Origin of the sequence: Citrobacter sp. TBCS-15, from assembly GCF_005280815.1 — a bacterium.
Taxonomy (GTDB): domain Bacteria; phylum Pseudomonadota; class Gammaproteobacteria; order Enterobacterales; family Enterobacteriaceae; genus Citrobacter; species Citrobacter werkmanii.
Map to the genome: position 1 here is coordinate 57,672 of NZ_SZWK01000120.1, position 57,671 is coordinate 115,342.

The 57,671-nt window shown below is 55.0% G+C and carries 55 protein-coding genes (2 of these 55 cut by a window edge); 24 read left to right on the plus strand and 31 right to left on the minus strand.

The features are described 5' to 3' along the window. From dnaB to FDW96_RS11335, 5 genes are all read left to right on the plus strand, one after another. Positions 1-307 carry the 3' portion of a replicative DNA helicase gene (dnaB, locus tag FDW96_RS11315; protein WP_003826610.1) on the plus strand. The gene continues 1,109 nt to the left of window position 1, outside the view, so only the last 307 of its 1,416 coding nucleotides appear in the window; its start codon lies off the left edge, out of view; it ends in the stop codon at positions 305-307. Positions 308-323: 16 nt separating this feature from the next. Beyond that, a complete protein-coding gene (gene alr, locus FDW96_RS11320) occupies positions 324-1,403 on the plus strand; it encodes an alanine racemase (RefSeq protein WP_137365711.1) in 1,080 nt (359 codons plus the stop codon). A gap of 135 nt (positions 1,404-1,538) precedes the next feature. After that, the gene (gene tyrB, locus FDW96_RS11325) at positions 1,539-2,732 is read left to right on the plus strand and encodes an aromatic amino acid transaminase (RefSeq protein ID WP_042312990.1); all 1,194 of its coding nucleotides are present in this window, start codon (positions 1,539-1,541) and stop codon (positions 2,730-2,732) included. A 260-nt stretch (positions 2,733-2,992) separates the two neighbouring features. After that, a complete protein-coding gene (aphA, locus tag FDW96_RS11330; protein WP_042312987.1) occupies positions 2,993-3,706 on the plus strand; it encodes an acid phosphatase AphA in 714 nt (237 codons plus the stop codon). Positions 3,707-3,832: 126 nt separating this feature from the next. Then, positions 3,833-4,189, plus strand: coding sequence for an MmcQ/YjbR family DNA-binding protein (locus tag FDW96_RS11335; RefSeq protein ID WP_038636271.1), 357 nt, complete (start codon positions 3,833-3,835; stop codon positions 4,187-4,189). An 85-nt stretch (positions 4,190-4,274) separates the two neighbouring features. Here the strand turns inward: FDW96_RS11335 and uvrA are convergent, their stop codons facing one another. Continuing rightward, a complete protein-coding gene (gene uvrA / locus FDW96_RS11340) occupies positions 4,275-7,097 on the minus strand; it encodes an excinuclease ABC subunit UvrA (RefSeq protein WP_038636273.1) in 2,823 nt (940 codons plus the stop codon). Positions 7,098-7,348: 251 nt separating this feature from the next. Here uvrA and ssb1 point away from each other — a divergent pair, with 251 nt between their 5' ends. After that, complete coding sequence (ssb1, locus tag FDW96_RS11350; protein WP_003826621.1) at positions 7,349-7,873, plus strand: single-stranded DNA-binding protein SSB1; 525 nt, start codon at positions 7,349-7,351, stop codon at positions 7,871-7,873. A gap of 65 nt (positions 7,874-7,938) precedes the next feature. Here ssb1 and FDW96_RS11355 read toward each other — a convergent pair whose 3' ends face one another. Then, positions 7,939-8,220 (minus strand): YjcB family protein, encoded by a 282-nt coding sequence (locus FDW96_RS11355; RefSeq protein ID WP_038636276.1) that lies wholly within the window; start codon positions 8,218-8,220, stop codon positions 7,939-7,941. 551 nt (positions 8,221-8,771) lie between these two features. Here FDW96_RS11355 and FDW96_RS11360 point away from each other — a divergent pair. Further along, a complete protein-coding gene (locus FDW96_RS11360) occupies positions 8,772-10,358 on the plus strand; it encodes an EAL domain-containing protein (protein ID WP_137365712.1) in 1,587 nt (528 codons plus the stop codon). Positions 10,359-10,360: 2 nt separating this feature from the next. Here the strand turns inward: FDW96_RS11360 and soxS are convergent, their stop codons facing one another. Continuing rightward, on the minus strand, positions 10,361-10,684 hold the full coding sequence (gene soxS, locus FDW96_RS11365) for a superoxide response transcriptional regulator SoxS (protein WP_005132611.1): 324 nt from the start codon (positions 10,682-10,684) through the stop codon (positions 10,361-10,363). A gap of 86 nt (positions 10,685-10,770) precedes the next feature. On the opposite strand from soxS, the gene soxR reads away from it, so the two are divergent. The 4 genes from soxR to FDW96_RS11385 all read left to right on the plus strand — a co-directional run bounded on the left by soxR (position 10,771) and on the right by FDW96_RS11385 (position 15,644). Beyond that, positions 10,771-11,229 (plus strand): redox-sensitive transcriptional activator SoxR, encoded by a 459-nt coding sequence (gene soxR / locus FDW96_RS11370; protein WP_137365713.1) that lies wholly within the window; start codon positions 10,771-10,773, stop codon positions 11,227-11,229. Positions 11,230-11,811: 582 nt separating this feature from the next. After that, entirely contained in the window at positions 11,812-13,161 is a 1,350-nt protein-coding gene (gene ghxP / locus FDW96_RS11375) for a guanine/hypoxanthine transporter GhxP (protein WP_137365714.1), read from the plus strand. 156 nt (positions 13,162-13,317) lie between these two features. Beyond that, a complete protein-coding gene (locus tag FDW96_RS11380) occupies positions 13,318-14,964 on the plus strand; it encodes a Na+/H+ antiporter (RefSeq protein WP_061382687.1) in 1,647 nt (548 codons plus the stop codon). Positions 14,965-15,152: 188 nt separating this feature from the next. Beyond that, a complete protein-coding gene (locus FDW96_RS11385; protein WP_042312972.1) occupies positions 15,153-15,644 on the plus strand; it encodes a transposase in 492 nt (163 codons plus the stop codon). 74 nt (positions 15,645-15,718) lie between these two features. On the opposite strand, the gene FDW96_RS11390 is transcribed toward FDW96_RS11385, so the two are convergent. Continuing rightward, a complete protein-coding gene (locus tag FDW96_RS11390; protein WP_038636290.1) occupies positions 15,719-16,609 on the minus strand; it encodes a LysR family transcriptional regulator in 891 nt (296 codons plus the stop codon). Positions 16,610-16,710: 101 nt separating this feature from the next. Between FDW96_RS11390 and FDW96_RS11395 the strand changes: the two genes are divergently transcribed. Together FDW96_RS11395 and FDW96_RS11400 are read left to right on the plus strand one after the other, a co-directional pair. Further along, the gene (locus FDW96_RS11395) at positions 16,711-17,121 is read left to right on the plus strand and encodes a CidA/LrgA family protein (protein ID WP_042312969.1); all 411 of its coding nucleotides are present in this window, start codon (positions 16,711-16,713) and stop codon (positions 17,119-17,121) included. Continuing rightward, positions 17,114-17,803 carry an LrgB family protein gene (locus FDW96_RS11400; protein ID WP_003031745.1) on the plus strand — a complete coding sequence of 230 codons (690 nt, stop codon included), beginning with the start codon at positions 17,114-17,116 and terminating at the stop codon, positions 17,801-17,803. Before FDW96_RS11395 ends, FDW96_RS11400 begins: the two co-directional genes overlap by 8 nt. Positions 17,804-17,848: 45 nt before the next feature. On the opposite strand, the gene actP is transcribed toward FDW96_RS11400, so the two are convergent. The 3 genes from actP to acs form a co-directional block, all read right to left on the minus strand. Then, positions 17,849-19,498 carry a cation/acetate symporter ActP gene (gene actP, locus FDW96_RS11405; RefSeq protein WP_042312968.1) on the minus strand — a complete coding sequence of 550 codons (1,650 nt, stop codon included), beginning with the start codon at positions 19,496-19,498 and terminating at the stop codon, positions 17,849-17,851. After that, positions 19,495-19,809, minus strand: a complete 315-nt coding sequence (locus FDW96_RS11410) for a DUF485 domain-containing protein (protein WP_006688274.1) — start codon at positions 19,807-19,809, stop codon at positions 19,495-19,497. The genes actP and FDW96_RS11410 overlap by 4 nt, the downstream gene beginning before the upstream one ends. A 235-nt stretch (positions 19,810-20,044) precedes the next feature. Further along, positions 20,045-22,003, minus strand: coding sequence for an acetate--CoA ligase (gene acs / locus FDW96_RS11415; RefSeq protein ID WP_137365715.1), 1,959 nt, complete (start codon positions 22,001-22,003; stop codon positions 20,045-20,047). A gap of 433 nt (positions 22,004-22,436) precedes the next feature. On the opposite strand from acs, the gene nrfA reads away from it, so the two are divergent. The 7 genes from nrfA (at position 22,437) to gltP (ending at position 30,602) form a co-directional block, all read left to right on the plus strand. Further along, a complete protein-coding gene (gene nrfA, locus FDW96_RS11420; protein ID WP_038636304.1) occupies positions 22,437-23,873 on the plus strand; it encodes an ammonia-forming nitrite reductase cytochrome c552 subunit in 1,437 nt (478 codons plus the stop codon). Between the two features lie 44 nt (positions 23,874-23,917). Further along, positions 23,918-24,484: a cytochrome c nitrite reductase pentaheme subunit gene (gene nrfB, locus FDW96_RS11425; RefSeq protein ID WP_038636307.1), complete on the plus strand. Its 567-nt coding sequence runs from the start codon at positions 23,918-23,920 to the stop codon at positions 24,482-24,484. Further along, the gene (gene nrfC / locus FDW96_RS11430; RefSeq protein ID WP_038636309.1) at positions 24,481-25,152 is read left to right on the plus strand and encodes a cytochrome c nitrite reductase Fe-S protein; all 672 of its coding nucleotides are present in this window, start codon (positions 24,481-24,483) and stop codon (positions 25,150-25,152) included. Before nrfB ends, nrfC begins: the two co-directional genes overlap by 4 nt. Then, positions 25,149-26,105, plus strand: a complete 957-nt coding sequence (nrfD, locus tag FDW96_RS11435) for a cytochrome c nitrite reductase subunit NrfD (protein WP_006688269.1) — start codon at positions 25,149-25,151, stop codon at positions 26,103-26,105. The genes nrfC and nrfD overlap by 4 nt, the downstream gene beginning before the upstream one ends. Positions 26,106-26,113: 8 nt before the next feature. Further along, positions 26,114-28,327, plus strand: a complete 2,214-nt coding sequence (nrfF, locus tag FDW96_RS11440) for a heme lyase NrfEFG subunit NrfF (RefSeq protein ID WP_137365716.1) — start codon at positions 26,114-26,116, stop codon at positions 28,325-28,327. Beyond that, complete coding sequence (nrfG, locus tag FDW96_RS11445; RefSeq protein ID WP_042312961.1) at positions 28,324-28,944, plus strand: heme lyase NrfEFG subunit NrfG; 621 nt, start codon at positions 28,324-28,326, stop codon at positions 28,942-28,944. Before nrfF ends, nrfG begins: the two co-directional genes overlap by 4 nt. Positions 28,945-29,288: 344 nt before the next feature. Next, on the plus strand, positions 29,289-30,602 hold the full coding sequence (gltP, locus tag FDW96_RS11450) for a glutamate/aspartate:proton symporter GltP (RefSeq protein WP_038636320.1): 1,314 nt from the start codon (positions 29,289-29,291) through the stop codon (positions 30,600-30,602). Between the two features lie 53 nt (positions 30,603-30,655). Here the strand turns inward: gltP and yjcO are convergent, their stop codons facing one another. Beyond that, positions 30,656-31,345 carry a Sel1 family TPR-like repeat protein YjcO gene (gene yjcO, locus FDW96_RS11455; RefSeq protein ID WP_079225656.1) on the minus strand — a complete coding sequence of 230 codons (690 nt, stop codon included), beginning with the start codon at positions 31,343-31,345 and terminating at the stop codon, positions 30,656-30,658. A 103-nt stretch (positions 31,346-31,448) separates the two neighbouring features. After that, complete coding sequence (fdhF, locus tag FDW96_RS11460; RefSeq protein WP_079225655.1) at positions 31,449-33,596, minus strand: formate dehydrogenase subunit alpha; 2,148 nt, start codon at positions 33,594-33,596, stop codon at positions 31,449-31,451. A 288-nt stretch (positions 33,597-33,884) separates the two neighbouring features. Here fdhF and FDW96_RS11465 point away from each other — a divergent pair, with 288 nt between their 5' ends. Continuing rightward, the gene (locus tag FDW96_RS11465; protein WP_042312951.1) at positions 33,885-34,616 is read left to right on the plus strand and encodes a response regulator; all 732 of its coding nucleotides are present in this window, start codon (positions 33,885-33,887) and stop codon (positions 34,614-34,616) included. 3 nt (positions 34,617-34,619) lie between these two features. On the opposite strand, the gene FDW96_RS11470 is transcribed toward FDW96_RS11465, so the two are convergent. The 6 genes from FDW96_RS11470 to FDW96_RS11495 form a co-directional block, all read right to left on the minus strand. Beyond that, a complete protein-coding gene (locus tag FDW96_RS11470; protein ID WP_137365717.1) occupies positions 34,620-35,624 on the minus strand; it encodes a carbohydrate kinase family protein in 1,005 nt (334 codons plus the stop codon). After that, complete coding sequence (locus FDW96_RS11475) at positions 35,621-36,481, minus strand: ketose 1,6-bisphosphate aldolase (RefSeq protein WP_137365718.1); 861 nt, start codon at positions 36,479-36,481, stop codon at positions 35,621-35,623. The genes FDW96_RS11470 and FDW96_RS11475 overlap by 4 nt, the downstream gene beginning before the upstream one ends. Before the next feature lie 14 nt (positions 36,482-36,495). Next, the gene (locus FDW96_RS11480) at positions 36,496-37,179 is read right to left on the minus strand and encodes a D-lyxose/D-mannose family sugar isomerase (RefSeq protein WP_042312945.1); all 684 of its coding nucleotides are present in this window, start codon (positions 37,177-37,179) and stop codon (positions 36,496-36,498) included. Positions 37,180-37,298: 119 nt separating this feature from the next. Next, a complete protein-coding gene (locus FDW96_RS11485) occupies positions 37,299-38,240 on the minus strand; it encodes an ABC transporter substrate-binding protein (protein WP_042312943.1) in 942 nt (313 codons plus the stop codon). Between the two features lie 73 nt (positions 38,241-38,313). After that, positions 38,314-39,309 carry a ribose ABC transporter permease gene (locus FDW96_RS11490; RefSeq protein WP_038636347.1) on the minus strand — a complete coding sequence of 332 codons (996 nt, stop codon included), beginning with the start codon at positions 39,307-39,309 and terminating at the stop codon, positions 38,314-38,316. Further along, entirely contained in the window at positions 39,302-40,825 is a 1,524-nt protein-coding gene (locus FDW96_RS11495; protein WP_042312939.1) for a sugar ABC transporter ATP-binding protein, read from the minus strand. The genes FDW96_RS11490 and FDW96_RS11495 overlap by 8 nt, the downstream gene beginning before the upstream one ends. Before the next feature lie 114 nt (positions 40,826-40,939). On the opposite strand from FDW96_RS11495, the gene FDW96_RS11505 reads away from it, so the two are divergent. Continuing rightward, on the plus strand, positions 40,940-43,204 hold the full coding sequence (locus FDW96_RS11505) for a hybrid sensor histidine kinase/response regulator (protein WP_137365719.1): 2,265 nt from the start codon (positions 40,940-40,942) through the stop codon (positions 43,202-43,204). Positions 43,205-43,273: 69 nt separating this feature from the next. Further along, the gene (gene yjdP / locus FDW96_RS11510) at positions 43,274-43,603 is read left to right on the plus strand and encodes a DDRRRQL repeat protein YjdP (RefSeq protein ID WP_042312933.1); all 330 of its coding nucleotides are present in this window, start codon (positions 43,274-43,276) and stop codon (positions 43,601-43,603) included. A gap of 3 nt (positions 43,604-43,606) precedes the next feature. Here the strand turns inward: yjdP and phnP are convergent, their stop codons facing one another. The 16 genes from phnP to FDW96_RS11590 all read right to left on the minus strand — a co-directional run bounded on the left by phnP (position 43,607) and on the right by FDW96_RS11590 (position 55,455). Further along, on the minus strand, positions 43,607-44,365 hold the full coding sequence (gene phnP / locus FDW96_RS11515; protein ID WP_137365720.1) for a phosphonate metabolism protein PhnP: 759 nt from the start codon (positions 44,363-44,365) through the stop codon (positions 43,607-43,609). An 8-nt stretch (positions 44,366-44,373) separates the two neighbouring features. Then, complete coding sequence (phnO, locus tag FDW96_RS11520) at positions 44,374-44,808, minus strand: aminoalkylphosphonate N-acetyltransferase (RefSeq protein ID WP_137348835.1); 435 nt, start codon at positions 44,806-44,808, stop codon at positions 44,374-44,376. Continuing rightward, positions 44,795-45,349, minus strand: coding sequence for a ribose 1,5-bisphosphokinase (gene phnN, locus FDW96_RS11525; protein ID WP_038636371.1), 555 nt, complete (start codon positions 45,347-45,349; stop codon positions 44,795-44,797). The genes phnO and phnN overlap by 14 nt, the downstream gene beginning before the upstream one ends. Positions 45,350-45,351: 2 nt before the next feature. Continuing rightward, positions 45,352-46,488, minus strand: coding sequence for an alpha-D-ribose 1-methylphosphonate 5-triphosphate diphosphatase (phnM, locus tag FDW96_RS11530; protein ID WP_137365721.1), 1,137 nt, complete (start codon positions 46,486-46,488; stop codon positions 45,352-45,354). After that, a complete protein-coding gene (gene phnL / locus FDW96_RS11535; RefSeq protein WP_042312926.1) occupies positions 46,485-47,165 on the minus strand; it encodes a phosphonate C-P lyase system protein PhnL in 681 nt (226 codons plus the stop codon). Before phnL ends, phnM begins: the two co-directional genes overlap by 4 nt. Positions 47,166-47,272: 107 nt before the next feature. After that, positions 47,273-48,031, minus strand: coding sequence for a phosphonate C-P lyase system protein PhnK (phnK, locus tag FDW96_RS11540; protein WP_003826710.1), 759 nt, complete (start codon positions 48,029-48,031; stop codon positions 47,273-47,275). Then, positions 48,028-48,819, minus strand: a complete 792-nt coding sequence (gene phnJ, locus FDW96_RS11545) for an alpha-D-ribose 1-methylphosphonate 5-phosphate C-P-lyase PhnJ (protein WP_252362867.1) — start codon at positions 48,817-48,819, stop codon at positions 48,028-48,030. Before phnJ ends, phnK begins: the two co-directional genes overlap by 4 nt. 46 nt (positions 48,820-48,865) lie before the next feature. Then, positions 48,866-49,933 (minus strand): carbon-phosphorus lyase complex subunit PhnI, encoded by a 1,068-nt coding sequence (locus FDW96_RS11550; RefSeq protein ID WP_137365723.1) that lies wholly within the window; start codon positions 49,931-49,933, stop codon positions 48,866-48,868. Further along, positions 49,933-50,517 (minus strand): phosphonate C-P lyase system protein PhnH, encoded by a 585-nt coding sequence (phnH, locus tag FDW96_RS11555; RefSeq protein WP_003031824.1) that lies wholly within the window; start codon positions 50,515-50,517, stop codon positions 49,933-49,935. The genes FDW96_RS11550 and phnH overlap by 1 nt, the downstream gene beginning before the upstream one ends. Continuing rightward, a complete protein-coding gene (gene phnG / locus FDW96_RS11560) occupies positions 50,514-50,966 on the minus strand; it encodes a phosphonate C-P lyase system protein PhnG (RefSeq protein ID WP_042312918.1) in 453 nt (150 codons plus the stop codon). The genes phnH and phnG overlap by 4 nt, the downstream gene beginning before the upstream one ends. Beyond that, positions 50,967-51,692: a phosphonate metabolism transcriptional regulator PhnF gene (gene phnF / locus FDW96_RS11565; RefSeq protein ID WP_137365724.1), complete on the minus strand. Its 726-nt coding sequence runs from the start codon at positions 51,690-51,692 to the stop codon at positions 50,967-50,969. It abuts the gene before it with no gap. Between the two features lie 20 nt (positions 51,693-51,712). Continuing rightward, positions 51,713-52,492 (minus strand): phosphonate ABC transporter, permease protein PhnE, encoded by a 780-nt coding sequence (gene phnE / locus FDW96_RS11570; protein ID WP_038636402.1) that lies wholly within the window; start codon positions 52,490-52,492, stop codon positions 51,713-51,715. A gap of 80 nt (positions 52,493-52,572) precedes the next feature. Next, positions 52,573-53,589, minus strand: a complete 1,017-nt coding sequence (phnD, locus tag FDW96_RS11575) for a phosphonate ABC transporter substrate-binding protein (RefSeq protein WP_137365725.1) — start codon at positions 53,587-53,589, stop codon at positions 52,573-52,575. Positions 53,590-53,612: 23 nt separating this feature from the next. Continuing rightward, positions 53,613-54,401, minus strand: coding sequence for a phosphonate ABC transporter ATP-binding protein (gene phnC / locus FDW96_RS11580; protein ID WP_137365726.1), 789 nt, complete (start codon positions 54,399-54,401; stop codon positions 53,613-53,615). A gap of 132 nt (positions 54,402-54,533) precedes the next feature. Then, entirely contained in the window at positions 54,534-54,980 is a 447-nt protein-coding gene (gene yjdN / locus FDW96_RS11585) for a VOC family metalloprotein YjdN (RefSeq protein ID WP_042312911.1), read from the minus strand. 139 nt (positions 54,981-55,119) lie between these two features. After that, a complete protein-coding gene (locus tag FDW96_RS11590) occupies positions 55,120-55,455 on the minus strand; it encodes a zinc ribbon domain-containing protein YjdM (protein ID WP_003031835.1) in 336 nt (111 codons plus the stop codon). 538 nt (positions 55,456-55,993) lie between these two features. Here FDW96_RS11590 and crfC point away from each other — a divergent pair. Continuing rightward, positions 55,994-57,671 carry the 5' portion of a clamp-binding protein CrfC gene (gene crfC / locus FDW96_RS11595; protein WP_137365727.1) on the plus strand. The gene runs 680 nt beyond the window's last position, so the window shows 1,678 of its 2,358 coding nt (coding positions 1-1,678); it begins with the start codon at positions 55,994-55,996; the stop codon falls past the right edge of the window.

The following is a 57,671-nucleotide window of genomic DNA, read 5'->3' on the forward strand; positions in this document are numbered from 1 at the left end:
GTTAGCGAAAGAACTGCATGTGCCGGTGGTGGCGCTGTCGCAGCTTAACCGCTCTTTGGAACAACGCGCCGACAAGCGTCCGGTCAACTCGGATCTGCGTGAATCCGGCTCCATCGAGCAGGATGCCGACTTAATCATGTTTATCTATCGTGATGAGGTTTATCACGAAAACAGCGACCTGAAAGGGATCGCAGAAATCATTATTGGTAAGCAACGTAACGGTCCGATCGGAACGGTTCGCCTGACGTTTAACGGACAGTGGTCGCGATTCGACAACTATGCCGGTCCTCAATATGACGATGAGTAATTTCTAAGGAATACAAATGCAAGCGGCAACTGTAGTTATTAACCGCCGCGCTCTGCGACACAACCTGCAACGTCTGCGTGAACTGGCTCCTGCCAGTAAACTGGTTGCGGTCGTGAAAGCGAACGCTTACGGCCATGGTCTGTTAGAGACCGCGCGAACGCTCCCCGATGCGGACGCTTTTGGTGTCGCTCGTCTTGAAGAAGCCCTGCGGCTGCGCGCGGGTGGGATCACGCAGCCTATCCTGTTGCTGGAAGGTTTTTTCGATGCCACCGATCTGCCGACTATCTCCGCGCAGCGTCTGCATACCGCCGTGCACAACCAGGAGCAGCTCGAAGCCCTGGAGGCTGCAAAACTGGCTGAGCCGGTCACCGTCTGGATGAAGCTCGACACGGGAATGCACCGCCTGGGCGTACGTCCTGAACAGGCCGAGGCGTTTTATCAGCGCTTAACGCAATGTGAAAATGTGCGCCAGCCGGTTAATATCGTCAGCCACTTTGCACGCGCGGACGAGCCTGAGTGTGGCGCGACCGAAAAGCAGCTCGATATCTTTAATCGCTTCTGTGAAGGCAAACCGGGGCAGCGTTCGATTGCCGCATCCGGCGGTATTCTGCTGTGGCCACAGTCTCACTTCGACTGGGCGCGTCCGGGGCTGATTCTGTACGGCGTATCACCGCTGGAAAACCACTCTATCGGCGCCGATTTTGGCTGCCAGCCGGTGATGTCGCTAACCTCCAGCCTGATTGCGGTGCGTGAGCACAAAGCGGGCGAACCGGTTGGTTATGGCGGCACCTGGCAAAGCGAGCGCGACACGCGTTTAGGCGTGGTGGCGATGGGTTATGGCGATGGTTACCCGCGTGCGGCGCCGTCTGGGACACCGGTGCTGGTCAATGGCCGTGAAGTGCCGATCGTGGGTCGCGTCGCGATGGATATGATCTGCGTCGATTTAGGTCCCGGCGCGCAGGATAAGGCTGGTGATTCTGTGATTCTTTGGGGTGAAGGTTTGCCCGTTGAACGGATTGCTGAAATGACGAAAGTTAGTGCTTACGAACTTATCACACGCCTGACCTCAAGGGTGGCGATGAAGTATATCGACTAAGTTCATGATATGCCGGACAGGCGGGAATGCCGCCATCCGGCAATATGCTCGCCAACTGCAACATCCTCTCGATCTTCTTCCGCTTCCGGTTTATTGTGTTCTTATCCTCTGCCTGTAAACCTGGAGAACCACCTCGTGTTTCAAAAAGTTGACGCCTACGCTGGCGACCCGATTTTATCGCTCATGGAGCGATTCAAAGAAGATTCACGTAGCGACAAAGTGAACCTCAGCATTGGCCTGTACTACAACGAAGACGGCATTATTCCTCAGCTTAAAGCGGTGGCGGAGGCGGAAGCCCGACTCAATGCCAAACCGCATGGCGCTTCGTTGTATCTACCGATGGAAGGTCTGAACACGTATCGCCATACCATTGCGCCGCTGTTGTTTGGCGCGGATCATCCGGTTCTCCAGCAACAGCGTGTCGCAACCATTCAGACGCTGGGTGGTTCCGGGGCGCTAAAAATTGGCGCAGACTTCCTGAAACGCTATTTCCCTGACTCTGGTGTGTGGGTTAGCGATCCGACATGGGAAAACCATATCGCGATTTTTGAAGGGGCTGGATTCGAAGTGAGTACTTACCCCTGGTATGACAACGAAACCAACGGGGTACGTTTCAATGACCTGCTGGCCACGCTGAATACCTTACCGGCGCGCAGCATCGTGCTGCTGCATCCGTGCTGCCATAACCCGACCGGTGCAGATTTAACCCCTGCGCAATGGGATGCGGTTATTGAGATTCTGAAATCGCGCGATCTGATCCCGTTCCTCGACATTGCTTATCAGGGCTTTGGTGGCGGAATGCAAGACGATGCTTACGCGATCCGCGCCATTGCCAGCGCCGGGTTACCGGCTCTGGTCAGCAACTCATTTTCTAAAATCTTCTCTTTATACGGCGAGCGCGTCGGTGGGTTGTCTGTGGTATGTGAAGACGCCGATGCGGCAAGCCGCGTTCTGGGGCAATTAAAAGCGACCGTACGTCGTAACTACTCCAGCCCGCCGAACTTTGGTGCGCAGGTGGTCGCTACGGTACTGGGTGACGACGCGCTGAAAGCCAGCTGGCTTGCAGAAGTCGAAGAGATGCGGACCCGCATCCTGGCAATGCGCCAGGAGCTGGTTAACGTGCTGAGTGCTGAAATCCCTGACCGTAACTTTGATTACCTGCTGCAACAGCGCGGAATGTTCAGCTATACCGGGCTTAGCGCCGCTCAGGTCGATCGCCTGCGTGATGAGTTTGGCGTGTACCTGATTGCCAGCGGTCGTATGTGCGTGGCCGGATTGAATCACGCTAACGTGCAGCGCGTGGCGAAGGCATTTGCTGCCGTTATTTAACCAGGTTTGTTATTTCTCGCACAGTGTTGCCGGATGGCGGCGTAACGCCTTATCCGGCCTACAAAGGCAGTGGATTTTTCGTTTGTAGGCCTGATGAGCGTTGCGCTATCAGGCACGCTTTTCTGTGTGATCGTGCTCTTTTTCTGTAACAAAACCAGAGAAAATCCTTCCTTTCCCTTCCCTCAGGGGGTAAGGTCAGATAGTTTTTTGACCAGTTGTTAATAAAAAAATGATAACTAACTGACTACTTAGGGAAAAATATGCGCAAGCTTACGTTGGCACTGAGTGCCGTTTGTTTATTGTTCACGTTAAATCAGCCTGCTCAGGCATTAGTTTCTTCTCCCTCGCAGCTCAATCCAGGCACCAACGTTGCAAAACTCGCCGAGCAGGCTCCCATTCACTGGGTTTCCGTGGCGCAAATTGAAAACAGTCTGACAGGCCGCCCGCCGATGGCCGTCGGGTTTGATATCGATGACACCGTCCTTTTTTCCAGCCCGGGCTTCTGGCGCGGTAAGAAAACGTACTCTCCGGACAGTGAAGATTACCTGAAGAATCCGGCTTTCTGGGAGAAAATGAACAACGGCTGGGACGAGTTCAGTATTCCAAAAGAAGTGGCGCGTCAGTTGATTGATATGCACGTGCGTCGTGGTGATAGTATTTTCTTCGTCACCGGACGTAGCCCGACGAAGACTGAAACGGTATCGAAAACGCTGGCTGATAACTTTCACATCCCAGCCGCCAATATGAATCCGGTCATTTTTGCAGGCGACAAGCCGGGCCAGAACACCAAAACGCAGTGGTTACAGGATAAAAACGTGCGCATGTTCTACGGCGATTCTGACAATGACATCACCGCCGCTCTCGACGTGGGTATTCGCGGTATTCGTATTTTACGTGCCTCCAACTCCACCTATAAACCGCTGCCTCAGGCCGGCGCGTTTGGTGAAGAGGTGATCGTTAATTCTGAGTATTAAAGGCGCAGGCTGCTATTTGGTGGTTTTTTAAACAAATTTGCGTTACTGGCTTTTACCTTTTGCGGACTTGCTGCACACTGAATAAAAGATGTTCTCATTAGGCGAGTGCTGGTAAGGGGAATAAAGATGACGAATTCGGAGTTGCTGCAATACTGCATGGCAAAAACGGGCGCGGAGCAGAGCGTGCACAGTGACTGGAAAGCCACACAAATCAAAGTCGAAGATGTACTCTTTGCCATGGTAAAAGAGGTAGAGGAACGCCCGGCGGTCTCTCTGAAAACCAGCCCTGAACTGGCGGAATTGCTGCGTCAGCAGCATAGCGATGTACGACCAAGTAGGCATCTGAATAAAGCGCACTGGAGCACGGTGTATCTGGACGGCTCGCTGCCGGATTCGCAGATTTATTATCTGGTTGATGCCTCTTATCAGCTGGCGGTGAACACGCTGCCGGAAGATAAACGCCGGATACTGGCGCAGCCCTGATCTGTTTCGCCGGATGCGGCGCAAGCGCCTTATCCGGCCTACAAGAAATTATGCATATTCTGTAGGCCAGATAAGTGTTGCGCAATTACAACAACGGTTTGAGGAAGCGGGCCGTGTGTGAAGCTTCACACTCAGCGACCGTTTCTGGTGTGCCGGAAACCAGAATTTCCCCGCCGCCGCTACCGCCTTCCGGACCGAGATCGACAATCCAGTCCGCCGTTTTAATCACGTCCAGATTGTGCTCAATCACCACGATGGTGTTGCCCTGATCACGCAACTGATGCAGCACGTCCAGCAACTGTTGAATATCCGCAAAATGCAGACCGGTGGTCGGTTCATCAAGGATATACAACGTCTGCCCGGTGCCGCGTTTTGACAGTTCGCGCGCCAGCTTCACGCGCTGCGCTTCGCCGCCGGAGAGCGTAGTGGCCGACTGGCCGAGACGGATATACGTCAGGCCCACATCCATCAGCGTTTGTAGCTTACGCGCCAGCGCCGGGACGGCATCGAAGAATTCGCGTGCTTCTTCAATGGTCATATCCAGCACTTCGTGGATGGTCTTGCCCTTGTACTTAATCTCCAGCGTTTCGCGGTTATAGCGCTTGCCTTTACACTGGTCGCACGGCACGTAGATATCCGGCAGGAAGTGCATTTCAACTTTGATCACGCCGTCGCCCTGACAGGCTTCACAGCGTCCACCGCGGACGTTAAAGCTGAAACGACCCGGCGTGTAGCCGCGCGCGCGGGACTCTGGTACACCAGCAAACAGTTCGCGCACCGGCGTAAACACACCGGTGTAGGTTGCCGGGTTAGAGCGCGGAGTACGACCAATCGGGCTTTGGTCAATGTCGATCACTTTGTCGAAATGTTCCAGGCCCTGAACATCGCGGTACGGCGCAGGTTCAGCCAGCGTGGCGCCGTTCAGCGCCGTCTGTGCAATCGGGAACAGCGTGTCATTGATCAGCGTCGATTTACCCGAACCGGAAACCCCGGTAATGCAGGTGAACAGGCCAACCGGTAGCGTCAGGGTGACATCTTTCAGGTTGTTGCCGCGTGCGCCGGTTAGCTTTAGCACTTTTTCCGGATCGGCTGCCACGCGCTGTTTCGGTACTTCAATTTTACGCTTACCGCTCATGTACTGGCCGGTCAGCGACTCAGGCACCGCCATGATGTCATCGAGCGTCCCTTCGGCAACCACCTGGCCGCCGTGAACGCCAGCGCCCGGGCCGATATCGATAACGTGGTCAGCGGCGCGAATCGCATCTTCATCGTGCTCGACCACAATCACGGTATTACCTAGATTACGCAGATGGATGAGCGTGCCCAACAGACGTTCGTTATCGCGCTGATGCAGACCAATAGACGGTTCATCCAGGACGTACATCACGCCGACCAGACCCGCGCCGATCTGGCTCGCCAGGCGAATACGTTGGGCTTCGCCGCCGGAGAGCGTTTCCGCTGAACGCGACAGCGTCAGGTAGTTGAGGCCGACGTTAACCAAAAACTTCAGACGATCGCCAATCTCTTTCAGGATTTTCTCTGCAATCTTCGCTCGCTGGCCGGCAAGCTTCAGGTTGTTGAAGAAATCCATCGCATGGCCGATGCTCATGTCGGAAATGGCGGGCAGCGGCGTATTCTCGACAAATACGTGACGGGCTTCCCGGCGCAAACGCGTCCCTTCACAGCTGGCGCACGGGCGGTTGCTGATGAATTTGGCTAATTCCTCACGTACTGCGCTGGATTCCGTCTCTTTATAACGGCGCTCCATATTGTGCAATACGCCTTCGAACGGATGGCGACGTACGGACGTATCGCCGCGATCGTTCATGTATTTAAATTCGATATTCTCTTTACCGGAACCGTACAGCACCACTTTATGCACGGCGGGGTTCAGGCTTGCCCATGGAGCTTCGACGTCGAATTTATAGTGTTCCGCCAGTGACTTAAGCATCTGGAAGTAGTAGAAGTTGCGGCGATCCCAGCCGCGGATAGCGCCACCGGCCAGCGACAGTTCCGGGTTTTGAATCACCCGGTCAGGATCGAAATACTGTTGTACGCCGAGGCCGTCACAGGTCGGGCATGCGCCCGCCGGGTTGTTGAATGAAAACAGACGCGGTTCCAGTTCGCGCATGCTGTAACCGCAGATCGGGCAGGCGAAGTTGGCGGAGAACAGCAGCTCTTCCGCTTTCGGGTCGTCCATATCGGCAACCACCGCCGTACCACCGGACAGTTCCAGCGCGGTTTCAAACGATTCCGCCAGGCGCTGGGTAAGATCGTCACGTACTTTAAAGCGGTCAATCACCACTTCGATGGTGTGTTTCTTTTGCAGCTCAAGCTTGGGCGGATCGGACAGGTCGCACACTTCCCCGTCGATACGGGCACGGATATAGCCCTGGCCTGCCAGGTTTTCCAGCGTTTTGGTGTGCTCACCTTTACGCTCTTTAATAATCGGCGCCAGCAGCATCAGACGTTTACCTTCCGGCTGCGACAGGACGTTGTCCACCATCTGACTCACGGTCTGCGCCGCCAGGGGAACGTCGTGATCCGGACAGCGCGGTTCGCCAACGCGGGCAAACAGCAGGCGCAGATAGTCGTGAATTTCGGTAATTGTACCTACCGTGGATCGCGGGTTATGGGACGTCGATTTTTGTTCAATTGAGATGGCGGGAGACAGCCCCTCAATGTGGTCGACATCCGGCTTTTCCATCAGCGACAGAAACTGACGCGCATACGCGGAAAGGGATTCAACGTAACGACGCTGCCCTTCGGCATATAAGGTGTCGAAAGCGAGCGAAGATTTGCCTGAGCCCGAAAGCCCGGTGACGACAATCAGCTTGTCGCGCGGGATGACGAGGTTGATGTTTTTGAGATTATGGGTGCGGGCGCCCCGAACTTCGATCTTATCCATTCATCTTTCCCGGATTAAACGCTTTTTTGCCTGGCTGCATGGTGCTACCGGCGATCACAAACGGTTAATTATGACACAACCTGACCTGAATGGATATACAGTATTGGAATGCAAAACGCAGATGCTTGTGCAACAATGCCTGTCCGGGGTTGTTTACTGGAATCGACCTCGCAACGTAGTAAAAGCGCTATTGGAAATGCTACAATCCCGCGCTTACACTTATTCAGTAACGTTTTTCAGGAGACACGATCATGGCCAGCAGAGGCGTAAACAAGGTGATTCTCGTCGGTAATCTGGGCCAGGACCCGGAAGTACGCTATATGCCGAATGGTGGCGCAGTTGCCAACATTACGCTGGCTACTTCCGAATCCTGGCGTGATAAAGCGACCGGCGAAATGAAAGAGCAGACTGAATGGCACCGTGTTGTGCTGTTCGGCAAACTGGCAGAAGTAGCCAGCGAATATCTGCGTAAAGGTTCTCAGGTCTATATTGAAGGCCAGCTGCGTACCCGCAAATGGACCGATCAGTCCGGCGTAGAAAAGTACACCACTGAAGTTGTGGTTAACGTTGGCGGCACCATGCAAATGTTGGGCGGCCGTCAGGGTGGTGGCGCTCCGGCAGGCGGCGGTCAGCAGCAGGGCGGTTGGGGCCAGCCTCAGCAGCCGCAGGGCGGCAATCAGTTCAGCGGCGGCGCGCAGTCTCGCCCGCAGCAGTCAGCTCCGGCAGCGCCGTCTAACGAGCCGCCGATGGATTTCGACGACGATATTCCGTTCTAATTTTTCTGCTTTATACGAAAAATTATGGCTACCTCAAAACTGGGGTAGCCATATGTAATTTTTTATCAGTTCAACACCATCGGCCAGTCTGGCGGTGTGTGGCTCATCACTTCAACCATCACGTTTTCAATGTTTTTCCAGATTGCGGACATATCCACCAGGGTTATGCCGAGCAGCCCGGTTGCAAACCAGCAGGCGAAAACCAGTCCCAAACCGCTACTAATGACGGCCAGGCCAATATAATCTGATTTACGAAAACGGATATTGAGCGTACTGGCTAAAAACATCAGCACCGCGCTGAGTAGCTGCCATCGTAGAAGAACCACGCCAGTTGTTATCGTTGCCATGAAAAAACGTCCTCAGAAAGTCTTGATGCCCATGACAGCGCGGGGGTGTTCACCGAGGGTGTAGTACTCTGGCTCTCGACGGGCAATAACACGAATGAAACATTGTTTCTGTTACATGAATTGTGTGAACTATATCACATTTGCTCGTTTGTTCACCAGTGTTAGAGGTTATTTTTGCAAGGTAATAGACATGTTTTCTATATGGTTATTTTTAATAAAAAAATCGATAACAAATAATCTAATAAAAAGATGTATATGAATTACCTGTTATGTTTATCCTAAATTATTCGTTAAAAAATTTAATGAATTTCTTAAACGCGACCAGGATAATGCTCATAAAAAATTACTACTTGTTGATAATAATGTTATGAAATAAGCATAACTTTAAGTTTGCCTTACGGAAAAATAATATCATCATCAACTATTATCAGATTTTTACATAGAGAAGTCTGTTGCTAATAATGATAGATTCATGCAACTTAATCAGTCAGTGTTTATAGCATCCCGCCTAATGGGTTCTGGCATATACGAAACAGGGAAATAGGGCTGACATGAATCACAGTGCGCGACGCAAGATGCTGAAGTTCTTCGGAACATTCATGGTGGTATTGCTCCCCGTGGTACTGGCGTTATGGTTTGCTCACATCCGGGCGATGTCCGAAACCCGTAATCAACTCAGCTCTTTTGCTCAACTGGTGTTAAATAAAACGGAATTGGTGATCTTCCAGGCCGATTTAGCGCGTGATATGGCCCAGTTGTACCAGGGTAAGATGTGTACTCCTGCCCATCAGAAAAGTATGCTGAATATTATTCGTGGTCGTTTATATATCAGTGAGCTAATTTATGCGCAGGGCGATCATTTTTTGTGCTCTACGTCAATGATGCCGCGAGTCCCATATATTATGGCGACAGCCGACTATAAACGCGCGCCGGACGTCTCCATCTATTACTACCGCGATACCCCCTTTTTCGCTGGCTACAAAATGACGTACATGCAACGGGGAAACTACGTTGTCGTCATCAATCCATTATCTTACAGCGAAGTCATGTCTGATGATCCAGATCTGTCCTGGGGGGTGTATGACACGGTAACGGATACCTTTTTCTCTTCCAGCGAAGGGGCGAATATTGCGCAATTCTCGCCGCTGATACGCGATGAGGCCTCAACATTCCAGCAGGGCGAGCGCTTCTATACCATCGTACATTCAGGAAAACGACCCATCGCGATTATTGTTTCGACCTCTGACGCTCGTGTGAATCAGATTTTCTATCATGAGGCGGCGTTAACGATCCCCTTTGGGATTATCTGCAGCATCCTGATACTGCTCATGTGGTGGCGCACGCGTCAGGAATACCTCTCTCCCCGCCGCTTATTAAAACGTGCGATCAAGAAACGTCAGCTTTGCCTGTACTACCAGCCGATCATTGACATCAAAAATGGACAATGTGTCGGGGCGGAGGCTTTGCTACGCTGGCCAGGCTGTAAAGGTGAGGTGATGAGCCCAACGGAGTTTATTCCGCTGGCGGAAAAAGAGGGAATGATTGAGCAGATCACGGATTACGTTGTTGAGGAAGTCTTCAACGATTTGGGGTATTTTCTTTCGGCGAATCCTCAGTTGTCTATCTCGATTAACCTCTCTGCTTCTGACTTTCATTCATCACGACTGATTGCCCTGATTGCTGAAAAAAATCATGAGTACTCCGTGGCGGCCCAGCAAATTAAAGTTGAGGTGACAGAGCGTGGCTTTATCGATGTACATAAAATGACGCCCATCATCCAGGCGTTCCGCCAGGCCGGTTTTGAAGTGGCGTTTGACGATTTTGGCACGGGATATTCCAACCTCCATAATTTGTCAGCATTGAATATCGATATCCTGAAGATCGACAAATCGTTTATTAGCACGCTGGCCACTAACAGCACCAGTCACTTGATTGCCGAACATATCATCGAGATGGCGCAAAGCTTAAACCTGAAGACGGTTGCGGAAGGGGTGGAAACGGCGGAGCAAATCGCGTGGTTGCTTGAACGCGGCGTACAGTATTGCCAGGGCTGGTATTTTGCGAAGGCGCTGCCGCCGCAGGAGTTCATGGATTGGATAAAACACTCGCCCGCCATACTGACGCAGAGCGGGCAATAATTTTACAGGCGGTGGCGGTAATCGCTGGGAGTACGATCAAACTCTCGGCGAAATACGCGCGAGAAGGTTTGCTGCGATACATAGCCAAGATCCATCGCAATATCGAAAATAGGCCGTTCGGTCGTCCGTAGTTCAACGGCGGCCAGCAGAAGCCGACGTTGGCGGATGTAGTCACCCAGCGTCTGGCGCATCACCGTGCGGAACATTCTCTGCAAATACCACTTTGAGTAACCTGATTTTTTCGCAACCGCCTCAATGTTCAGCGGTTGATCGATATGTTCATCAATCCATTCAATAAGGGTCTGAATAATCTGCTGATGGGACATAGAGTTGCCTCTTTCTCAGTGTTCGATTCGTCGTTTTGTCTGTGGGCGAGTATAATTCCTCAAGTTAACTTGAGGTAAAGCGATTTATGGAAAAGAAATTACCCCGGATAAAAGCGCTGCTCACACCAGGTGAAGTTGCAAAGCGTAGCGGTGTGGCGGTATCGACCCTGCATTTCTATGAAAGCAAAGGATTAATCAGCAGTATGCGCAACAGCGGCAATCAGCGTCGATACAAACGCGATGTGTTGCGTTATGTAGCGATTATCAAGATTGCCCAACGTATCGGCATTCCACTGACCACCATCGGCGACGCGTTAGGCGTATTACCTGAAGGGCATTCGCTCAGCGCCAAAGAGTGGAAGCAACTCTCTTCGCAATGGCGCGAGGAGTTAGACCGACGCATTCATACTCTGGTGGCGTTACGCGATGAACTGGATGGGTGTATTGGCTGCGGCTGTTTATCCCGCAGTGATTGCCCGTTGCGTAACCCCGGCGATCAGCTTGGCGAGCAGGGGACCGGGGCGCGCCTGCTGGAAGACGATTGATTGGTATAAAACTAAAGCGCCACAGAGGGCGCTTTAGTTTGGTTCCGGTCTTTGTCTTTCACTCTATCCCGCTGGTTCACGGGAGGGTTTCCCCCGACATCAACACCCCTCAGTCGAGCACGTTTGGGGAGGTTCCGGTCTGTGTTGATAAAGTAAGTGTAAGCCACCCCGTTCTATTTGCCAGTGAATTGATTGCTTTTTAGCCAAAAAATTTTCTGTATCTTCATGCATTTTTTTGCGCGAGCAGACGTGAAAAATAAATGCAAATCTTGTAATAACTCAGCGAAATTTGTTGCCAGATTGCGCATTGACGATAACGTTTGCGCATCGTCTGGCTATTTATTGCGCATTATAAGAAGAAATGAGTAAAAAGCGGCAAAGTTCAGTTGAAAACCAACGTATGATCGCTGGATAATCGTTTGCTTTTTTTTATCACCCGTTTTTTATGCGCGGAGCTAAACGTTTGCTTTTTTGCGACACCCCTATTGACGCAAAGCTGGCACATGGAGAAATCGTTTAGCAGGCAGTGGATTGTCCACCACGCATAATGACGAAAAAATAAACTCTCAGGGGATGTTTTCTATGTCTACGCCTTCAGCGCGTACCGGCGGTTCACTCGACGCCTGGTTTAAAATTTCGCATCGCGGCAGTACCGTTCGTCAAGAAGTCGTTGCCGGATTAACGACGTTCCTGGCCATGGTCTACTCCGTTATCGTCGTTCCGGGGATGCTGGGTAAAGCCGGATTCCCGCCTGCCGCTGTGTTTGTGGCAACCTGTCTGGTTGCGGGCGTCGGTTCTATTGTGATGGGCCTGTGGGCGAACCTGCCGTTGGCGATTGGCTGCGCCATTTCGCTGACCGCGTTTACCGCATTCAGCCTGGTGCTGGGACAACATATTAGCGTGCCTGTGGCGCTGGGCGCGGTGTTCCTGATGGGGGTTCTGTTTACCATCATTTCTGCGACCGGTATCCGTAGCTGGATCCTGCGCAATCTGCCGCAGGGCGTTGCGCACGGTACGGGGATTGGTATCGGCCTGTTCCTGCTATTGATTGCGGCCAATGGCGTTGGTCTGGTGATTAAGAACCCGCTGGACGGCCTGCCGGTTGCGCTGGGCGACTTCGATACTTTCCCGGTGATTATGTCGCTGGTTGGTCTGGCGGTGATTATTGGTCTCGAAAAACTGAAAGTACCGGGCGGCATCCTGCTGACCATTATCGGTATCTCCATCGTCGGCCTGATTTTCGATCCGACCGTGCATTTCTCCGGTATTTTTGCCATGCCGTCTCTGAGCGATGAAAACGGCAACTCGCTGATTGGCAGCCTGGATATTATGGGCGCACTGAACCCGATCGTACTGCCGAGCGTGCTGGCGCTGGTCATGACCGCTGTCTTCGATGCGACCGGAACCATCCGCGCGGTAGCCGGACAGGCGAATCTGCTGGATAAAGACGGACAAATTATCGATGGCGGCAAAGCGCTGACCACCGACTCCCTGAGCAGCGTGTTCTCTGGTCTGGTAGGGGCCGCACCAGCGGCGGTTTACATTGAATCCGCAGCGGGTACGGCGGCAGGTGGCAAAACTGGCCTGACGGCGATCACCGTTGGCGTATTGTTCCTGCTGATCCTGTTCCTTTCTCCGCTTTCTTATCTTGTTCCTGTTTACGCAACGGCGCCTGCGCTGATGTATGTGGGGCTGCTGATGCTGAGTAACGTGGCGAAAATCGACTTTGCTGACTTTGTCGACGCGATGGCGGGTCTGGTCACTGCTGTATTTATCGTGCTGACCTGTAACATTGTTACCGGCATTATGATTGGTTTTGCTACCCTGGTCATTGGTCGCATTGTCTCTGGCGAATGGCGCAAACTGAACATCGGTACGGTGGTGATTGCTATCGCGCTGGTGGCCTTCTACGCGGGCGGTTGGGCTATTTGATTTTGCTTCGATGACGCTCCTGAAAACGGGTGGCTCAGGCCGCCCGTTTTTATTTTCAGAACACACTCGTTGTCTTTTGCGTTACTCTCAAGTAGATAGAATTAAGGCACGACGCCTTTATCACCAATCATAAGAAACATCGCAAACAGGGAACGCATGGAAATCTTTTTCACCATACTCATCATGACCCTTGTGGTCTCGCTGTCGGGGGTATTTACTCGCGTATTGCCCTTCCAACTCCCATTACCCCTTATGCAGATCGCCATCGGCGCCTTGCTGGCGTGGCCGACGTTTGGTTTGCATGTGGAATTCGATCCTGAGCTGTTTCTGGTTCTGTTTATCCCGCCGCTGCTGTTTGCCGATGGCTGGAAGACGCCAACGCGTGAGTTTCTGGAGCACGGGCGAGAGATTTTCGGCCTTGCGCTGGCGCTGGTTCTGGTCACGGTGGTCGGGATTGGCTTTATGATTTACTGGCTGGTGCCGGGGATCCCTCTCATCCCGGCTTTTGCGCTGGCGGCTGTGCTGTCGCCAACCGATGCCGTCGCCCTTTCCGGTATTGTAGGTGAGGGGCGTATCCCGAAGAAAATCATGGGCATCCTGCAGGGCGAAGCGTTGATGAACGACGCGTCCGGCCTGGTCTCGCTGAAATTTGCCGTGGCCGTGGCGATGGGCACGATGGTATTTACCGTCGGCGGCGCGACGGTTGAGTTCTTCAAAGTGGCGATTGGCGGCATCCTGGCCGGTTTTGTCGTCAGTTGGTTATACGGACGCTCCCTGCGTTTTCTTAGCCGCTGGGGCGGTGATGAGCCAGCAACGCAAATCGTCCTGCTGTTCCTGCTGCCGTTTGCGTCTTATCTGATTGCGGAACACATCGGTGTTTCAGGCATTCTCGCGGCGGTTGCTGCCGGGATGACGATTACCCGCTCTGGCGTGATGCGCCGCGCGCCGTTGGCGATGCGTTTACGTGCTAACAGCACCTGGGCGATGCTGGAGTTTGTGTTTAACGGCATGGTCTTCTTGTTGTTAGGACTGCAGTTGCCGGGCATTCTGGAGTCATCTTTGGCGGCGGCGGAAGTCGATCCGAACGTTGAAATCTGGATGCTGTTTACCGATATCGTGCTGATTTATGCCGCGCTGATGCTGGTACGTTTTGGCTGGCTGTGGACCATGAAGAAGTTCAGCCTGCGCTTCCTGAAGAAAAAGCCGATGGAGTTTGGCTCCTGGACGACGCGTGAAATCCTCATTGCCTCCTTTGCGGGGGTTCGCGGGGCTATTACCCTCGCCGGTGTGCTCTCCATTCCGCTGTTGTTACCGGATGGTAGCGGCTTCCCGGCGCGTTATGAACTGATCTTCCTCGCCGCGGGCGTGATTCTGTTCTCGCTGTTTGTCGGCGTGGTGATGCTGCCGATTCTGCTGCAACATCTGGAAGTAGCGGACCATTCGCAACAGCAAAAAGAGGAACGCATTGCCCGCGCTGCCACGGCGGAAGTAGCGATTGTCGCGATCCAGAAAATGGAGGAGCGTCTGGCTGCGGATAGCGAAGAGAACATTGATAATCAGCTGCTGACCGAGGTGAGTTCCCGTGTTATTGGTAACCTGCGTCGTCGCGCCGATGGGCGAAACGATGTAGAAAGCTCAATGCAGGAAGAGAACCTGGAGCGACGGTTCCGTCTGGCGGCGCTGCGTTCAGAACGCGCCGAGCTTTATCATCTGCGCGCCACGCGTGAAATCAGCAATGAAACGCTGCAAAAGCTATTGCACGATCTGGATTTGCTGGAAGCGCTGTTGATCGAGAACCAATAAACGGTAGCACGATGTAGGCCGGATAAGGCGTTCGCGCCGCATCCGGCGAAAGATGTGCCTGATGGCGCTGCGCTTATCAGGCCTACAAAAAATTATCCATCATGTAATTTGCGAGCCGCTTTCCTGAACTGATCTGCTTGTCTTGTCGATTCCCTCTTTTCTCCATACGGTTGAGAAAAGGGGGAAACATGTCCAACTATCGACGAAATTACATCAACGGAGGAACCTGGTTTTTTACGGTGAATCTGCAGGACCGTCGAAGCCAGCTTCTGACAGCCAACATTCACGCGCTTCGGTGTGCAATCGCTGCGGTCAAAACGGCCAGACCATTTCGGATCAATGCCTGGGTCGTATTGCCTGAGCATATGCATTGCATCTGGACGTTGCCTGAAAATGACGCTGATTTTTCATCCCGCTGGCGGGAGATTAAGAAGCATTTCACCCGATCATTGTCTGCCCGACATATTTGGCAACCTCGCTTTTGGGAACACACTCTCCGCGATGAGCACGATTATCGCCAGCATGTTGATTATATTTACATTAACCCAGTGAAGCACGGGTGGGTAAAACAGGTGCAGACATGGCCTTTTTCAACATTTCATCGCGATGTGAGGCGTGGTTTGTTCCCGCAAAATTGGGCAGGTGAAATAATGGATTTTAATGCGGGTGAACGTGCCTGATGGCGCTACGCTTATCAGACCTACGGGGTCGCACGATGTAGGCCGGATAAGGCGTTTGCGCCGCATCCGGCATTTTACGACTCCTGCGTTAACCAAAACCCTTCGCAGCATTTCAGCCACGCCTGAGCGCTGTGCGACAGATACACACCTTCGCGCCAAATCATACCCAACTGCCAGCGTAAGTCGCTTTCCAGAGGGATCCAGCGCAGCGTTTGCTTATCCAACCGCTGGCAAATCGGCTCCGGTAAAATGGCGATCCCGACGCCGGCCTGGACCATTGCCGCCAGAAAATCCCACTGTCCGCTACGCACAGCGATACGCGGTTTTACGTTGTGCTGGTTAAACAACTCAAGCAGTTGACGGCTCAACGCGAAATCTTCGTTGTATATAAGCAGCGGATGCTCCGCCAGCGCTTCGGGGGAAATGGAGTCGCACGTTGTCCATTGACCGGAGCGGGGGACCAGCACGCAGAGCGGATGACTGAAAAGCGGTAAGGTCGCCAGACCGCTTTCTTCTTCAACCGGTAGCGCGGTCATTGCAACATCCAGATCGCCGTTCATCACCGCCTGTTGGACGGTTAAACCGCCAAATTCAGACACCTTCAGTTCCACGCCGGGATAACGCTGGCGAAAAAGGCTGATGGGGCCAGCCATCAACATACCAACCATGGGCGGGATACCGAGGCGCAGTATTCCCTTGTTGAGGTGATTAATGTCGCTGAGTTCTGCTTCGAGTTGGCGAAACTCGGCGAGGATCGCCAGGCCGCGTTCGAACACGACCTGTCCGGTATCGGTTAACAACAACCGCCGCCCGTCGCGGATGAGCAACGTGCAATTAAGCTCGTCTTCAAGGTTCTTCAACATTTTGCTGATGGTGGGCTGGGTGACAAAGAGCTTCTCCGCTGCGCGGGTAAAGCTCTGCTGACGCACCACCTCAACAAAATATCGCAGCGTTCTGATATCCATGATTATTCCTTAAGACTATGCCTGCAATGATTTTAATTCATTTCAGTCCTGGACGGGGGCTCTCTATACTGGCGCTCTCTATTTTTTAAGGACATACCCTCATGGCTGTGGCGATAAGCCGCGTGACGCCTGCCGTTATTCATCGACTCCAGATCCCTGTTCAGGTTCTGTTGTACGCAGGTCTCTTTGTTTTTGCTCAATACCTTGTCTCCTGGCTGCATCTGCCGCTTCCTGCCAACCTGGTTGGGATGGTGCTGATGCTGGCGTTGATTGTCTGCCGGGTTATCCCGCTGAACTGGATCCGCGCGGGTGCTCGCTGGTTACTGGCTGAAATGCTGTTGTTTTTTGTCCCGGCGGTGGTCGCCGTCGTTAACTATACGCAACTGCTACTGGTTGATGGCTGGCGTATTTTTGCCGTTATTGCGCTAAGTACGATGATGGTGCTTGGCGCAACGGCATGGGTCGTGGATAAAGTGTATCGCTATGAAATGAGCAGGTTAAATCGTGAGTAATTTCCAGTTAAGCGTGCTGTGTCTGGTGATTACGCTGGGCATCTATTTTGCCAACAAGCGCCTGTATCGCCGCTTTCGTAAATTACCGCTGATGCCGTTAGTGCTTACTCCGGCGCTGTTGGTGCTGATGTTGGTCTTTGGACATATCTCCTGGCAAAACTATATTGGTGAATCGCACTGGCTGCTATGGCTGCTAGGTCCTGCAACCATTGCCTTCGCCGTTCCGGTCTATGACAACCTCGCCGTGATTAAACGTCACTGGATGTCGCTGACGGCGGGTGTGGTTACGGCGACACTGGTGGCGGTCACCAGTTCCGTCTGGTTGGCGCGCCTGTTTATGCTGCCTGATGAAATTCAGCGCAGTCTGGCGGTGCGGTCCGTCACTACGCCATTTGCGCTGGCGGCGGCAGAGCCATTGGGTGGTCAACCGGATCTGGTGGCATTGTTCGTGGTCGTGACTGGCGTATTCGGGATGGCGGTCGGCGATGTGCTGTTTTTGCGGCTCTCTATTCGCGAAGGGATGGCGAAAGGCGCAGGTTTTGGCGCTGCATCGCACGGCGCAGGCACGGCTCGCTCATATGAGCTTGGCCAACAGGAGGGCGTAGTGGCTAGCCTGGTGATGATGCTTTCTGGCGTGGTGATGGTGCTGGTAGCGCCGCTGGTTGCAAGGCTGATGTTCTGAGAGAGGCAGTAATCCTCCGGCCCGGAAGCCGGAGGAGAGGGAAGATTAGTGCGCGCGACCTTGTTCTACGCCATACCCGGTTTGGGAACGGATGAACTGAGCACGGAACTGCTCGCGTTCGCGGTTACCTTCTTCTGAGTTATCGGTAGCAGAGAAGAACCAGATCCCGAGGAACGCTACGCTGATGGAGAACAGCGCCGGATATTCATACGGGAAAATGGCTTTTTCGTGACCCAGGATTTGTACCCAAATTGTTGGGCCAAGCACCATCAGCACGACGGCCGTCAGCAGACCTAACCAGCCGCCCATCATTGCGCCACGCGTGGTCAGTTTTGACCAGTACATGGAGAGCAGAATGATAGGGAAGTTACAGCTGGCTGCGATAGCAAATGCCAGTCCCACCATGAAGGCGATGTTCTGGTTTTCGAATAGCACGCCGAGCACGATGGCAATCACACCCAGCACCAGTACGGTAATTTTCGATACCTTCAGCTCTTCGCGCTCGGTTGCGCCTTTGCGGAATACGTTGGCGTACAGGTCGTGAGAAACTGCCGATGCCCCCGCCAGCGTCAAACCAGCAACCACTGCCAGAATGGTGGCAAACGCCACTGCCGAGATGAAGCCGAGGAACAGGTTCCCGCCCACCGCATTCGCCAGATGTACCGCCGCCATGTTGTTACCGCCGATAAGCGCGCCAGCAGCGTCTTTATACACAGGGTTGGCACCAACCAGCATGATCGCGCCAAAGCCGATGATAAAGGTCAGGATGTAGAAATAACCCATAAAACCGGTGGCATAGAACACGCTCTTACGCGCTTCTCGGGCATCGCTGACCGTGAAGAAACGCATCAGGATGTGCGGCAAGCCCGCCGTACCAAACATCAGGCCGAGACCTAACGACAGCGCGGAGATCGGATCTTTCACCAGCCCGCCCGGACTCATAATGGCTGAACCTTTCGGGTGTACCGCCATCGCTTCGGTGAACAGATTGTTGAAGCTAAAGCCGACGTGCTTCATCACCATAAAGGCCATAAAGCTGGCACCGAACAGCAACAGAACGGCTTTGATGATCTGTACCCAGGTGGTTGCCAGCATGCCGCCAAACAGGACGTACATCATCATCAATACGCCAACCAGTACGACGGCAATGTGGTAGTTCAGGCCAAACAGCAACTCAATCAGCTTACCCGCGCCGACCATCTGCGCGATCAGATACAGCGCGACTACCACCAGGGAACCACAGGCCGAGAGAATACGAATTGGACCTTGTTTCAGGCGATAAGAGGCCACGTCGGCAAAGGTGTAGCGACCCAGGTTACGCAGACGTTCAGCAATCAGGAACAGGATAATTGGCCAGCCGACCAGAAAGCCGAGCGAGTAAATCAGTCCGTCATAACCGGAGGTAAAGACCAGCGCGGAAATCCCGAGGAACGATGCAGCAGACATATAGTCGCCCGCAATCGCCAGCCCGTTCTGGAAACCGGTGATGTTACCGCCAGCGGTGTAATAGTCATTGCGCGAACGTACGCGCTTAGACGCCCAGTAGGTAATACCAAGCGTAAAGATGACGAAAATCAGGAACATGATAATCGCCTGCCAGTTGGTTGGCTGGCGTTGGACTGCTCCGCTTATAGCATCCGCCGCGTTTGCGGCGAAGGGCAGCGTGGCGGCAAGCGCCGTCAGGACTCTCTTCATGATGCTTTAACCTCGTGCAGAACCGCATTGTTCAGGCGATCGAATTCACCGTTTGCCCGCCAGATATAGATCCCGGTCAGGATGAAGGAGATAAGGATCACGCCGACCCCAATCGGAATACCCCGGGTGACGCTGGTTCCCGCGTGCAGCGGAGTACCCAGCCAACCAGGCGCAAAGGCAATCAGTAAAATAAAGCTGATGTAAACTGCCAGCATGATGATGGACAGAATGGTGGCAAACCGTTGCCTTTTTTCAACTAACTCCCTGAAACGCGCACTGTCTTCTATCCGCTGATAAATATTGTCATTCATCACAGAGCTCTCCAGAGGTCCCCTGCGTCTTTCGCGCTACAGGTTCGTTGGCCGCACTCGCCCACCCCAGTCACATAGTGAACTATGCTCCTGAGGATGTGCTCGCTTGCCGCCTTCCTGTAACACGAAATCCTTTGGGGGAGGGTTTTTATATTCCCTCCCGCTCAGGGGAGGGGTAGGGATAGGATTTGTAGGCCCGATAAGCAGCGCGCCATCGGGCATTTCACGGTTATGGTTATGATGGCATCGCGATGGCCTGCTTCTCTTCGAGCAGTTTCTCAACGACGCCTGGATCGGCGAGGGTTGAGGTATCGCCCAGATTGCTGGTATCGCCCGCCGCGATTTTGCGCAGAATGCGGCGCATAATTTTGCCGGAGCGGGTTTTCGGCAGTGAATCGGTCCAGTGCAGCACATCTGGCGTTGCCAGCGGGCCAATTTCTTTGCGTACCCAGTTGCGAACTTCTGCATACAACTCAGGCGACGGCTCTTCACCGTGATTCAGCGTGACGTAGGCGTAGATCGCCTGGCCTTTAATATTATGCGGAATACCGACCACCGCGGCTTCGGCAATCTTCGGATGCGACACCAACGCCGATTCGATTTCTGCCGTGCCCAGACGGTGACCAGAGACGTTTAGCACATCGTCCACGCGTCCGGTGATCCAGTAATAACCATCTTCATCACGGCGTGCGCCGTCGCCGCTGAAGTACATATTCTTGAAGGTGGAGAAATAGGTCTGTTCAAAACGTTCATGATCGCCAAACAGCGTTCTCGCCTGGCCTGGCCACGAATCAATAATCACCAGGTTGCCTTCGGTCGCGCCTTCCAGCGGATTACCTTCGTTATCGACAATCGCAGGCTGCACGCCAAAGAACGGACGGGTTGCGGAACCGGCTTTCAGCTCAGTGGCGCCCGGCAGTGGGGTGATCATGAATCCACCGGTTTCGGTCTGCCACCAGGTATCAACGACCGGACATTTTTCGTTGCCGATCTTCTTCCAGTACCACTCCCACGCTTCCGGGTTGATTGGCTCGCCAACGGAACCCAGGATGCGCAGCGACGAACGGTCAGTACCTTCAATCGCTTTATCGCCTTCTGCCATCAGAGCGCGGATGGCGGTCGGTGCGGTATACAGAATATTGACCTGGTGCTTGTCTACAACCTGCGACATTCGTGCCGGAGTAGGCCAGTTGGGCACGCCTTCGAACATCAGCGTGGTTGCGCCGCAGGCCAGCGGACCGTACAGCAGGTAGCTGTGCCCGGTTACCCAACCTACGTCAGCGGTACACCAATAGATATCGCCCTGATGGTAGTCAAACACGTACTTAAAAGTGGTTGCGGCGTAGACCAGATATCCGCCGGTGGTGTGCAGCACGCCCTTCGGCTTGCCGGTTGACCCGGAGGTATACAGGATAAACAGCGGATCTTCGGCGTTCATCTCTTCCGGCTGATGTTCCGGGCTGGCTTTCTCGATAAGATCGGACCACCACAGGTCACGACCTTCCTGCCATTCTGTTTTTCCACCGGTACGTTTGAGAACGATAACGTGTTCGACGCTTTTCACGCTCGGGTTTTTCAGCGCATCATCGACGTTCTTTTTCAACGGGATAGCGCGTCCGGCGCGTACGCCTTCATCGGCAGTGATCACCAGACGTGAATTGGAGTCGATGATACGTCCGGCGACGGCTTCCGGTGAGAAACCACCGAAGATGACCGAATGCACCGCGCCAATACGGGCACAGGCCAGCATGGCGACCGCAGCTTCCGGCACCATCGGCATATAAATTGCCACTACATCACCTTTTTTAATGCCTAAATCCAGTAACGTATTGGCAAAACGACAGACATCGCGATGCAGCTCGCGGTAGGTAATATGTTTGCTTTGGCTGGCGTCGTCGCCTTCCCAGATGATGGCGGTACGATCGCCATTTGCCTGCAGGTGACGGTCAAGGCAGTTCGCTGCCAGGTTTAACGTGCCATCCTCATACCATTTAATAGAGACGTTGCCTGGCGCAAACGAGGTGTTCTTCACCTGGCTGTACGGCTTGATCCAATCAAGAATTTTTCCCTGCTCGCCCCAAAATGTGTCGGGTTCGTTAACAGACTGCTGGTACTTCGCTTCGTACTGCTCCGGATTTATCAGGCAACGATCCGCAATGTTTGCGGGAATAGCGTGTTTATGTATTTGGCTCATGGCTTTTGTTCTCCTTGTAGGATGTTAATAATATGTCGCATAAACGTTAAATGTAGGGGCTTTGCGAGTTTTGTTTAGTATTTGGGCGGCAGATCACGCAATAAACGAATTGTGCAAATTAGCGACAAACTGAATTTTGAAGAGAACTAGCAAAAATTGATTAATTCTCGCGATAACATGAGGTTATCTGAAAATTGTTGAAAAGGTGATCTGCCTCAGAATTAAACAAAAGAGTGAGGGGTTTGAGGGGGTAACTAACTCTAAAGTGGTATTTTACATACACTTACAATTGATTAAAGACAACATTTTCAGTGTGGTTTCTTGTTACAAATTGGGGGGAGCAATGTCATGACAGTATTCGTGTGGTTGCTGTTATGGAAAACAATAAAAGAACCGCCATTGCAGATAATGGCGTCATCTGGATGAGACCCCTATGGCAAGGACAAAATCACGCGTACGCCGTTTCTTCAGCCTGTTATTACCTTTATTATTTATCTCTGCTGTTCACGCTGAACAAACTCCTGTACCCGCAAAGACCGTCACCGTTGAAGCGAAGAATGAAACCTTCGCCCCTCAGCATCCCGATCAATATCTCTCCTGGAAAGCCACGTCTGAGCAATCAGCCCGTGAAGATGCGCTGGCAGAAGATCCGCGTCTGGTGATCCTGTGGGCGGGATATCCATTCTCGCGCGATTACAACAAACCGCGCGGGCACGCGTATGCGGTGACCGATGTACGTGAAACTTTACGTACCGGCGCACCAAAAACGGCCGAAGACGGCCCGCTGCCGATGGCCTGCTGGAGCTGTAAAAGCCCGGATGTGGCGCGTCTGATCCAGAAAGACGGTGAAGATGGTTACTTCCACGGTAAATGGGCGCGCGGCGGTCCGGAAATTGTTAACAACCTCGGTTGTGCAGATTGCCATAACACCGCGTCGCCGGACTTCGCCAAAGGCAAGCCAGAACTGACACTGTCGCGTCCTTACGCTGAGCGCGCGATGGAAGCTATCGGCAAACCATTTGAGAAAGCTGGTCGCTTTGATCAGCAATCCATGGTCTGCGGCCAGTGCCACGTGGAGTACTACTTCGACGGTAAGAACAAAGCCGTTAAGTTCCCGTGGGATGAGGGCATGAAAGTCGAGAACATGGAGAAATACTACGACACCATCGCCTTCTCTGACTGGACTAATTCCCTGTCCAAAACCCCGATGCTGAAAGCGCAGCACCCGGAGTATGAAACCTGGAGCGCGGGCATTCACGGTAAGAACAACGTGACCTGTATCGACTGCCACATGCCGAAAGTGCAAAACGCGGAAGGTAAGATCTATACCGATCACAAGATTGGCAATCCGTTCGATAACTTCGCCCAGACCTGTGCGAACTGCCACACCCAGGACAAAGCGTCCCTGCAAAAAGTGGTCGCCGAGCGTAAACAGGCCATTCATGACCTGAAAATCAAGGTTGAAGATCAACTGGTACATGCGCATTTCGAAGCGAAAGCCGCATGGGATGCGGGTGCGACCGAAGCGGAAATGAAGCCGATTCTGGAAGATATCCGTCACGCGCAATGGCGCTGGGACCTGTCTATCGCCTCACACGGCATCCATATGCACGCGCCGGAAGAAGGTCTGCGGATGCTGGGTAGCGCAATGGATAAAGCCGCCGACGCGCGTACCAAACTGGTTCGTCTGCTGGCGACCAAAGGCATCACGCATGAAATCCCGTTACCGGATATCTCTACCAAAGAGAAAGCCCAGGCGGCGATTGGTCTGAACATGCAGCAAATCAATGCTGAGAAGCAGGACTTCATCAAAACGGTGATTCCGCAGTGGGAAGAGCAGGCGCGTAAAAACGGTCTGTTAAGCCAATAACCCCATTCCGCCCCGTAAGGGGCGGATAACTCAACGGAGTGAATATGAGCGTATTACGTTCGTTATTAACTGCTGGGGTGCTGGCGTCAGGCCTGTTCTGGAGCCTGAGTGGAATCACTGCCACGCCAACGCCGCAGGAGTCGGATCAACGCTGGACGGTTACTCAGCAGCGTAATCCGGATGCTGCCTGTCTGGATTGTCACAAGCCGGATACCGAAGGCATGCATGGTAAACATGCGCAAGTCATTAACCCGAACAACAAACTGCCGGTCACCTGCACCAACTGTCACGGCCAGCCGTCACCGAACCACCGCGAAGGGGTGAAGGATGTGATGCGCTTTAATGAGCCAATGTACAATGTGGAGCAGCAGAACAGCGTCTGTATGTCCTGTCACCTGCCTGAGCAGTTGCAAAAAGCGTTCTGGCCGCACGATGTCCACGTCACAAAAGTAGCGTGCGCCAGCTGTCACTCACTGCATCCGAAGCAAGACACGATGCAGACGCTAAGCGATAAAGGACGGATCAAGATTTGCGTCGATTGCCACAGCGATCAGCGTAACAATCCGAACTTTAACCCGGCGTCGGTTCCGTTGCTTAAGGAGCATCCATGAGTTGCTCTCGTCGCCAGTTTATCACCGGCGTCGGCGCGCTGGTGGCAGTGAGCGGGACGGCGGGACGCGTTGTGGCAAAGACGTTGAACATCAACGGCGTGCGTTACGGTATGGTACATGATGAGTCATTATGCATCGGCTGCACGGCCTGCATGGATGCTTGTCGGGAAGTCAACAACGTACCGGAAGGCGTATCGCGCCTGACGATTATTCGCAGCGAGCCGCAGGGGACGTTTCCTGATGTGAAATATCGCTTTTTCCGCCACTCGTGCCAGCATTGTGACCATGCCCCCTGCGTTGACGTCTGCCCGACGGGGGCATCGTATCGCGATGCCGCCAACGGCATTGTGGATGTGAACCCTGACCTTTGCGTTGGCTGTCAGTACTGCATCGCCGCGTGTCCTTATCGCGTGCGCTTTATCCATCCGGTGAGCAAAACGGCGGATAAATGCGATTTCTGCCGGAAAACTAACCTGAAAGCGGGCAAACAGCCCGCCTGCGTTGAGTCATGTCCGACGAAGGCGCTGACGTTTGGTAATCTGGACGATCCCAACAGCGATATCTCCCGTTTGTTGCAGCAGAAAACCACCTACCGTTACAAGCTGGCGCTGGGCACAAAGCCGAAGGTCTACCGCGTTCCCTTTAAATATGGGGAGGTGAGCCAATGACACCCGCTTCTGCATTTCATTTTGAATCACTGGTGTGGGACTGGCCCATCGCCATCTATCTGTTCCTGATTGGCATCTCCGCCGGACTGGTGACGTTGGCGATTCTGCTGCGCCGCTTCCATCCGGAGGCGGGCGGTTCGGACAGCACGCTGCTGCGCACTACGCTGGTGTTAGGGCCGGGGGCGATTATCTTCGGTTTGCTGATTCTGGTATTCCACCTGACGCGGCCGTGGACCTTCTGGAAACTGATGTTCCACTACAGCTTCACTTCGGTGATGTCGATGGGGGTCATGCTGTTCCAGTTGTATATGGTGGTACTGGTGCTGTGGCTGGCAAAAATCTTTGAAAAAGAGGTGATTGCCCTGCAACAACGCTGGCTGCCGCGGTTAGGGATCGTGCAGAAAGCGCTGACGCTGATAACGCCGTTTCATCGTGCGCTGGAGACGTTAATGCTGGTGCTGGCGGTTCTGCTCGGGGCGTACACCGGGTTTCTGCTGTCGGCGCTGAAGTCCTACCCGTTCCTGAATAACCCGATTCTGCCGGTACTATTCCTGTTCTCCGGGATTTCCTCCGGCGCGGCGGTGGCGCTGATCGCCATGGCGTTACGCCATCGTAGCAACCCGCACAGCACTGAAGCGCACTTTGTGCATCGCATGGAGGTCCCGGTGGTATGGCTGGAGATCTTCCTGCTGGCGGCGTTCTTCGTCGGCCTGGCCCTGGGCGATGACGGCAAAATGCGCGCGCTGGCGGCGGCACTGGGCGGCGGATTCTGGACCTGGTGGTTCTGGCTTGGCGTGGCTGGGCTTGGGCTGATACTGCCGATGTTGCTAAAACCTTGGGCCAACCGCAGTTCGACGTTTCATGGCGTGCTGGCAGTATGCGGCGCCAGCCTGACCGGCGTACTGCTGCTGCGCTTTTTCATTCTCTATGCGGGTCAGCTAACCGTTGCGTAAGGTGATATCTGGACGTTCTCCTTCCTGAAGCCGGTTTTTTGGCGCTCTTATTAAGCCTCGGGGTCAACGTGTTGACCCCACTTGCCGTGTTGGTGGGGGTCCGCCAGCGCTGGCAGGGCGTGATGCGCCTGGCAAGCGTGGGCATATGGACGCAGTTTGCGCTGCTGCTGCTGGCTTTTGCTATTCTGGTATTCTGCTTTCTGACCAGCGATTTCTCGGTGGTGTATGTTGCCCAGCACAGCTACAGCCTGCTGCCCTGGGGATTAAAACTGGCGGCGGTATGGGGCGGTCATGAAGGATCGCTGCTGCTGTGGGTGCTGTTTCTTTCCGGCTGGAGCGCGCTGTTCGCTTTACGCGCCCGGCGTGAACAGGACGCGCTGTTTCCGCTGACGCTCAGCGTCCTGTCAATGGTGACGGCCCTGTTGCTGCTGTTTGTGGTGGTCTGGTCCGATCCCTTCGTGCGTATTTTCCCGCCTGCTATAGAAGGACGGGACCTTAACCCGATGCTGCAACATCTTGGGTTAATCCTCCACCCGCCGCTGCTGTACCTGGGTTACGGTGGTTTGATGGTAGCCGCGGGCGTGGCGCTGGCCTCACTGCTGCGCGGTGACTTTAACGCGCAGAGCGCCTGGGTGTGTTGGCGCTGGGCGCTGCCCGGCTGGTGCGCGCTGACGCTGGGGATAATCCTCGGTTCCTGGTGGGCCTACTGCGAGCTGGGCTGGGGCGGCTGGTGGTTCTGGGACCCGGTCGAAAATGCCTCCTTATTACCCTGGCTCTCCGCCAGCGCGCTGCTGCATAGCCTGTATGTCACGCGCCAGCGGGGGATCTTCCGCCATTGGTCGCTGTTGCTGGCGATTGTCACGCTGATCTTATCGCTGCTGGGGACGCTGATTGTGCGTTCCGGCATTCTCGTTTCGGTGCATGCTTTCGCGCTGGATAACGTGCGTGCCGCGCCGCTGTTTGCGCTGTTTAGCGTATTGAGCCTGGCGTCGCTGGGGCTGTACGCCTGGCGAGGCCAGCAAGTCCGCCAGAGTGCGCGTTTTGGCGGCTGGTCGCGCGAGATGCTGATTCTGGTCGCGCTATTACTTTTTTGCGCGGTGCTGCTGATTGTGCTGATTGGCACCCTCTATCCGATGATTTACGGGTTGTTTGGCTGGGGGCGGCTCTCCGTGGGCGCTCCGTACTTTAACCGCGCCACGCTGCCCTTTGGCCTGCTGATGCTGCTGGTTATCGTTCTGGCAACGATCAGAAGCCGCAAAGTCTCTGTGCGTTGTCAGCTTCCCGCACTGCTGGCGCATGCCGGGGTACTGGTGTTTGCGGCAGGGATCGTCTTTTCCAGCGGTAGTCGTCAGGAGATAAGCCTGAATCTGAGCCCCGGGCAGCAGGTGGATCTGGCGGGCTACATTTTCCGTTTTGAGCGTCTCGACCTGGAAGCCAAAGGTAACTACACCAGTGAAAAAGCGCTGATCACGTTGTGGCAAAATGAGCAGAGTATCGGTAGCCTGCAGCCTGAAAGGCGCTTCTATGCCGCGCGTCGTCAACAGATGATGGAGCCGGGTATCCGCTGGAATCTGATGCATGACTGGTACGCAGTGATGGGAGAAAAAACCGGACCGGACCGTTACGCCATGCGCTTATACGTGCAGACTGGCGTGCGCTGGATCTGGGGAGGGGGATTGTTGATGGTGTTTGGCGCGTTGCTGAGCGCATGGCGAGGGAGGAAGCATCCTGAGTTATTGCCTGATGGCGCTGCGCTTATCAGGCCTACGAGTGAAAAGCAGGGTAGGCCGGATAAGGCGTTCACGCCGCCATCCGGCAAAACGATGTTACTTTTGGCTTTACTGATTTTTCTGCCTTTTGCCACCCATGCCCAGGTGGTGGACACATGGACGTTTGCCAACCCGCAGCAGCAGGAGAAAGCGCTGTCTATTGCCAGTCAGCTGCGCTGTCCGCAGTGTCAGAACCAGAACTTGCTGGAATCCAATGCGCCCGTGGCGGTCAGTATGCGCCATCAGGTTTACAGCATGGTTGCCGAAGGTAAAAGCGAAGCAGAAATCACCGCCTGGATGACCGACCGCTATGGTGATTTCGTGCGCTACAACCCGCCGCTGAATGAGCAAACGCTGCTATTGTGGGCGCTGCCGTGCCTGCTGTTATTGCTGTTGGGCGTGGTGGTCTGGCGGGTGAGAAAGCGTCAGCGTGCGCAGGAGGATGAACAATGAGCCAGGCCGAACATTCCACTGCGCCGTTACGTCCAATGCCCGTGAAGCGGCTGGCTGTTGCGGTGGGGCTGATGGTTGTGGCCTGCATCGGCGGTTACCTGTTAACGCCAAAATGGCAGGCGGCACGTCAGGAGCAGGCGCGTCTGGCAGACCCCTTACATGCTTTTTCTGATGAAAATATTCAGGAAAAACGGCTGCTATCTCTGCAATCGCAAATTCGCGCTAATCCACAGGACGCCGTGAAATGGGCGCAACTGGGTGAGTACTATCTGTGGCAAAACGCGTATCATAATGCGCTGCTGGCCTACGAACAGGCGCTGCGTGTCGGCGGTGAAAATGCTGAGATCTATTCAGCGATGGCAACGGTATTGTATTACCAGGCCGGACAACATATGACGCCGCCCACTCGCGAGATGATTGATAAGGCTCTGGCGCTTGACCCGGCAGAGGTCACTGCGCTGATGCTGTTAGCTTCCGATGCGTTTATGCAGGCAGACTACGCCCAGGCTATTTCAGTGTGGCAAAAGGTTATGGATTTAAACTCGCCGAGGGTGAACCGGGCACAGCTCATTGACTCTATTAATATGGCGAAGTTGTTGCAGAATCGGCAAAAATAAATTTGTTTTATTTGTGATTTGTATCATTTTTCCTGTTTAAAAAACAGGCGAACGAACAAGCGAGCAAAAAAAACTCATATCCTGACTTCTTCATTTTTGATCATATTAAAATTCTTTTATAACAAAAAGTTATTCATCATTACCCCGATAAAATTGCATTTTTATGCAAATAATCAGCGAAAGGCCCTGTTCTCAGAGGGTTGCGCTGAATGCCATGCAGATGATAATGATAATAAGCGTTAAAAAACTCCATAAACGAACGCAACACAAATCATACCCTTTCAGTATGTACTATTCCCACGCGCTGCATGTGGAATAGCGCTCCATCGAGGAAGTCCGTTGTTATGAAAAATTTGAAAGTCAGCCTGGCATGGCAGATTCTAATCGCTATGGTGCTGGGCATTCTGCTAGGGAGTTACCTGCATTACCATAGTGACAGCCGTGAATGGCTGATTGTAAACCTGCTGTCTCCGGCGGGCGATATCTTTATCCACCTGATCAAAATGATCGTCGTACCAATTGTTATCTCTACGTTGATTGTCGGTATCGCCGGGGTGGGCGATGCCAAACAGCTGGGCCGTATTGGCGCCAAAACGATTATCTATTTCGAAGTGATCACCACCGTGGCGATTATCCTTGGTATCACGCTGGCGAACGTGTTCCAGCCCGGTACCGGGGTAGATATGTCGCAACTGGCAACCGTCGATATTTCGAAATATCAGAGCACCACCGCGGAAGTGCAGAGCCACGCGCATGGCCTGATGGGCACGATTTTGTCACTGGTGCCGACCAACATCGTCGCGTCGATGGCAAAAGGCGACATGCTGCCGATTATCTTCTTCTCGGTACTGTTCGGTTTAGGTCTGTCTTCTCTGCCGGCAACTCACCGCGAGCCGCTGGTTACCGTGTTCCGCTCGATCTCCGAAACCATGTTTAAAGTGACGCACATGGTGATGCGTTACGCGCCAGTCGGGGTTTTTGCGCTGATCGCTGTTACCGTCGCGAACTTCGGTTTTGCCTCCCTGTGGCCGCTGGCGAAGCTGGTGCTGTTGGTGCATTTCGCCATCCTGTTCTTCGCGCTGGTGGTGCTGGGGATCGTCGCGCGCATCTGCGGTTTGAGCATCTGGATCCTGATCCGCATTCTGAAAGACGAGCTGATTCTGGCCTACTCGACCGCCAGTTCCGAGAGCGTGCTGCCGCGTATTATCGAGAAGATGGAAGCCTACGGCGCACCGGCGTCAATCACCAGCTTTGTGGTGCCGACCGGTTACTCATTCAACCTTGATGGTTCAACGCTGTACCAGAGTATCGCCGCTATCTTTATTGCTCAGTTGTACGGTATCGATCTGTCGCTGTGGCAGGAAATCGTGCTGGTGCTGACGCTGATGGTGACCTCGAAAGGGATTGCGGGCGTGCCGGGCGTATCTTTTGTGGTGCTGCTGGCAACGCTCGGCAGCGTAGGGATCCCGCTGGAAGGTCTGGCGTTTATTGCCGGTGTTGACCGTATCCTCGATATGGCGCGTACTGCGCTGAACGTGGTGGGTAATGCGCTGGCCGTGCTGGTTATCGCCAAGTGGGAACATAAATTTGACCGCAAGAAAGCGCTGGCCTATGAGCGCGATGTGCTGGGTAAATTTGATAAGACCGCTAATCAGTAATTAATGACAGATTGCCGGATGGCGCTTGCGCCGCCATCCGGCAATGCAAACTATTACCCGTTGGTTAACTTATCAAACTCTTCGCAGCCGGTATCGAATCCTTCCATACAGCTCAGATTCAACCAGTGCAGCGCTTTCTGTTTATTCTTCTCGATAAAACCCTGCTCGCCGTTTAAGAACATCATCCCGGCCCAGTATTCGGAATAACCGGTGCGGGAAATGGCTGAACTACGCTTGAAATACCACGTCGCTTTCTCATCGTCAGCAGGAATGCCTACGCCGTTGGCGTAAATCAGCCCGAGCAGCATTTGCGCGTCGACGGCGGAGTCATTCTCCAGATCCTCGGAGGCGTTTTGCAGCAAGGTAATGGCTTTGGGGTAATCGGTGCGGCCTGCCTGGGTGTTCACCAGAATACGCGCCAGCGTAATTTCCCCAGCCTTACTGCCCGCCTGCGTCGCTTTTTCCGCCAGCGTTTTGGCCTGAGGGTAATCCAGACTGACCGGGTTGGTTATCTTAATCTGCGCCAACAAAGCATAGGCATCCGCATCACCGTTGTCGGCGGCTTTTTGCGCCCAGTATTCGGCTTTACTCAAATCGCCTGAACTGAACCAGGTATCGGCGAGAAAATACTGTGCGCGTCGGTCACCTGCCTCTGCTGCCTGTAAATACTGGCTTCCTGGCTCAGTATCACTGGCATGGGCAAAGAATGTCACGAGGAACATCAATGCAAGAAGTTGTTTCATTTTGAGTTTTATTTAGGGTACGGAATGAACAGTATAAAGAGATCGTATGGATAAAAAAACAGCCTCCGGGCGGAGGCTGTTGCAGAACAGGTACGTAAACGGACTAACCCATCGCGCTTTCGCGCAGGCTGGCTTTCAGCTTGGTGTACTCATCAATAACATACTGCTCGGCAGCGCGCTGATCGGCAATGCGTTCAACGTTAACGGCACAGTATTTGTACTCCGGCGTTTTGGTAATCGGGCTTAAGTTCTCGGTTACCAGTTCATTACATGCCCCAATCCACCACTGGTAGGTCATGTAAATCGCACCTTTGTTTGGACGATCGCTGACTGCCGCGCGGGTAATAACCCGCCCTTTACGTGAGTTAACCCACACCAGATCTTCATCCTGAATACCCAGACGCTCTGCGTCAGCGGTGTTGATCTGGGCATAACCAGGCTCATCCGCCAGCGCGGCCAGCGCCGCACAGTTACCGGTCATCGAACGGCAAGAGTAGTGGCCGACTTCACGCACCGTCGACAGTACCATCGGGTACTCTGGGGTGAGTTTGTCGATTGGCGCTACCCAGTCGCAGGTGAAGAACTGCGCCAGGCCGTTCGGGGTGTCAAATTTCTCTTTGAAGAGGTAAGACGTACCCTGGTCGGCATCTGAGGTGTCGCGGCAAGGCCACTGAATATAGCCCAGTTCGCCCATTTTCTCGTAAGTGGCGCCGTAGAAATCCGGGCACAGATGACGCAACTCGTCCCAGATTTCCTGGGTGTTGTTGTAGTGCATCGGGTAGCCCATACGGGTGGCGATTTCACTGATAATCTGCCAATCCGTTTTCAGATCCCACTTCGGCTCAACGGCTTTAAAGAAGCGCTGGAAGCCACGGTCAGCCGCAGAGAAGACGCCTTCATGCTCGCCCCATGACGTAGACGGTAAAATAACGTCTGCGGCAGCGGCGGTTTTGGTCATGAAGATATCCTGCACGATGACCAGTTCCAGATCCTCAAAGCCTTTGCGCACTGCGGAGAGCTCAGCATCGGTCTGTAATGGATCTTCACCCATAATGTACGCCGCGCGCACTTCGCCATGCGCCGCACGGTGCGGCAGTTCGCTGATGCGATAGCCAGTATGTGCAGGCAGGCTTTCCACGCCCCAGGCTTTAGCGAACTTCTCGCGGTTTTCCGGGAACTTAACGTACTGATAGCCCGGATAGGTATCCGGCAGCGCGCCCATGTCGCATGCGCCCTGAACGTTGTTCTGGCCACGAACCGGGTTAACGCCCACGCTTGGCTTACCGAGGTTACCAGTCAGCATCGCGAGGCTGGTCAGTGAACGCACGGTTTCCACACCCTGATAGAACTGGGTCACACCCATGCCCCACAGAATTGCCGCGCTTTTCGCCGTGGCGTACATACGCGCAGCCTGACGAATATCGTGCGCGCTAACGCCCGTGATATCTTCGACAGACTCCGGCGTATAGCCTTCGACAATCTTGCTGTACTCTTCGAATCCTTCCGTACGGGAGGCGACGAACGCCTGGTCGTACAGTTTTTCTTCGATGATGACATGCCCCATGGCGTTGAGCAGCGCGATGTTCGAGCCGTTTTTCAACGCGATGTGCATGTCGGCAATACGCGCGGTTTCAATTTTGCGCGGATCGCAGACGATAATTTTCGCCCCGTTACGTTTAGCGTTAATTACGTGATTCGCCACGATCGGGTGGGAATCCGCAGGGTTATACCCGAAGATGAACACTAAATCCGTGTTATCAATTTCATTGATAGCATTACTCATTGCGCCGTTACCGACCGATTGGTGCAGACCTGCAACCGAAGGGCCGTGTCAGACGCGAGCGCAGCAGTCAACGTTATTGGTACCAATAACGGCGCGCGCGAATTTTTGCATTACATAGTTGGTTTCGTTACCTGTACCGCGAGATGAACCGGTCGTCTGAATAGCGTCCGGGCCGTACTTCGCTTTGATGGCGCTCAGGCGATCGGCGACGTAATTCAGCGCTTCATCCCAGGAAACAGATTCCAGTTTGCCGCCACGCTGGCGACGGATCATTGGGGTTTTCAGGCGAGGGGTCAGGATCTGGGTATCATTAATAAAATCCCAGCCATAGTAGCCCTTCAGACACAGGGTACCCTGGTTGGTTTTCCCCTGCGCCGCCTCAGCCCGGACGATTTTGCCGTTATCGACCACCAGGTTGATTTTGCAACCTGATGCGCAATATGGGCAAACCGTGACGACTTTTTTCATCGGTCTCGCTCCAGTTAATCAAATCGCGCATACGCGCTTGTCGCTTTGCTTATGCATCTTTTATGCCATGTTTTTTTCAGGGGCATTAGTCGATATTACGGGCGATTTTTGGTCAAAACTCTGACGAAAAACAGGCTGTCGTCATATTTGACGTGACGAATCTCCAATACGTGACGGTCCGGCAGTGTGACCGAGGTTATGTTTCCCGCACAACCTTGTGCCTTATCGCTGTCACTCTGTGCAGAATCAATCACACTCATTTAAGTTGGCCAGAAATGGGGAAAAACAATGAAGCCAGCCATACTGGTTGTGGATGATGACGAGGCTGTCTGCACGCTATTACAGGACGTGCTGAGCGAGCACGTCTTTGCAGTGAGCGCGTGCCATAGCGGACAGGAGGCGCTGCGCTGCATTGAGACTCAGCCGGATATCGCTCTGGTATTGCTGGACATGATGTTGCCCGATATCAACGGTCTGATGGTGTTGCAGCAGGTGCAAAAGATGAGGCCTGGATTACCGGTAGTCATGCTGACGGGCTTAGGCAGCGAGTCGGATGTGGTCGTCGGGCTGGAAATGGGCGCTGACGACTACATCGGCAAACCGTTCAATGCGCGGGTGCTGGTGGCGCGGGTAAAGGCGGTGCTCAGACGCGTTGGCGTGTTGACGCCTGAAAGCGGCAGTCCGCAAACCACGGGACTTTCCTTTAATGGCTGGCATCTGGATACCGCCGGTTGCCAGTTACATAACCCTCAACAACTGAAGGTGGAGCTGACGCAGGGCGAATACAGCCTGCTGCTGGCGCTGGCGCAAAACGCTCGTCGGGTGCTCAGCCGTGAGCAATTGCTGGAACTGACGCGCAGCGACAGCGTTGAGGTGTTTGACCGCACCATTGACGTGTTAATCATGCGGCTGCGGCGCAAAATAGAGAACAACCCGCATCAGCCAATGCTGATCAAAACCCTGCGCGGGCTGGGCTATGTGTTTGCCGCCGATGTGCAGCATCACGATAAAGCGGCGTGATCGTCAGGCATCAGCCATAGTCGCTTTTAACTCTGCCAGCGTTTTCGCGCCATCTATCGCGTTAGCGCACAGCAAGCTTGCCCGCGCACAGGCGTGCGCCAATCTGATGCTGTCTGCCAGCGACCAGCGCTCATGACAGCCATACAAAAATCCGGCGCAAAACGCATCTCCTGCGCCGACGCTGCCGACAATCTCTTCTTGCGCCAGTAACTGTGACGGTATCCAGACGCCCGGCAGATCCGGCGCTTCACCCCAGGCACCTTCCGGACAGTGGATCACCACCCGCTGGCGCACGCCTGCATCCAGCAGTTCGCGCGCGGCGGTAGCGATATGGGGAATATGCAGCTCGCCGTTGGGCTGGCGAATCTCCAGCTCGCTGAACTCCCCGGCCTCCAGCTCGTTAATCACCAGATAGTCGAGATAGCGCAGGGCCGGCATCACCAGTGGTTGGTAGCGCGGATCGCCCTTACGCGAGACCAGATCCAACGACGTTTCAAAGCCGTTGTCGCGCATTTGCGCCAGCAGCCGTGCGCTACGCGTCCCGTACTCCTCATCCGGCATGTCCAGACTGTCGAGCAGCAGCAGATAGCCAAGATGGAAGATTTTCATCGAGGTATCCAGTTGCTCAAAGGCGGGTAAATCCAGTAGTCGATTGGCACCGGGCGAATGAAAAAAAGTGCGCTGACCGCTGGGATCGGTCATCACCTGCGACATCGATGTGGGGGCGAATGTGGTGCGCTGCACATGTTGGCGATTAACGTGATACTGCTCCAGCATCGCCATGATGTAGTCGCCGTCGCTGTCCTGACCGATTAATCCCACCGCCTGCAACGGCAGCCCAGTGTGCATTTTTGCCAGCGTCAGCAGCACGTTCAGCGGCGCACCGCCCGTGGCGCGTTCGCTACGAGTGATTTCTGCCAGCCAGCCGCGTTCCGGCCACTGCACAATTTGATGGACATGATCGACCAGCATGTTACCTGCGGCGATAACGCCTTTGCGTTCCATCAGACCTGCCCCGCACTGCCAAAAATGCGCATTTGTTCAGAAATGGTATCGGTAATGGCCTCTTCAATGGCCAGCAGCAGTTCGGCAAACTCGTCGTACAGCGGCTGGCGATTGGCCATCCGCGACTCTACCGCTGTCAGCGCCGCCTGCGACATGCCGGTGTAGAAGTTGATTTTGTGAATACCGAGTTCAATTGCACGCTTGAAATCGTTATCGCTGATGCCTGAACCGCCGTGCAGTACCAGCGGGATCGCCGCCTGCTGGCGAATAGCGTCCAGACGCGGGAAGTCGAGTTCCGGTTCGCCTTTATATTTGCCGTGCGCATTGCCAATGGCGACCGCCAGCGCGTCAATCCCGGTTCTGTCGACGAAATCACGCGCCATCATCGGGTCGGTAAACAACGACTCGTCAGCATGACCGTACAGCGCGCCGCCCTCATCACCGCCCACCGCACCCAGTTCGGCTTCCACCGAGACGCCGACGGCATGACACATCTTCACCACTTCGCGGGTCTGGCGGATATTTTCTTCATACTCCAGCGTGGAGCCATCGAACATCACTGAACTGAAACCTAAGCGTAGCGCCCGCACCACTGACTCAAAGTGCAGGCCGTGGTCAAGGTTCAGCACCACCGGAATGTCGTGCCTGGCGGCTTCGAATTTGACCGCTTCGACCAGAGAATCCAGCGAGATATATTTAAAATGCACCTCGGCGATGTTGATTATAAACGGCGAACGTTCCTGTTTAGCCGCGGCAAACAGGGCGCGCAGGAAATGCGAGTCCAGAACGTTAAATGCGCCTAATGCATAGCGGTGCTCACGGGCATGGGCGAGGCCATCGGCGAGAGATATCAACGGCATAATGCGCTCCTTGGTTAGCGGAACAGGCGATATTCGTTACACAGCACCAGCTGCGCCGGTTCATCTTCTTCAATGTCGTTATAGCGGGTGATAGGTTGCAGAAAATGGTTATCGTGGTCGTCGTCATTAATAGATGAGACCTCGCCAACCAGCACGTCGCCAAAACCTTTTTCCGCCCAGAAGCTGTGATACAGGCCCGGCGGCAGGCAGATGCTCTCACCCGGCGTCAGGCGCAGTTGGCTGCCCGCGGCATGGGTTTGCCGACAGCCGTCAATCACCACGTTCACGTCGCTGTCCTCCGTTTGCTCCCGCAGCCCCGCATTCCACAGTTCCACTATTAAATTACCGCCGCCACGATTGATAATGTCTTCGCGTTTGCGCCAGTGAAAATGCATCGGCGTGACCTGCGCCTCGCGAACATGCATGATTTTCTCGGCGTAGCATTTCTCGTAAGGCATACCTTTCGGCGAGCCATTACGCAGGGTGAACAGCGTTAACCCTTGCGCGGCGAAATTGTTGCCGCCAAAGGCGGTGACATCCCAACCGAGCTTAAGGTCGAAAACTTCGCTCCAGGCAGAAGCATCAAGCTTGCGCCATTGGGTCGGCGGGAAACTGGCGAAAGGGGGGAGGTGCACGTCGTGCAGAGAAAAAAACTGGCGCGTGTGGCCAAGGATTTCGTTTATTGCGGAGCGTTTCATCGCAGAATTCTCCTTAGAATAATGCCGGATGGCGCTGCGCTTCTCCGGCCTACAAATTCATACCGATCTTGTAGGCCGGAGAAGGCATTTTTGCCGCTATCCGACGTTGCTGTGGCGGGTTATTTCACCGTCCAACCTTTATAATTGGCAACGTTGTTTTTATCGATCATTGTCACCGGGATCAGCACGGGCTCTTTTGGGGCGGGTTTCCCCTGCAGTATGTCATAGCCGATTTCGACCGCTTTGGCAGCCATCACCTGCGGATCTTGTGCCGGCGTCGCCACAAATAATGAGTTTTCGCGCTTCAGCGCCTCTTCACCGTCTGGCGATCCGTCGACGCCGACAATAAAGAATTCGTTACGCTGCGCCTGTTTTGCCGCCAGATCGGCACCGATCGCCGTGGGATCGTTAATGGCGAATACACCGTCGATCTTCGGATTTGCCGCCAGCAGCGCGGTCATGATCTCCAGCCCGCCCTCGCGGCTGCCTTTGGCGTTTTGGTTATACGACAGCACCTTGATGTCCGGATGTCGTTTGAACTCGGTCTGGCAGCCTTCCACACGGTTCTGGACGGCGGAAACCGGCGGTCCGTTGATGATGACGACGTTGCCTTTCCCTTTCAGACGGTCGGTAATGTATTTGCAGGCCATTTCACCCGCCTGAGTGTTATCGGAGGTGATGGTCGCGTCTGCGCCTTCCGCCGCCACGTCAACGGCCACCACCACAATCCCGGCGTCTTTCGCGCGTTTTACCGCCGGACCGATGCCTTTGGAGTCCGCGGCGTTAAGGATAATCATGTCGACTTTGGCGGCAATAAAGTTGTCGATTTGCGACACCTGTTGCCCCAGATCGTAGCCGCTGGAGACCAGCGTCACTTTGACGCTATCACCCGCCAGTTTACGTGCCTCCAGCTCCGCGCCTTTGGTTATTTGCACGAAGAATGGGTTCGCCAGGTCGCCCACCGTAACGCCGATCGATTTCAGTTCTTTTGCCTGCACAAACGGAGCTGCAGCAAGCAGTGCGCCAGCACAGAGCGCGGTCACTAATGGCTTCAAACGCATACTCGTTTCCTCACGTAGGGTATTGTTGTTATCGGCCGGACAAAGCGATTACGCCGCCATCCGGCAAGCTTGTCTATGCACTTTGATGGTGTCGGGTACGGTATTTGTCGATCAGCACCGCTATGATGATCACCGCCCCTTTGATCACCAGTTGCCAGAAATAGGAGACGCCCATTAGCGTCATGCCGTTATTGAGCGTGGCGATGATCAGCGCCCCCACCAGCGTGCCGGTGATGGTGCCGATCCCGCCGACAAAGCTGGTGCCGCCGAGGATTACCGCCGCGATGGCGTCCAGCTCGTAACCCATACCTAAGTTGCCGTTGGCGCTGTACAGCCGCGAGGCGCTCATCACCCCGCCCAGACCTGAAAGCAAACCGCTGATGCCGTAGACGAACAGCAGCACCAGCCATACTTTGATCCCGGTTAAGCGTGCGGCCTGCATGTTGCCGCCGACCGCGTAGATATGTACGCCGAGCGTGGTGCGGCGCAGAATAAACCAGCACACCACCACCACCGCCAGCGCAATGACCACCAGCCACGGAACCGGGCCGAGATAGTTGTTGCCGATCCATTCAAAGCTGATGTTGGAGTTAATCACCGTGGTGCCATCGGCCAGCAGATAGGCCGCGCCGCGCAGCGCGGTATAGGTTCCAAGCGTGACGATAAACGGCGGCAGCCCGGCAAAAGCCACCAGCGCACCGTTAAACAGCCCCAGCACCAGGCCGAGCATCAGCGCAGCCGGAATCGACAGCATGGCAAACTCAGGAATAAGAGAAACGACCATCGCCGCTACGGCGGTGGTGCCGAGAATCGAGCCAACTGAGAGATCGATCCCGCCGGTCAAAATGATAAAGGTCATGCCAGCCGCCAGCACGATATTGATCGAGGCCTGGCGGGTAATATTCAGCAGGTTGCTCTCGGTGAAAAAATTGGGCGCAATAAAACCAAATACCGCCACAATCAGGATCAAAATCGGTAAGATGCCGACCGTTTGCATCAGATCGCTCATCAGCATCTTTTTTGCGGTGGTGGATTTCGCCACCTGCTGGGGAGTGGTTGGATTATTCATGGGGCACCGCCTGATGATGGGAGTCGTTCACGCCGGTCGCCAGCGTCATAATATTTTCCTGGGTAATACTTTGTCCGTTCAGCTCGCCGGCAATGCTGCCTTCGCGCATGACGTACACGCGATCGCTCATGCCAACGACTTCCGGCAATTCGCTGGAGATCATCAGGATCGCCACGCCTTTGCGCGCCATGTCGTTCATGATCCGGTAGATCTCGCTTTTCGCGCCAACGTCTACTCCGCGCGTGGGTTCATCGAGGATCAAAATGCGTGGGCCGATCGCCACCCAGCGTGAGATCAATAATTTTTGCTGATTGCCGCCGGACAGCCCACCTGCGCGTACCTGCGCGTGCGGCACGCGAATGTTGAGCAGTTTGATAGCGTCATCGGAAATGGCCTGCGCCTTTTTGCGATCGAGCATGCCCCAGTTGGCATCGCGTTCCAGCGTCGCCATGGTGATGTTCTCTGCTGCCGCCAGTTCTAAAAACAGCCCCTGTTCTTTGCGGTTCTCGGTCAGAAAGCCGATGCCGTGATCAATCGCTTCGCGCGGGGAGTGGATCACCACCGGTTCACCGTCTACTTCAATCATGCCGCCGATGGCTTTACGCACGCCAAAAATCAGCTGCGCCAGTTCGGAGCGCCCGGCGCCAACTAACCCGGCGAGGCCGACGATCTCCCCGGAGCGCACCAACAAGCTGCACGGCTGGACTTTATGGCCGTCGGTCAGGTGGTGGACGTTGAGGCGCGCTTTCCCTAAGGGAATATCGCGCTCTTTGTTGAACAGATCGCTTAGCGGACGGCCCACCATCATGCGCACCAGCTCCGCGGCGTTGAGCTTGTCGCGGGTCAGGCTACCGACGTATTGCCCGTCGCGCAGGACGCTGACGCGATCGGAAAGTTCGTACACTTCCGCCATGCGGTGGCTGATGTAAATAATCGCCATCCCTTCATCGCGCAGGCGCATGATCAGTTCGAACAGGCGGTGGGTTTCACGTGACGAAAGGGCGGCGGTGGGTTCATCCATCACCAGAATGCGGCTGTTACGGTGCAGAGCGCGGGCGATTTCCACCTGCTGCTGTTCGGCGATAGTCAACGTCATCACACGGTCGCTGGCCTTAAACTGGGCGCCGAGTCGGTCGATGACTTTCTGCGACTGCAGCACCATCTCTTTACGCTGGACCAGACCGCCGCGCGACAGCTCGCTGCCAAGAAAGATATTTTCCGCCACCGTCAGGTTGGGCGCCAGCTGCATCTCCTGATAAATCAGCGTGATGCCCGCGCTGAGCGCATCTTTTGGTCCACGAATGTGGAACGGCTGACCGTCAATCAGGATCTCGCCGCTGGTGGCGGTATAGGCACCCGCGAGGATCTTCATCAGGGTGCTTTTCCCCGCGCCATTCTCGCCCATCAGGGCATGAATCTCACCCGGCCAGACGGTTAAATCGACCCCTTTCAGCGCGTAAAATTTGCCAAACGCTTTGGCAATGTTGCGCATCTCCAGAACCGGTGTCCTGCTCATAGCGGATCTCCTGTGAGGTGGCCGATATCAGCAGTCCATCACAGGAATGTAAATGCAAAATGTCAGAAGCCGTTCATATTTGTCATATTGCGATTTTTCTTCACGGAGCGTGATATGCCGCAACCGGGACGTCACTTTTTCGCCAGTGCGCGCGGACGATTGCTGTTCTTCAATCTGCTGGTCGTGGCGGTCACGCTGATGGTGAGCGGCGTGGCGGTGCTGGGGTTTCAGCATGCCAGTCAAATTCAGGAGCAGGTACAGCAGCAAACTGTCGATGACATGACCGGCAGCATGAACCTGGCGCGCGATACGGCCAATGTGGCGACGGCGGCGGTGCGGCTCTCGCAGGTGGTCGGTGCGCTGGAATACAAAGGTGAAGCGGAGCGGTTGCAGGAGACCCAGCGGGCGCTGAAGCATTCGCTGCAACAACTGGCTACCGCGCCGCTGGCTCAGCAGGAGCCGGTGCTGGTCGAGCGTATTATCCAGCGCAGCAATGAGTTACAAAGTAGCGTAGAAGGGATGTTGCAGCGCGGACAGCTGCGGCATCTGGAACGTAACGCGCTGCTCAGTTCGCTGTATCAGAATCAAAGCTATTTGCGCCATCTGCAAACGCTTACCGGCGCGCAGGATGACATGCTGCTGGGGCAAATAGACCGCTTGATCATTGCCGCCATTGAGACTCCCACGCCGCGATCGGTAGTGAAACAACTCGACAGCGTGATGACCGCGCTGCCTTTACATCACTCCAGCCCGTTGATAAGCAGAATCCTCAACGATTTCAATCAGGAACTGCATAAGCTGGAGCCGCTTTCTTCCGCGCTGGAGCAGAGCGATCTGGCGATCAACTGGTATATGTTTCATATCAAAGCGCTGGTGGCGATCCTTAATAGCGATATCAATCAATATGCCTCGCAGGTGGCGCTGATTTCTGAGCAGCGGGTGGCGCAAAGCCATCAGGAACTGCAATCCGGCGCGTTGTTTATTATGGTGTTTGCGTTGCTGGCCGTAGTGATTACCGGTTTTGCCGGTTGGTATATCTATCGTAATCTCGGCTCTAACCTGACGGCAATTTCGCAGGCGATGACCCGGCTGGCGCACGGTGAATCGGACGTCAGCGTTCCTGCCCTGCAGCGGCGCGATGAGCTGGGCGAACTGGCCCGTGCTTTTAGCGTCTTTGCCCGGAATACGGCGTCGCTGGAGCACACAACCCGATTACTCAAAGAAAAAACCAGCCAGATGGAAATCGACCGCACCGAGCGCCAGGAACTGGAAGAGGCGCTGCTGCACAGCCAAAAGCTGAAGGCGGTGGGGCAACTGACGGGCGGATTAGCGCATGATTTCAATAACCTGCTGGCGGTGATTATTGGCAGTCTGGATCTGGTGAACCCAGATTCACCCGATGCGCCGCGGGTCAATCGGGCGCTTAAAGCCGCCGAGCGCGGGGCGCTGCTTACCCAGCGGCTGCTGGCCTTTTCGCGCAAACAGTCGTTGCACCCTCATGCGGTGGAGCTGAAAACGCTGCTGGAAAACCTGGGCGAACTGATGCGCCATTCGCTCCCGGCCACGCTGACGCTGGAGATTGAAGCCCAGTCTCCCGCCTGGCCTGCGTGGATTGACGTCAGCCAACTGGAAAACGCCATTATCAATCTGGTGATGAACGCCCGTGACGCCATGGACGGGCAGGCGGGCACGATTAAAATCCGTACCTGGAACCAGCGGGTCATGCGCAGCGATGGGCGTAAGCAGGATATGGTGATGCTGGAGGTCGCCGACCAGGGCTGCGGGATGTCGCAGGAGGTGAAAGCTCAGGTCTTTGAACCGTTTTTCACCACCAAACAGACCGGCAGCGGCAGCGGGCTGGGGTTATCAATGGTCTACGGCTTTGTACGTCAGTCCGGTGGGCGTGTGGAGATTGAAAGCGCTCCCGGGCAGGGAACGACGGTCAGGTTGCAGCTTCCTCGCGCCGTAGTGCCGGTACAGGCAGAGGCAGAACCGATAGCGGAACACGCGGCTAATAGTGGCGAAAAACTGGTGCTGGTGCTTGAGGACGAGGCTGATGTGCGCCAGACGTTGTGTGAGCAATTACACCTGCTGGGCTACCTGACATTAGAAGCCGCCAACGGCGAACAGGCGTTGCATATGCTGGCGGCTTCATCCGAGATTGATATTTTTATCAGCGACGTCATGCTGCCAGGTGGTTTAAGCGGCGTGGATGTGGTTAACCATGCCCAGGCACATTATCCGCAGCTGAACATCCTGCTGATGAGCGGTCAGGATTTACGTCCAGCCCATAACCCAGCGCTGCCGGATGTGGCGTTATTGCGTAAACCCTTTACCCGGACAGAACTGGCGCAAGCGCTGCGACATTCGCGTAATTGAGATTCCTCCGCTACCCGCGCAAATTCGCTTTGATTACCGTGGGGCGAGTTTCTCGATGAGGCTGGTTTTATGCAACGCTCCACGACATTCTTACTTTTCACTCTGCTGATGATGACCACCGTTTCGGCGCAGGCGGATATTATCGATGACGCCATCGGCAATATTCAGCAGGCGATTAACGACGCATACAAACCGGACAACGGGCGGGATTATGATGACTCTCGTGATGAAAGCTGGCAGCGTCAGATGAGTGACGATCGACGCAGACAGTATGATAATCGCCGCCGTCAGTTTGAAGACCGACGTCGCCAACTGGATGACCGCCAGCGCCAGCTCGATCAGGAACGGCGTCAGTTAGAAGACGAAGAACGCAGAATGGAAGAAGATTATGATCGTTAGCTGTTACTCCAGCACAATCTCCATCCCATCATATCCTGCTTCGATGCCTGCCGGCAGCGGATTTTCCATTAACCACTGGTCGAACTGGTGGCTGATATGCGTCAGGATCACCCTTGGACAGCGCATAACCTCGTTCAGCGCGATGACGGTATTGAGATCGCAATGATTGCGCGGCGGCTCGGCTCGCGGGGCATGGCTGCAGTCGATGATAATCACCTGCGGTGGGTTATTGTGGAGAAACTTCAGCGTCTTATCGGGAAGCCCGGCGGTGTCGGAGAGCCACGCCACGCGGCTGTGCGCGGTCTCGAACAGATAGCCAAACGTTAGCTTTGAATGGTTGAGCGGCAGCGGCGTCACCTGCAACCCTTGCAGGTCAAATACCACGAACGGCGCAACGGTATGGCTAAAATCGAGAATACCGGGATGCTTAAACAGATCGTCGCAACCCTGCTCATCCGGTGGGCCGTACACCGGGATGCTCGCCCCCACGCCCCAGCGCAACGGGAACAACCCCTGCACATGATCCATATGATAGTGGGTCAGCAGAAACTGCTGAAAGCTGCCCGCTGGCCAGTCGTCCATCAGATACGGGATCCCCGCATCCAGCAGGGTCACCGCATGATTGAATTTGACCACCCCGCTACAGGGGCGTCGACGGTATTGCGCCTGTAAGCGCGCCCGCTGACAGGCCGCGCAGTCGCAGCCAAATGCCGGCACCAGCTGCGCGCCGCCGGTTCCCGTCAGCGTAATGGTCAGACTCATGGCTCCTCCTACAACGGTTTGGTGAAGCGAAAATGGCTCTGGGTATAGCCTTCGCGCTGGTAAAAACGATGCGCGTTAAGGCGTTGGGTGCTGGTGGAAAGCTCGGTCATTTCTGCGCCTGCTTCGCGCGCGGTGGCTTCGGCCCAGGCCAGTAGCTGGCTGCCTACCGTTAATCCTCGCGCCTGTGGCATCACCACCAGTTCCTGAATCTCGCCAATCCAGTTGGCGTGGTGCAGATGAAACTGCAGGTGCAGACCGATCAAGCCGACGACCTGCCCGTCGAGCAGCGCCAGCTGGTAGTGCATATTAGGATCTTGCAGATTCGCGGCGTATCCGGCGTTAAAGGCCTGGTGATCGAATTGTCCCTGCTTGAGTTCACAGATAAGCGCGTAAACCGCATCGGTATCGTAGAGCGTGGCGCGGCGTAATTCACAGACAGACATGTTTCTTCTCCTTGCGTCCCATCAGTGCGAGCAGTGTATCGACAGACTGTAGCAAACTGCCATCATTGTTGAGGACGTGGCAGTCATATGGCGCGTAGCGGGCCGCGCGTTCAAGGCGGGCGGCGATTTCCGTTTCACTCTCCCGCCCACGCGCCTGCAGACGCTGCCGTAGAATCGCTGGGGAGACCTGTAAGCAAATAGGAAGTAACGACGCGCCGTAACGAGCCTGCGCCTGGGGCAGATGGGCGCGCGATCCGTTGACCACCACATCAAAACCGGCGTGCAGCCAGAGGTCAATCTCCACGCCCACGCCGTAGTAGAAGCCGTTCGCGTGCCAGCTCAGCGCCAGCAGATTCTGCCCGGCGCGGGTAAAAAATTCTTGTTCACTCAGCGCAATATGATTTTCATTCCCGGCGTTAGCGGCACGGGTGATGTATCGATGCGCCACCAGCAGTTGCGCGGGTTCCTGCAGGCGGAGTTCTGCCAGCAGACTGTCCTTACCAGAGCCGGATGGCCCCATCAGCCAGATCAGTTTCCCCATAGTCAGAATACCCTTTTGCCCTGACGCCAGACGTGGTCGATATGGATGTTGCCGCCTTTGCGATGTGCCAGCACCAGATCCGCCCGTTTACCTTCGGCAACAACGCCGCGATCGTCGAGATTCAATGCCCGCGCCGGATTGCGGGTCACCAGACGAATCGCCTGCGGCAGCGTAAAGCGGTTGGTGTCGTCATCCGCTACGCGAAATGCCGCGTCGAGCAGGCTGGCGGGGTAGTAGTCGGAAGAGAGAATATCCAGCAGCCCCAGTTCAGCCAGCTTATGCGCCGCCACGTTGCCGGAGTGAGAACCGCCGCGCACGATGTTGGGCGCCCCCATCAGTACGTTCATACCATGCTGACGCGAGGCTTCAGCCGCTTCGAAGGTGGTGGGAAATTCGGCGATCACGCTGCCAAGCTGGTGCGATTCCAGCACATGATCATGGGTGGCATCATCATGGCTCGCCAGCGCAATCTGGCGCTCACGACACATCTGGGCAATCGCCGTGCGATTGGGCTGTGACCAACGCGCCGCCAGCGCTAACTGTTCTTCTTCATAGCGGGCCATCTGCTCGTCGGTGAGCGAATATTTGCCCTGATAATACTCGCGGTACTTTTCTCGATTGGCGAACTGGCGCTGGCCCGGCGAATGATCCATCAGTGAAACCAGCGTCACCGGCTCGCGCCCGACCAGTTTTTCAAACAGCGGCTGTGTAGTGTGGTGCGGCAATTCGCAGCGCAGATGCAGGCGGTGTTCGGCGCGATTGACCCCGCGTTTTTGCGTCTCTTCCACGGCGTTGATCATCTTCTCCAGATTTTCCAGCCGATCGCCGCCGTCGCGCACGTCGCCAATCGCCACCGCATCCAGCACGGTAGTAATACCGCTGGCGACCATTAGCGCGTCATGGCTACTCATCGCCGAGTGGGCAGGCCAGTCGACCTTCGGACGCGGGGTGAAGAATTTATCCAGATTATCGGTATGCAGCTCAATTAATCCTGGCAGCAGCCAGCCGCCTTCGCCGTCTAAAGCCTCCGGCAGACGGCTCTGGGTTTCGGCAAAGGCGCGAATAAACCCGCCCGCAATTTCCAGCGATCCTTGCACCACTTCATCTTCCAGAACCAGCTTTACATTGTTGATAATCATGCTGTTGTTCCCATCAGGTGCAGGCGGTCCGCTACGCGGTCGCGCACGGTTTGATCGTGAAAAATACCGACAATGGCCGCGCCGCGGGCTTTCGCTTCTTCAATTAAAGCGACGACGGCGGCGCTGTTTTTGGCGTCCAGTGAGGCGGTCGGCTCATCGAGCAGCAGAATCGGGTAATCGACGATAAACCCACGGGCGATGTTGACGCGCTGCTGTTCGCCGCCGGAAAAGGTCGATGGCGCAAGGTGCCACAGGCGTTCCGGCACGTTGAGACGTGTTAACAGGCTGGCGGCTTTCGCGGCGCATTCTTCACGGGATACGCCGAGATCCAGCAGCGGCTGCATCACCACATCCAGCGCGGAAATCCTTGGGATCACGCGTAGAAACTGGCTCACCCAGCCGATGGTTGAACGGCGAACTTCCAGCACTTTGCGCGCCGGGGCCTGCACCAGATCGACCCATTCATCGCTGTGGCGAATGTGGATGTGTCCTTCATCTGGCAGGTAGTTGGCGTACAGCGAACGTAGCAGCGTGGATTTTCCGCTGCCGGAGTGGCCGTGCAGCACCACGCATTCGCCGCTTTTCACTGCCAGAGTGGCGTTTTGCAGCACCGGCAGACGTACGCCGTTTTGCTGGTGGAGCACGAAGGTTTTACTGACGTTTTCAACGCGAATCATTTTTGCCTCGAGATTTTTTGCCGGATGGCGGCTGCGCCTTATCCGGCCTACAAAAGTGCGATCCAGGTAGGCCCGATCAGCGCAGCGCCATCGGGCACAACAAAAAATCAGTTCTGCAATACGGACGACACCAGCAGCTGGGTATACGGATGATGCGGGTCGTCGAGCACGCGGTCGGTTAACCCACTTTCCACCACCTGACCCTGTTTCATCACCAGCAAACGGTCCGCCAGCAGACGCGCCACGCCCAGATCGTGGGTGACAATCACCACCGCCAGATCCAGTTCCACCACCAGGCCACGCAGCAAATCCAGCAGTTTGGCCTGTACCGACACGTCCAGCCCGCCGGTGGGTTCATCCATAAACACTAGCTTTGGGTGGGTGACGAGGTTGCGGGCGATCTGCAGGCGTTGCTGCATCCCGCCGGAGAAGGTGGTCGGCAGGTCGTCGATACGTGAGGCAGGGATCTCCACCTCCTCCAGCCAACGCTGTGCGGTGGCACGGATGTCGCCATAGTGGCGCGCGCCGGTGGCCATCAGGCGTTCGCCGATATTGCCGCCTGCGGAAACCTGACGGCGCAGGCCATCCAGCGGATGCTGATGCACCACGCCCCACTCGGTGCGCAGCAGACGGCGGCGGTCGGCCTCGTTCATACCGTACAACGAACGGTTCTGATACAAAATTTCACCGTTCTGCGGCGTCAGCCGTGAAGAGATTGATTTCAGCAGGGTGGTTTTGCCGGAACCGGACTCGCCGACGATACCCAGCACTTCGCCAGGCCACAGGTCAAACGAGACGTCGCTGAAGCCTTTGCCCGGCGCGTAGAGGTGAGTCAGGTTGTTGACTGAAAGCAGCGGTTGCGTCATTTGCTGAGAGCCTCGCTCTGTTGGCGGCAGTAGTCGGTGTCGGAGCAGACAAACATGCGTTTGCCGGTGTCATCGAGCACTACTTCATCGAGATAGCTGTGGGTAGAGCCGCAGATGGAGCAAGGCTCATCCCAGCTCTGCACGGTAAACGGGTGATCGTCGAAATCGAGGCTCTCTACGCGGGTGTAAGGTGGAACGGCATAGATGCGTTTTTCGCGACCTGCGCCAAACAGTTGCAGGGCCGGCATCATGTCCATCTTCGGATTGTCGAATTTCGGGATGGGCGACGGGTCCATGACGTAGCGGTTATTGACCTTCACCGGATAGGCGTAGGTAGTGGCGATATGGCCGAAGCGGGCAATATCTTCATACAGTTTCACCTGCATGATGCCGTACTCTTCCAGCGCGTGCATGGTGCGGGTTTCCGTTTCGCGCGGTTCAATAAAGCGCAGCGGCTCAGGGATTGGCACCTGGAAGATGATTATCTGATCTTCCACCAAGGGGGTTTCCGGGATGCGATGGCGGGTCTGGATCAGCGTGGCGTCTTCGGTACACTCCGTCGTCGCCACGCCCGTCACGCGTTTGAAGAAGTTGCGGATCGACACCGCGTTGGTGGTGTCGTCCGCGCCCTGGTCAATCACCTTCAGCACGTCCGGTTCGCCAATCACGCTGGCGGTAAGTTGAATGCCGCCTGTGCCCCAGCCGTAGGGCATCGGCATTTCGCGTCCGCCGAACGGCACCTGATAGCCGGGGATGGCTACCGCTTTTAAAATGGCGCGGCGGATCATGCGTTTGGTCTGTTCATCAAGATACGCAAAGTTGTAGCCGGAGAGGTTAGCGGTCACGGGCGGCCTCCTGTTGCAGGCGTTTGAGCAGTTCCAGTTCGGCCTGGAAATCGACGTAATGGGGGAGCTTGAGGTGCGATACAAAACCCGCCGCCTCGACGTTATCCGCATGCGCCAGCACGAACTCTTCGTCCTGCGCCGGTCCTGTGACCGTTTCATCGTATTCGGCTGCCTGTAGGGCGCGGTCCACCAGCGCCATCGCCATTGCTTTACGTTCACTCATGCCGAACACCAGCCCGTAGCCGCGGGTAAAATGGGGAGATTCGTTCTCTGGCGCGACAAAGCCGTTGACCATTTCACACTCAGTCATCAGCAGTTCGCCGACGTTTACCGCGAATCCCAGCTCTTCCGGTACGGTTTCCAGTGCTACGTAACCGCTGCGGATCTCGGCGGCAAACGGGTGGTTGCGTCCGTAACCGCGTTGGGTGGAGTAGGCCAGTGCCAACAGATAGCCTTCGTCGCCGCGCATCAGCTGTTGCAGGCGTGAGGCACGCGAGCACGGATAAACCGGAGGTGTGCGAGTGATATCGTCGGGTGCGTCGCCGTTGTCTTCTTCGCGTTTTGCCAGCCCCTGCTTTGCCAGCAGGGAAAAGACGTGCGGGGAGGCATCCTGCGTGCTATCCGCGCAGCGCAGCGGCGGCGTTTCACCATTGGCCAGCAGGGTAAAATCCAGCAGGCGATGGGTGTAGTCGTAGGTAGGACCTAACAACTGCCCGCCGGGGATGTCCTTGTAGACCGCCGAGATTCGGCGCTCAAGGCGCATTTCTGCACTGTTAAGCGGCTCGCTGACCGCCACTTTTGCCAGCGTCGTGCGGTAGGCACGCAGCAAAAAGATGGCTTCGACGTTATCGCCGCTGGCCTGCTTTAGCGCCAGCGCCGCCAGTTCACGGTCGGCGATGCCGCCTTCGGTCATCACCCGGTCGACAGCCAGGTTCATCTGCTGTTCGATTTGTGCGACGCTCAGTTCGGCAATGGTCTTCTCGCCCCGGCGTCGGTTTTCCTGCAGGGCGTGGGCGTTGGCTATCGCCTTTTCGCCCCCTTTTACGGCGACGTACATCAGCACACCTCCACATGAGTCGTTCGCGGAATAGCCAGTAGGCGTTCGCCGCAGGTGAGGATCAGATCGACTCCCAGCGGGAACGGATGCGGGCGTTCGGTGAGTTCGTGAATCAGGCATTCCGGCAGCTGCGGCGCGATCATGCGTTCCTCGGCGATACCGGCGCCGGTCAGACGCAGCATGCGTCCGCCGCTTAAGCCAGAGACCTGAACAATCAGCGTGGCGCTGGTCTCTGGCGCGACGGCGGAACCGGCGGAGAGGGCGTTTAGCTGTTCGCTGCTGATGCGTTCGTCGGCGACGGCAAATGCCGCCAGCTGCGGCTGATCCACCAGCGGCGCGTTGGTATGAAAACGCAGATTCTGCCGGGCAATATCGTTATCCATCGACGGCGCCAGCCAGACCGGCGTGTCGCCATCAACCAGAGTCAGCAGCACGCTGGTGGTTGCCAGACCCAGCGGCTGCCAGCCGTGTTTCAGTTGATGCAGGGCGACGATCACGCCCGGTTCACTCATGGCTTTCAGCAGGCGACGAAAGCTCTGCTGCGCATCCTGAACGGGTAAATTAAAAGCGGTTTGTAAGGTCATGCGTTATCTCCGCGTACCAGCGTGAAGAAGTCGACCCGGCTGGCGTTGATTTCGGCACGGCGTGCGCTAATCAGCGCATCGCGTTCCGCTTCCAGCGGGGCAATCAAGGTTTCCATTAAGCTTTGGAAATGCGTTTGTTCCTGCAGCAGTGCGTCAATTACCGCGCACTGCTCGGCATGGTGTTTGTTACGTCCCAGCAGGTAGCTGTAACCCAGCGTGCCGCTCTTCAGGCGCACCACCGCGCGGGTGAGCGTGGTGTCGCCAGCAAAGAAGCGATTGCCGGTGCCGCCCATGCGGGCCTGGATTTGCAGCAGTCCGCATTCCGGTGCGCGGATAAGTTCATAGTCCGGCGTCAGTTTGAGCGCGTTGATGCGGGCACTCAGGGCATCGGCATTGCTATAAGCCAGCGCGCGCATCCAGCGCTGGCGGGTGGCGGTATCGAAATGCATTCAGTGCTCCATAGTGAATTCGATCATGTCGGCGCGGGTCAGGCTGACGGAGTATTCCGTCGCCTGCTTTTCGCCTTCACGGTGGTTCAGGGTGCGCACGCACAGCAGCGGCGCCATATTGGGGATTTCCAACACCTTGCTCTCTTTGGCCTGGGCCCGGCGGGCGCTGATGCGCGTTTGCGTGCGCAGGAGTGTCAGACCGGACTCTTCGCGTAAGTAGTCATGCAGCGAACCGCTGTTAAAGCCCTGCATAAGCGGCCACAGCGTGAGGTCGGAAAAATAGTGGTCGATTTGGCACAAGGCGATGCCGTTGACCCGGCGCAGAGTACGCAGGTGAATAACGTTGTCGCCTTCGTTAATGCTGAGCGCGTCGGCAATATGGCTGGAGGCCGGGCGCAGCACCGCCAGCAGTTTTTCACTGGTGGGGTGGCTACCCTGGTCCAGCAGGTTCTGACTAAAACGCGCCTGGGCATTGAGCGGGTAATCAAACGGGCGCATCAGCACCAGCACGCCGACGCCCTGGCGACGTTGAACCCAACCACGCTCAACCAACTGGTCAATAGCGCGGCGTAGGGTATGGCGATTCACCTCGTAGCGTGCGGCAAGCTGCTTCTCGGCGGGGAGATAGTCCCCACAGCGATAATGTTGACGAAGCTCCTGCTCAAGTCTTGCGGCAATTTCCTGATAACGCGTTGGATAACTGGTCGGATGTGTAGACAAGTGCATAGCAATCAATGCCTCGCTAATCAGATAAAGTGCTTACGCAAACGCTGGGAAAGGAAATCCAGTAGACTGACGGTGACGATGATTAACACCATCAGGGCGCAGGTTTGCTGGAACTGGAAGCCGCGAATCGCCTCCCATAAGGTCACGCCGATACCGCCCGCGCCCACCATGCCGACCACCGTGGCCGAGCGAACGTTGGACTCAAAACGGTACAGCGAGTAGGAGATCAGCAACGGCATCACCTGCGGCAAAACGCCGTAGAGGATCTCTTCAATTTTGTTGGCCCCGGTGGCACGAATGCCTTCTACCGGACCTGGTTCAATGGCTTCTACCGCTTCGGAAAGCAGTTTGGAGAGCACCCCGGTAGTGTGGATAAACAGCGCCATCACCCCGGCGAATGGACCTAAGCCGACGGCGACCACGAACAGCATCGCGAAGACCATTTCGTTGATGGCGCGGCAGGCGTCCATCGCTCTGCGCATCGGCTGGTAAATCCACCATGGCACGAGGTTATCGGCGCACATCAGGCCGAAGGGGATCGACAGTACAACGGCGAGGGCAGTCCCCCAGACGGCGATTTGCAGGGTGACGGCCATTTCACCGAGATAGTCCTGCCACTGGCTGAAGTCCGGCGGGAAGAAGTCGGCGGCGAAGGTCGCCATATTGCCAGAATCCTGGATCAGCGTGAGCGGCGCCATTTCGGCACCTTTCCACGAGACCACCAGCACGGCGAGAAGAATGGCCCAGCTCAGCAGCGAGAACCAGCTACGTTTGGGCGGGGCGACGGTGATGGTTTGCATGTTTAGCTCCGTTGGTACGTGTGTTTGCGTTGTAGGCCGGATGGCGCTGTGCTTATCCGGCCTACAATCCGGTCTACAAATCACTGCACCGCTTTGGTGACGCTGGTCATGGCGCCCAGCGCGGCGGTCAGACGGTCCAGATCGTCGAGCTGCGCTTTCAGCACCGAGGTTTTGCTGGCTTTCTCTTCCTCGTTCAGCCCTTTGTTGTCCTTCACGCCCTGCATCTCTTTAAACAGCGCCAGTTGACGAATCGGCACCAGTTGCAGGTCGCTGGAGGCACGGAACGGCGCCCAGCCCAGACGCTCCAGTACGGTTTTCTGCTCCGGCGTTTTGCCGTAATTCATAAAGAAGTCGTACACCTTGTCCTTGGTGGTTTCGGAGAGGTTTTTACGCCAGACGATCGGATCGCCCGGGATCAGCGGTGACTTCCAGATCACCTTCAGCTCTTTCAGTTTTTCCGGTGCGGAAGTTTTCAGTTTGTCGAGGTTTTCGGTGTTGTTGGTGGCGACATCGACCTGCTTGCTGGCGACGGCCAGCGCATTGGTTTCGTGTCCGGCGTTAACGGTGCGTTTGAAGTCGCTGGCGGAGATGTTGTTTTTGGCGAAGACGTAGTAGCCGGGGACGAGGAAGCCTGACGTGGAGTTGGGATCGCCGTTGCCGAAGGTCAGATCCTTACGTTTGGCGATCAGATCGTTCAGGTTGTTGATCGGACTGTCTTTGTTAACGATCAACACGCTCCAGTAACCCGGGGATCCGTCGGCGGCGACGGTCTGGGCAAACACTTGTCCGTTAGCGCGATCCACCGCTTCCATTGCCGAGAGGTTGCCGTACCAGGCGATATCGACTTTGTTAAAGCGCATTCCCTGGATGATCCCGGCGTAGTCCGGGGCGAAGAAGGCGTTCACCTTCACGCCCAGTGACTTTTCCATGTCCTTCAGGAACGGTTCCCACTGCGGCTTCAGGTTTTGCTGTGATTCGGTCGAAATAATGCCGAAGTTCAGCGCTTTTTCCTGCTCTTCGGCATGGGCCGGGCTGAGCAGGGTGCTGAGACTAAACATGCTGGTAAAGGCCAGCGCGGCAACTGTCTTATAGCTCATTTCCATTCCTCATTGTGGGGATGTCAGGCAGCTTGCGCGTTCTGTTCGACGCGGTTCATGCTGCGATAGAGATGGTCAAATCGATCGTTATCAAAATTCTGGCTGCTGCCATCAAAGAAGACGTTGCCCTGGCGCAGCGCGACGATGCGTTCGCAATAGCGCAGGGCGTAATCCACCTGGTGCAGTGTGACGACCACGGTGATGCCGTCGGTCTGGTTGATGTCGCGCAGGGTGTCCATCACGATGCGCGCGGATTCCGGGTCCAGCGAGGCAATTGGCTCATCGGCCAGGATCACTTTGGCCTGCTGCATCAGCGCCCGGGCGATAGCGACGCGTTGCTGCTGCCCGCCCGAAAGCGTGGAAACGCGCTGATACGCAAAGTGCGCCATGCCAACGCGGGTCAGCGCCTGGAGCGCGCGTTGTTTCTGCTCCTGACTGAACCAGCTAAAACAGGTGCGCCAGAATGGCGTGCTGCCGAGAGCGCCAATCAGCACGTTCTCCAGCACCGTCAGACGGTTCACCAGATTGAACTGCTGGAAGATGTAGCCGGTGTGGGCGCGGCTTTGGCGGATATCGCGCGCCAGCCGACCTTCGTGTTGAACGGTGCGACCCAGCAGCTCGACGTGGCTACCGGGCGATTTATCACCTGTGATCAAACCGCTTAAATGACGTAAAAGGGTGGATTTGCCGGAGCCAGACGGCCCAAGCAGAGCCACCATCTCACCGGAACAGATGCTCAGATCAACCGCATTGAGCGCCTGATGCTGGTTGAAAGATTTGGAGAGTTTCTCGACGCGGATAATCGTTTGCATGATGCGGCCTCCCTAAAAAAGTGGCCCCATCGTGGCGGATCAATGTGACGCTTTCGTTAAGGGATGGTTACTTGACGATGAAGAGTTGAGCGATTTTTAATGACAGTACGGGAGGGCAAGCCTCCCGTTGGATTACTCGGTAGGTTGCTGCTGTTTGACGACGTTGATCATCCACGGCACGCCATACTGGTCGCTCACTTTACCAAAACCGTGGGCCCAGAAGGTTTCCTGCCAGTCCATTTCGATTTTTCCGTTTGCCGCGAGGTTATCAAACCAGCGCTTTCCTTCGTCGACATTTTGCGTGTCGAGCACCAGCGTGAAGCCAGAGTAGTGGGCATTTCCATCGGGGGCGCTATCGCTCATCATGATGTCGCTGCCCGCAACGCGCAGGTTGGCGTGGGCGATGGCGGTATCGGGGAATTTCATTCCTGAAGGGCAACCTTCTTCACTGTCCTGCGCCGATTTGGGCATTTCACCGAAGTTGATTTTGTAGAGCAGCTCGGCGCCTAATGTTTGTTGGTAGTAGGCGATGGCGTCTGCGCAGTTGCCTGCAAATGAGATATAGGGACTTAACGGCATGATCTTTACCTCAGGTAAAAGAAACCAGTTAAGTGTAGTTAGCGTCTGCAAAAATAAACCAGGCGGGAAGTATGAGCTTCCCGCCTGGCAGATGAGCTGACGTAGACCTGATTAGCGCAGCGCCATCAGGCAATTTGCATCAGTTCTTTTTCACAAACTCTGATTTCAGTTTCATTGGGCCAAAGCCATCGATTTTGCAATCGATGTTGTGGTCGCCTTCCACCAGACGAATGTTTTTTACTTTGGTACCGATCTTCAGCATTGAAGAGCTACCTTTTACCTTCAGGTCTTTCACTACGGTAACGCTGTCGCCGTCGGCCAGCAGGTTGCCGTTAGCATCTTTAACGATGAGCTCGTCGCTGTCCTGAGCCGGTTCAGCATCGTTCCATTCGTGAGCGCATTCCGGGCAGATGAACATGCCGTTATCTTCGTAAGTGTATTCGGAGTTGCATTGTGGGCAGTGTGGTAATGACATGTCGATTTCCTCAAAAGTCAGCAGGGGCAAATGCGCCCAAAAAATGGCAGATTGCCGAAAAAGGCCGCAATTATACATAAAATCCCTGCTTTTGTCGGGACTACTGCGCGATAAAGCATAATGATCTGCTGTAAAGATCCTTTGCTTTCACATCAATGAAGTATGGCGCAATATTTTTTAAGGGAAATTGCTACCCCAGGTTATTTAAGATAAGGTGAGGCGAAATAACTGATATTCATAGGTAACACCGCTTACGGGTGTCTACGTCCTGATGATTGAATATCTCCTGCCCCCTTAATTTTAGTAGGGGAATTCAGCGGGGATTTTATAAAACTGAACTACGCTGTTTATCTTTCTTACTTATTACATAAGTGAGAGGCATCAGGCCAGCGGTTATATGCCAAATTTATTTTAATAATATCAATTGGTTGTTTCGATTTTAATTATTTCTACACGTAATTATAAAAGCCGAAAATCTATAAATAAAACGATTAGGCTAAATAAAAGCAATGCCATTTGCGTTAAGGAAAAATTTTCCATGCACACACAGACAATATATGAATTAAGTCAGGAAGCTGAACGCTTGCTGATGCTCTCTCTTGAACATCTCCGGCAATTACAAAAATTGCCCATCACGTCGTTGGATGATGTCGCGCTACAACATGGAGAGCACAGCAGACAGGTTGTTCAGCCCCTGCATTTCAGCGTGCGTGGCATGGATGTCCAGCAAGCAACGCTCAATAATGAACTGCGCAAGATTACGCGTCTGGAAATGGTGCTGGCCATCGTTGGCACCATGAAAGCGGGAAAATCGACGACGATTAATGCGATTGTCGGCACAGAAGTTTTACCTAATCGCAATCGCCCGATGACGGCGTTACCGACGCTTATTCGCCATACGCCGGGGCAGAAAGAGCCGGTGCTGCATTTTTCGCATGTCGCGCCGATCGACGCCTTAATGAAAGTTTTACAGCAGCGTATGCGGGCATGCGATCGCCAGCGTCTTACGCAAACGCTGGAAATTGATAAGGATATGAACGTCCTGCTGCAGCATATTGAAAACGGCGTGGCATTTGAACGGTATTATCTTGGCGCCCAGCCTATTTTCCATTGTCTTAAAAGCCTGAATGACCTGGTGCGTTTGTCAAAAGCGCTGGAGGCTGATTTTCCTTTTGCCGCCTATGCCGCGATTGAGCATATTCCGGTTATCGAGGTCGAATTTGTCCATTTGGCCGGACAGGCAAGCTATCCGGGGCAATTAACGCTGCTGGATACCCCGGGGCCGAACGAGGCCGGACAACCGCACTTACAAAAAATGCTGAATGAACAGCTGGCGCGGGCTTCTGCGGTCCTGGCGGTGATGGATTACACCCAACTGAAGTCGATTTCCGATGAAGAAGTCCGGCGGTCGATTATGGCGGTTGGGAAATCAGTGCCGCTGTACGCGCTGGTCAACAAATTCGATCAGAAAGACCGCAACAGTGATGATGAAGAGCAGGTGCGGGCCTTGATATCTGGCACGCTGATGCAAGGCGGAATCACCCCTGAGCGGATCTATCCGGTTTCTTCGATGTGGGGCTATCTGGCGAACAGAGCGCGTCATGAGCTAACCACCCGTGGGCGGTTGCCGGATCATCAGGTGCAACGCTGGGTACAGGATTTTGCCGAAGCGGCGCTTGGCAGACGCTGGCGTACCACCGATCTTGAGGATACGGAGCATATCCGTCATGCCGCCGATTTACTGTGGGAAGATTCGCTGTTTGAGCAGCCGATCCAGAAAGTGATTCATGCCGCTCACGCCAATGCCTCGCTATATGCGCTACGTTCCGCGTCGCATAAGTTATTAAACTATGCGCAAAGCGCGCACGAATATCTGGAGTTTCGCGCCCATGGATTAACGGTGGCCTATGAAAAACTGCGGCTGAACATTACGCATATTGAAGAGGATATGCAGCAGTTACAGGTGAGCCAGGGGCGAGTGAGCGATGAAGTTAACCATGAGGTAGAACTGGCGTTGGCGTCTGCCGCGGCCTATCTCAATGAGCAACAGACTGAGATTCTGTGTGGCATCAATACGTTTTTTGTCAAAGAAAACGTCCTGATGATGTCACCGCACGGTCAGGGATCAGGCGCTATAACGGCTGAAATGGCGGGTGAAATGCTGGTGCTGCATGATGAAGGGCAGGCAAAAATTGTCTTAGATAAAATGCGCTCGT

Coding starts and splice junctions, on each gene's coding strand:
- alr (WP_137365711.1), top strand. CDS start 324: ATGCAAGCGGCAACTGTAGTTATTAACCGCCGCGCTCTGCGACACAAC.
- aphA (WP_042312987.1), top strand. CDS start 2,993: ATGCGCAAGCTTACGTTGGCACTGAGTGCCGTTTGTTTATTGTTCACG.
- FDW96_RS11335 (WP_038636271.1), top strand. CDS start 3,833: ATGACGAATTCGGAGTTGCTGCAATACTGCATGGCAAAAACGGGCGCG.
- uvrA (WP_038636273.1), bottom strand. CDS start 7,097: ATGGATAAGATCGAAGTTCGGGGCGCCCGCACCCATAATCTCAAAAAC.
- ssb1 (WP_003826621.1), top strand. CDS start 7,349: ATGGCCAGCAGAGGCGTAAACAAGGTGATTCTCGTCGGTAATCTGGGC.
- FDW96_RS11355 (WP_038636276.1), bottom strand. CDS start 8,220: ATGGCAACGATAACAACTGGCGTGGTTCTTCTACGATGGCAGCTACTC.
- FDW96_RS11360 (WP_137365712.1), top strand. CDS start 8,772: ATGAATCACAGTGCGCGACGCAAGATGCTGAAGTTCTTCGGAACATTC.
- soxS (WP_005132611.1), bottom strand. CDS start 10,684: ATGTCCCATCAGCAGATTATTCAGACCCTTATTGAATGGATTGATGAA.
- soxR (WP_137365713.1), top strand. CDS start 10,771: ATGGAAAAGAAATTACCCCGGATAAAAGCGCTGCTCACACCAGGTGAA.
- ghxP (WP_137365714.1), top strand. CDS start 11,812: ATGTCTACGCCTTCAGCGCGTACCGGCGGTTCACTCGACGCCTGGTTT.
- FDW96_RS11380 (WP_061382687.1), top strand. CDS start 13,318: ATGGAAATCTTTTTCACCATACTCATCATGACCCTTGTGGTCTCGCTG.
- FDW96_RS11385 (WP_042312972.1), top strand. CDS start 15,153: ATGTCCAACTATCGACGAAATTACATCAACGGAGGAACCTGGTTTTTT.
- FDW96_RS11390 (WP_038636290.1), bottom strand. CDS start 16,609: ATGGATATCAGAACGCTGCGATATTTTGTTGAGGTGGTGCGTCAGCAG.
- FDW96_RS11395 (WP_042312969.1), top strand. CDS start 16,711: ATGGCTGTGGCGATAAGCCGCGTGACGCCTGCCGTTATTCATCGACTC.
- actP (WP_042312968.1), bottom strand. CDS start 19,498: ATGAAGAGAGTCCTGACGGCGCTTGCCGCCACGCTGCCCTTCGCCGCA.
- FDW96_RS11410 (WP_006688274.1), bottom strand. CDS start 19,809: ATGAATGACAATATTTATCAGCGGATAGAAGACAGTGCGCGTTTCAGG.
- acs (WP_137365715.1), bottom strand. CDS start 22,003: ATGAGCCAAATACATAAACACGCTATTCCCGCAAACATTGCGGATCGT.
- nrfA (WP_038636304.1), top strand. CDS start 22,437: ATGGCAAGGACAAAATCACGCGTACGCCGTTTCTTCAGCCTGTTATTA.
- nrfB (WP_038636307.1), top strand. CDS start 23,918: ATGAGCGTATTACGTTCGTTATTAACTGCTGGGGTGCTGGCGTCAGGC.
- nrfC (WP_038636309.1), top strand. CDS start 24,481: ATGAGTTGCTCTCGTCGCCAGTTTATCACCGGCGTCGGCGCGCTGGTG.
- nrfD (WP_006688269.1), top strand. CDS start 25,149: ATGACACCCGCTTCTGCATTTCATTTTGAATCACTGGTGTGGGACTGG.
- nrfG (WP_042312961.1), top strand. CDS start 28,324: ATGAGCCAGGCCGAACATTCCACTGCGCCGTTACGTCCAATGCCCGTG.
- gltP (WP_038636320.1), top strand. CDS start 29,289: ATGAAAAATTTGAAAGTCAGCCTGGCATGGCAGATTCTAATCGCTATG.
- yjcO (WP_079225656.1), bottom strand. CDS start 31,345: ATGAAACAACTTCTTGCATTGATGTTCCTCGTGACATTCTTTGCCCAT.
- FDW96_RS11465 (WP_042312951.1), top strand. CDS start 33,885: ATGAAGCCAGCCATACTGGTTGTGGATGATGACGAGGCTGTCTGCACG.
- FDW96_RS11475 (WP_137365718.1), bottom strand. CDS start 36,481: ATGCCGTTGATATCTCTCGCCGATGGCCTCGCCCATGCCCGTGAGCAC.
- FDW96_RS11480 (WP_042312945.1), bottom strand. CDS start 37,179: ATGAAACGCTCCGCAATAAACGAAATCCTTGGCCACACGCGCCAGTTT.
- FDW96_RS11485 (WP_042312943.1), bottom strand. CDS start 38,240: ATGCGTTTGAAGCCATTAGTGACCGCGCTCTGTGCTGGCGCACTGCTT.
- FDW96_RS11490 (WP_038636347.1), bottom strand. CDS start 39,309: ATGAATAATCCAACCACTCCCCAGCAGGTGGCGAAATCCACCACCGCA.
- FDW96_RS11495 (WP_042312939.1), bottom strand. CDS start 40,825: ATGAGCAGGACACCGGTTCTGGAGATGCGCAACATTGCCAAAGCGTTT.
- FDW96_RS11505 (WP_137365719.1), top strand. CDS start 40,940: ATGCCGCAACCGGGACGTCACTTTTTCGCCAGTGCGCGCGGACGATTG.
- yjdP (WP_042312933.1), top strand. CDS start 43,274: ATGCAACGCTCCACGACATTCTTACTTTTCACTCTGCTGATGATGACC.
- phnP (WP_137365720.1), bottom strand. CDS start 44,365: ATGAGTCTGACCATTACGCTGACGGGAACCGGCGGCGCGCAGCTGGTG.
- phnO (WP_137348835.1), bottom strand. CDS start 44,808: ATGTCTGTCTGTGAATTACGCCGCGCCACGCTCTACGATACCGATGCG.
- phnN (WP_038636371.1), bottom strand. CDS start 45,349: ATGGGGAAACTGATCTGGCTGATGGGGCCATCCGGCTCTGGTAAGGAC.
- phnM (WP_137365721.1), bottom strand. CDS start 46,488: ATGATTATCAACAATGTAAAGCTGGTTCTGGAAGATGAAGTGGTGCAA.
- phnL (WP_042312926.1), bottom strand. CDS start 47,165: ATGATTCGCGTTGAAAACGTCAGTAAAACCTTCGTGCTCCACCAGCAA.
- phnK (WP_003826710.1), bottom strand. CDS start 48,031: ATGACGCAACCGCTGCTTTCAGTCAACAACCTGACTCACCTCTACGCG.
- phnJ (WP_252362867.1), bottom strand. CDS start 48,819: ATGATCCGCCGCGCCATTTTAAAAGCGGTAGCCATCCCCGGCTATCAG.
- FDW96_RS11550 (WP_137365723.1), bottom strand. CDS start 49,933: ATGTACGTCGCCGTAAAAGGGGGCGAAAAGGCGATAGCCAACGCCCAC.
- phnH (WP_003031824.1), bottom strand. CDS start 50,517: ATGACCTTACAAACCGCTTTTAATTTACCCGTTCAGGATGCGCAGCAG.
- phnG (WP_042312918.1), bottom strand. CDS start 50,966: ATGCATTTCGATACCGCCACCCGCCAGCGCTGGATGCGCGCGCTGGCT.
- phnF (WP_137365724.1), bottom strand. CDS start 51,692: ATGCACTTGTCTACACATCCGACCAGTTATCCAACGCGTTATCAGGAA.
- phnE (WP_038636402.1), bottom strand. CDS start 52,492: ATGCAAACCATCACCGTCGCCCCGCCCAAACGTAGCTGGTTCTCGCTG.
- phnD (WP_137365725.1), bottom strand. CDS start 53,589: ATGAGCTATAAGACAGTTGCCGCGCTGGCCTTTACCAGCATGTTTAGT.
- phnC (WP_137365726.1), bottom strand. CDS start 54,401: ATGCAAACGATTATCCGCGTCGAGAAACTCTCCAAATCTTTCAACCAG.
- yjdN (WP_042312911.1), bottom strand. CDS start 54,980: ATGCCGTTAAGTCCCTATATCTCATTTGCAGGCAACTGCGCAGACGCC.
- FDW96_RS11590 (WP_003031835.1), bottom strand. CDS start 55,455: ATGTCATTACCACACTGCCCACAATGCAACTCCGAATACACTTACGAA.